The sequence below is a fragment of the Coleofasciculus sp. G1-WW12-02 genome, assembly GCF_040219735.1.
Lineage (GTDB): Bacteria > Cyanobacteriota > Cyanobacteriia > Cyanobacteriales > Coleofasciculaceae > Coleofasciculus.
In genome coordinates, this window is the sequence record NZ_JAVJRX010000145.1 from 115,344 (window position 1) to 158,437 (window position 43,094).

Consider the following 43,094-nt stretch of genomic DNA (forward strand, 5'->3'; position numbering starts at 1 on the left):
TGATTGCTCCGAGCGCCACCATTAAGACAATCAGCGGAAACCCTGCCACTAAGAGACATACGGTTAGAGTAAATGTCCAAATTAAGAAGCCTTTGACCTTTTCGTTGAGTGAATAAGCCTTTGTTAAGTTGTCACGGGTTGTCATTTCCATGGATGTTCCTCCTATCGGGGGTAAAAAATGGTCTTTATGTAACAAACCTTTAATCAATTTCTGCTACTTAAGAAATTACGAAGGTGAAATCCAGTATAGTGAACTTCTCCGGAGAAATGAGCTTTTTTTCAAAAAAATTTACAATCAAGGGAGACCATTTATGGATCGCTAAGACGGTCTGACTCATAATATAGGTCAAGCCTCGACTCAAGATCGTCTATCTATAGATAGAAGTCTTGGGCTGTTTAGCCTCATAAATCTGGCAACGGTATGCCCTCAACTCCCCCATAATTTTTCGCCACGATGACCAATCCCCACTAAATGGATTTTGTTAACATTTCTTATAGTTTTGTACCATAGTTCTCATAATTCTCTGGCAACTCGAAACTCAAAACTAAGCTGCCCAGCACCTAAAGGGCGGGTAGCTGATTGCACAATCCCCCTCGGACTATGCATCAAAAGTCCTTGTGTAGCCTCTTTCGTCGCCAGAACCAGAAAGACGGTATCTTCACCACTGTTTTAAGCTTGCCAAGCTAGTAGGGTGGGCAATGCCCACCCTACATAGGGCTTGCTGCACAAGTGAAGAAACCCTTACCCCTCAAGGTGATTACGCCAGAACCATCCGCAATTCACCAACAGTGCGCTTGATTTCCAGCATCAAAAGTCCTTGTTTAGCCTCTTTCGTCGCCAGAACTAGAAAGACAGTATCTTCACCACAACTGGTCAAGACACTAAAGCCCTTTTCACCCTCGACATAGATCCGATCAATTGTACCGCGAACTAATTCACGACCAATCCGTTCACCTAAAGAAAGCATCGCCGCTGACATCGCAGAAACTCGTTCGTCATCCATACCACTGGGTAAAGTCGTCGCCAGAGGTAAACCATCGGGGGTGACAACCGCAGCCCCTTCAACATCAGAGGTGGCTGAAGCAAAGTTTTTGATGATCATTCCTAGTTTTTCGGCGTTAATCGCCATTTGGATACTCCTTGTTTAATTGCCAACAGTCTTTGCAGTAATAGATACTGCAAGCTGAGATTTCTCCTGTTCCCCCGACGCTGTTACTCTTAGAGTTCAGCACGAACATTCCTGTTGATTTCACCCATAATGGTGTACTCGAACAGATCACAGCTACCCCCTTGTAAGAGTGATTCAATTTGAGTTCCCTGCAAACGCTGATTCAGAAAGGCTTCGAGAAACCCTTGAACCGCCCCCATGGTGAAAGAAGCGACCCGAGTTGAGCCTTGAAGTTCACCGAAGGAGTCAAAGGTTTCGCGAGTATAGACTTTGTAGACATCGCCCTCTTGGATAATCTTGTCAATGACGCACAAACGAGTTCCCTCTTTGCCCAAGGCTAGCTGGGCTTTTTCGGTAATTTCTTCCATGGAGACGGAGGCATCCTTGTCTACCAAATTGAGTTTTTTGGCTAGCTCTTTACCCCGTTGGCGACCTGCAGAAAGCATCGCGATCGCAGCGGCTTTTTCACCCAGCGCATCCTCGATACCACTAACGATTGCCTTCATTTCTCCAATATTGCCAAAGTCTCCCAGTTCTTGACGTGGATCTTTCGCTGAATCTGTCATATTAATTTCCTCATTTGATGTTCAAGTCTTGTTGTAATCAAGAGTTCAACTGTTCAGACAAAAATATGTTTCAACAGCAAAATCTTGGCAGGGTACTGGAAAAATAGTCCCTGTTTTTGTTATAGCCGATAATTACCGAAATTACCGAATAGTCTATACTTTCTTAATTAAGCGGGCAGAGAATTAGTTTGACTAAAAAATTGAATTAATAACTAAAATTATTACCTCAAAAAAATAAATGCAAACGAAACAATAAAACCGGGTTATATACTGCAAAAAAATGGTAAAATATATTATTTTTTTGATTGAAATTCTCTGATAATACAGTCAGAATAAATTAATTTTAGCGATAGTTTGTTTAATTGATCATCTCAACATGGGTAGGGTGGGCATTGCCCACCCTACATAGGGCTTGCTGCACAAGTGAAGAAACCCTTACCCATCAAGGTGATTACGACAGAACCATCCGTAATTCACCAACGGTGCGCTTGATTTCCAGCATCAAAAGTCCTTGCTTCGCTGCTTTCGTCGCCAGAACTAGAAAGACGGTATCTTCACCACAACTGGTTAAGATACTCAAACCCTGATCACCCTCAACATAAATACGGTCAATTACGCCGCGAACTAATTCTTTACCAATCCGTTCCCCTAACGAAAGCATCGCCGCCGACATCGCAGAAACCCGTTCGTCATCCATACCACTGGGTAAACTAGTCGCCAGAGGTAAACCATCAGGGGTGACAATCGCGGCACCTTCAACATCAGAGGTTGCTGAAGCGAAATTTTTGAGGATCATTCCCAATTTTTCAGCATTAATAGCCATTGTGATACTCCTTGTCCCATTTGAAATAGTTTTTGCAGCGATAGATACTGGAAGTTGAGACTTCTTATGCTCCCCCCGAACCTGTTAACGATTGACTTGAGGAAGAACGGTGTACTCCAACAGATCGCCGCTACCACCTCGTAAGACGGATTCAGTTTGAGTTCCCCGTAAGCGCTTACCTAGAAATGCTTCGAGAAATCCTTGAATTGCCCCCATGGTGAAAGTACATTGCCGGGATGAGCCTGGGGATTCACCAGCTGAACAAACGGTTTCGTGGGCAGAAACTTTGTAGACATCGCCCTCTTGGCTAATCTTGTCAATGACGCACAAACGAGTTCCATCTTTGCCTAGGGCTTCCTGGGCTTGTTTGGTCAACTCTTCCAGGGATAGGGAGGAACCTTTGTCTACCAAATCCATGGCTTCTGCTAGCTTTTTACCCCGTTGGCGACCAGCAGAAATCATCGCGATCGCGGCAGCTTTTTCGCCCAGCGCTTCTTCGACACCGACAACAATTGCTTTCAAGCAAACAATGCTGCTAAAGTCTCCGAGTTCTTGACGTAGTTCATTCTGTACAATTGCCATAGTACTTTCCTCATTACTGATAAAAATTGTTGGCATTAATGGTTTAGCTATTCAGAAAAATCCATGCTTTAATAGCCAAATCCTTGGCTTATCTCAGTTAATTATCCCTATTTATGTTATAGCAATTAATCGCGAATATGTCTGTAGTTTTCTATGTTTTTTTTATGAAGCATAGATGAAATTTATGATCTGTATTATTTTTCAAGAAAACAATATTATCTAATTAAATAAAACATTTTATCGGCAAATTAATCACCGAAGTTATCATAAAAAAATACGACAAAAATAAATTTATTTTCGCGATGGTTCGTTGAATTTCTAATCTCAACAGTCCCGGCTTAGCCGCCTGACTTGCTAAAACTAGAAAAACCGCCTCTTGTCCACAACGGGTTAAAATGCTCAAGCCTTGGTTACTCTCTACACAAATGCGATCAATCTCTCCCCCAATCAGTTCCTTACCTATTCGCTCAGCTAAAGACAACATAGCGGCTGATATCGCCGATACCCGTTCATCATTCATACCAACTGGCAAACTCGCAGCTAGGGGTAAACCATCGGGAGTAATCATTGCTGCACCTTCCACTTCAGGGGTATTACTGACAAAGGTCTTTAGAATACCCCCTAACTTATAAGGATTAATCGCCATAGTTGCCGTTTTGCTGAAATTTCCTCAACGGGGAATAGGAGTCAATCTCTGTAAAAATGTCATGTAAAGACGTTCCACCGGAACATCTTTACAAAAATCATGACTACTCTGTTGAGGCTAGGTTGGATTGAGAAAATGCACTAACTAGAGCAAGGTTATTTTTGAATAGCACCTAAGACTTTGTACGCCAAAATATCATACATTCCTCCCCGTAATACGGATTCAGTTTGAGTTCCCCGTAAACGTTCACCCAAAAACGCTTCCAGAAATCCTTGAATCGCCCCCATCGTAAACGTGCATTGTCGTGATGAGCCTTGGGGTTCACCTGCGGAACAAACAGTTTCGTGAGTATAGACTTTGTAGACTTCATCCTCCTGAACAATTTTTTTGATCGCACACAAGCGAGTTCCATCTTTACCTAAGGCGTCTTGGAGTTTTTTCGTCACATCAGCTAAAGAGATTTCTTTTCCCTTATCCACTAAATCAAGATTTTCCGCCAACTGTTTACCTCGTTGGCGACCCGCAGAAATTAGTGCAATTGCTGTAGCTTTATCACCTAAAACTTCTTCAACACCAGTAATGATTGCTTTGAGGCAAACAATGCTGCTAAAGTCTCCAAGTTCTTGGCGTAGTTCATTCTTTGCGATTGCCATATCCGTCTCCTTTATTGTACAAACTTGCCCCCTTTCAAAAACCAATCTATTTACTCCTTCTCAAGTTAAAAGATTAATCCTGATATTTTTTAAATAATTTTTATATTTTTTTTGCGATACAAGTGGTAATACAACAATTTTATTTTCGCAGTTTGTTTAAAAATATTTAAGACCTGTAAAAAAAACAACTTCCTCTAATATATTTGTCGAATTAAGACCTTTAATGCTTTTAAGACTGAGGGTTTCAGTTGAGGATTTACGTTCAGAATAGGCGGACGATGTTGATCATTTACAATACCTAAACGTTTGACAATTTCTTCTACAGGTAAAGCTCCGGCACAATCTGTATGAGTCAAACCAATAAGCATCGGCACTTGAACGCGATCATTCATAAACGAGAAGATATCTTGAGCATAGGAAAAACTATTGGGCTGATTAGCGGTTACCAGTAAAATATAAGCATCGGCTCCTTTAATTAAAATATCCCACATAAAATCAAAACGGGTTTGACCGGGAGTCCCGTACATGTACAAAGTTTTATTAGCCTCTAACACAAGTCTGCCAAAATCGAAAGCGACGGTAGTTGTATCTTTAAATGAGGCTTCTGTATCAGAATCGCTTACCTTTCGTTCTATTTCGACAACATCAATTTCACTAGCTGTTCGCACAAAAGTAGATTTTCCCGCCCCGACAGTTCCTGTTATAACTACACGTATATTTTCCATGATATTTATTGACAGCAAAGCAGAGTTGCTTTTCTTGATTCGATTTAAACTACTTTTAGTCAGACGGATGTGGAAGTAAAAACAGAAAATGCTGTTCAAACTCTAGTTCTCTATGTCAGGATATTTAGGGCTAGTAATTATACTTTCTAGCACCTTTAAAATATTCCTGACACTTAATTAAATAAGTTACAGCAAGATAGCCTTCAAATCGCCAAGAGTCCGTTTAATTTCTAACATCAAGAGTCCTTGTTTAGCTTGCTTAGTGGCTAGAACTAGAAAGACAGCATCTTCCCCACAACTTGTCAAAATACTCAAGCCTTGGTCTCCTTCGACATAAATGCGGTCAATCATACCGCGAATCAGTTCTTTTCCAATCCGTTCACCTAAAGATAACATCGCCGCAGACATTGCCGATACCCGTTCATCATCCATACCACCCGGCAAACTCGTGGCTAAAGGTAAACCATCTGGGGTGACAATAGCAGCACCTTCAACATCACCCGTTGCTGAGACAAAAGTCTTAAGAATATGTCCTAATTTTTCAGAATCGATCGCCATTGATTGTTTTACTTCTGCTGAATTGAGAGATTATGAATGGAGTTAAATCGTGAAATTTGAATTACATTGAACCTGCACCCGTAGCAATGAGGCGTTTGAATAGTCCTTCTGTCCAGCCTGTTTCTTTGAGAACGGCGGCTGATGTGACTTCAATGTAGGCTTGCTCAATAAACGCCAGATCGATCATGCAAATTCGACTGAGAGCATCTCGTAATTCTTCATCTTTGTCTGCCTCTTTTAGCTTTTGACCCACAGCATTAACTACAATTGCCATAGCTGGCACTACATGTTGCGGTCCAATGCCAATCTGCACATGCACTAGACCAATTCGCCAACGGCGATCTGCATAAGTATTCCCCCAATCATCCATACCTGTAAACATTTCGTAAAACCATTGCGTAAAGGTTTCACGCAAGCGATGTATCCGTCCTTCTGTAGCATTCAAAAGCTCGTTCATTTCTGGATCTCGTCCCAAATAAGCATAGAAATGATCTGCCATTTCTGGAGCGATGTCTTTACCCCAATCTGCGTTGGCTTTGAGAATTGCTTTCTGTTCATCGGTAAAGCTAATACGCCTTACTATTGTCTCCATAAATGCATGAGCATCTAAAGTCATCTTTGTTCCCTGTGAGGCTTGATTTTTAATCTTCTTTATTGATAACAGATTTTTTTTAATGTTGTCCATATATTTATGTATTATTTATGTAAAGAAACGAATTAACCTTCAAACAAACAGCACAAAATACTCAAATCCAATTAAACTAAAACCATGGCATTTAAGTCAATTTTGATAATAAATTTTAAGGACAATAGCTGAACTCAAAGGTATTCAACTATTAGAACTGAATGGCAAATAAGATAAACGCGATCGCGTCCCATTAAGCTAACACCGAGCTGTGCTAACGCTAACACGAAACAAGACAAACCAAGTCCGCCTAGGCAGACTTATATGGATGATATACTTCAGACAAATGTCGCGCTCCTTAAGCTAGATTTGTAGTTGCACGCTTCATGCCATAAACGCTGGTATCACTGACTACAAATGCTTAATTCAGTGCCATTTGAATTAAGACTATTGCCCTAATGCTTTAAAAATCTCAGACTAGAGAATAGTAAGTACACCTTTTCCTTTGAGTTATAACAAGGAAACTCAGTTGTTTAACTTTTCTCCGAATCAAGGATATCTGTCTTATCCGCACAACTCCGCTTAGTTTCTACACAGTTACTTTTTTCAGGCATCAGCAGATAAGTCCGGAGTATTGGCTCAAATCAGTACTGTTGTTATCTCTATACTTTTGTTCAGATATAGGGTTTCGCTTATGTATATTTTTATTATTTTTCATCATATTTTATTGGAGGTGCACCCCGACTCAAGGAGTCGGGGTGCGGATAGGAGACTAGCTGAATTAACCCAAGCTGACTTTAATCTGGGTAATCGCCCGACTAATATCTAAGTTAAGGGCGCCTTGTTTGGCATCTTTCCCAGCCAGAACGATGAACACAGCTTCTGGACCGCAGTCGGTCATAATGCTGTAGCCATCATCACCTTCGACTAAAATACGACTGGTTTGACCTCCCAAGAGTTCTTTGGAAATCCGTTCACCCAGAGACAGCATGGTGGCGGACATTGCTGAGATACGCTCTTCAGCCACTGATCCGGGCAAGCTAGACGCCAGGGGTAAACCATCCGGCGTAACAATCGCAGCACCGATGACATCAGTTGTCGTTGAGACAAAATTCTGAACCAGGTGACTCAGTTTCTGAGTATTGATTCCCATTTTTGTTTTTCTCCTTAAGGTTAATACAGGACAATGAAGTTAAGTGATGTAACTGAAACAAGCATGGCTGACTGGTTGGATGTTATATTTACCTACTTCTGGGTTTTAGCCCAAACTGTAAGGCTACCCAGTCAGCTCACGATGAGCATAAGGCGGCTAAGAGAAGATTTGCCGAGTTTGATAGCAGGGCAATCCTCATTAGCTGCTTTTTGTTGAATTACTCAACAGTAATAAACTCGAACAGGTCGTAAGAATCACCTCGAAGGACTGATTGTGTTTGTGAGCCCTTTATTTTTTGCTGAAGCAGTTCGGTTAAAACGCCCCAAACTAAACCGAGGGTAAAAGTACATTTAGGAGGTTCTCCCTCAGTTCCGCCGATCGCGCAGAGGGTTTCTGTGGTGTAAACCTTGACAGTGTCGCCCTCTTGGGTGATCTTGTCAATGATGCACAAACGAGCTCCCTCTTCACCCAAAACTTCGGCGATTTGCTTAGTCGCATCTTCCAAGTTTTGTGTGCTACCTTTGAACCCCAACTTTCCTGCGAGTTCTTGCCCATGCTTACGACCCGCAGCAGTCAGAGCAACGGCTGTCGCTTTTTCACCTAAGGCATCGCTCATCCCTTCAACCAAAGCCCGGAAGGATTCAATACTGCTGAATTGTCCTAATTTATCTCGTTTGAGTTCTAACACGTTGACTCCTTATTTTTGACAACATAGAGTTGGAACACTTCATCAACCAAGAAGGTGTTTAGCAAGGTAAACCTAGTCAGTTAAATTGCTATTAATTTAAGAATTTCTTTAATGACACTAAATTCTTAATCATAGATACTTAGCTGGTTCTAGACATATTGCCCTGCTGTTTCTATGAATAATATACCGATTTAATTGATGCAATCCGGAAACTTATATCTTTTTTTATGCCAATCTAGACATTGATAGTTCTGTTATTTACAATTAGTATAGACCCCTATTTTTTTTTGAAATTCCTTTTCAAAAGAGTTTTACTTCAAAATATAAAATAAATATAAAAATTTAGATACTCATATTTGCGTAAAAATAGATAGAGTCCCCGTGAAGAAAGCTGTATCACCAATCCAGTGAAACTTAGTGGATACATTATTAACCTACAAGTCCCTAAGAAAAAGTGGTCAAGATGCTTGCACTAAGAATGATGAACTGGCAACTTGAGTCTGCACCCCCTGCTAGCCATAGCACAATCACAGGTCTGGAACATGGCTTTCATTAACTTAACAGCAGCGCTCTTGAGTCCGTCCCTGGACACTTCTTATCTAAAACGTTTCGCTCTACTGAAATTCTCTCTCTGTTCAATTGTATTACATGCAATACATTTGGCAAGTCTTGACACAGACTCTAGCTATAGAAGATAATAAATAAGGTATGATATAAATATGTGTTAGCAAGGGAACACATCTCTCTATTTTTCTCTGAATCATGGAATTTAGCCTCGAAAACTTAACGCCATGTTTCAGATTCGCTAAGGAGAATTCACTCAAAAAAGAATAGTGCTGAGAATCATTAAAATCTGCTGATCAGAGTGAATCAACCATCAGGGCAAAAACTGAGACAATCGTAAGAATTTTGATAGTCTTCAGAAATACAGCCCAGGATCTGTAGAAAAACTAGCTAGTGCAGCGCACTTGAATTTAGCCAATATCCCTGAGTTCAGCGTCGCTACAGGTGTTCATTTTTCGGAAAACCCTGTAACCTGTATCCCACCTCATTACGTTATCAGCCTTTTGCATCGAACTCGGGTTAATAAAACGCCGCGATTAAGCGGTAAGGTGAATTATGTTTGAGTTAATCGTCCAAAACGAGATTGTCGGGGAAATCGTGTTTAGCATCGCGCCCGATGGATTTGGTGTCATTAATCTCATCGAAGTTAAACCCACCTGTCGAGGTAAAGGATTCGGAAATCAGCTTTTAAACGAAGCCATCGCTCAACTTAAATGCCAAGGCGTTAAGGGGATACGTCTGACTCCGATAAAAACCAAGAATCCTTTTATCGTAGATTGGTATAAAAAGAGAGGATTTGTTTTAAACAGAGACAGAATGCTTTTAACATTTTAACAACTGCGGCATTCGGGTAATAGGGGAAGGACAGAGATTGACTAGAGAAATTTCTGTTTTTCTCCTACCCTCTTACTTCTCTACCTTCCTACCGACTATATACTAACTAATGTAGAGACGTAGCCTACTATGTCTCTACTAACTAAGGGCGGCTTTTCTCCCTTTCAGGCTATCCTTAAAGAAAATGAAAAGCCGCTCTTTTTAGAGATTAGGTGAGTATAGTAAACTCAAATAAGTCGTAGCTGTCACCTCGCAGTACAGATTCCGTTTGAGTTGCTTTCAGTTTCGATTGGAGTAGTTCACCTAAGACTCCCCAAACTAGACCGAGTGTAAAGGTACACTTGGGAGGAGTTTCCTCAGTTCCACCGATAGCACAAAGGGTTTCTGTTGTGTAGACTTTGATCGAATCACCGTCTCGAACAATGCGATCAATGATACAAAGACGAGAACCTTTTTCTCCTAAAAGTTCTTGGATTTGTTTGGTGGCACCTTCTAAGTCTTGTGTTGAACCTTTTAAGCCTAACTTTTCAGCAACTTCCTTACCGTGCTTCCGACCCGCAGAGGTCAGTGCTACGGCTGTAGCTTTGTCCCCTAATGCGTCTGTCATGCCTTCCACAATAGCCCGGAAGGATTCAATGCTACTAAGTTGTCCCAGTTTATCGCGTTTTACTTCTAACACATTTTCTCCTTATTTTCAGAATAGATTAATGAGATGTGTTCTACATTTATCTAGGTGTTTAGTTATACAGAAGTAATTCGATAAGTTTATTAAGACTTCAGGGTATAACCGACAAAATCTTAAAGAAACTCCGAAGAATTTATCCTTATTTTATACATCTGTAATACTTGTATACCATACATAAGCTTAGCTGGAATTTCCGGAAAACGTCCATTTTTTTGTGATCTATCAATCAAAAAAAATAAAACGAAATATTAGTAACTGAAAAATAATAGAATTTGCCTAATTAGTTTCAATAAATTATTCAAAACATATCAACTTGAGCTAAGAATGCTAACGATTTAGGTCAGGGGGTTCGTTTGCAAATAAATTTGGATGTTTCGATGTTGCATCGCTTGTTCAAATAATTCCGTTGAAAGTGCTTGTTCAACCGGCCAAACACCGGGTTTACTGAGTTGACCTGCCAAAATCAACTGAGCAATGCTACCTGTACCCGCACCAGCCGCCACTGCCGTATTTTCATGCACTAAGGTTGAGACAACTGTGACAGGTTGGTTCCCCTTGTAACCTGTGACTTGGGCGCAAATGGCAACTCCGATACCACTGAAGCGATCGCTAATTTGGGTCATGCGGTAGCTGAGTTGGGATAAATACTCGATATTCTGGGGTTTCCTTAACCAAGCGGAGGGAAACAGATGGGCGGTGATCCAGGTGAGGTGGTTGTAAATATCGGGAATCGAGCCAAACTTGGTGATCACCGTTTTCACGGGAAAAGAGTTGACAAGGGTAGCAGTTTCTGGTACTTCAAACCAGTAGACGCCAACCTTGCCATAAGGCTCAGGGAAGTCAATCGTTTCGCGATCGCTATAGGGTTTGACCTTCTGCCACTGGTTATCAATCCACGCCTCAAAGGGTTCTGATAACCCCAGAAAGGTGGTTTGCAGCACGGTTACTCCAGCCCCACCGGAACCGGCTACGCCATAACTCAGGTGAATTTTTTCTGGCAGATCCAGTTGTTCGATTGCCTGACGCACCATGCTATTGGAGATTCCGGGAAAAACCCCGGTATTAATAATGGCGGTAACACCCGCCGCCGCCCCTTGCTCGTGATAGGCGAAGGCTTTTTGCATAAAGGTGCGATTATCACTCACATCCAGATAATTGACGCCCATCTCAATGCAGGTTTTGAGAACCGAGGCGTCTCGATAGAGAAAAGGACCAGCACAATGAATGACCAGATTATGAGACGCGATCGCACTCCTCAACCCATCTTGATCTGCTAAATCTAGGGTGAGAAACTGCACCTGTGGCGAAAATGCTGTCTCCGATGTCCTGTGACGCCCTGTAATCGTAATTTCTGCTTGGGTATGGGCAATGAGATCTTGCCTAACACTGCTGCCGATACGTCCTTGTCCACCTAGAATCAAAACTCGGTCTGTCATTGCCCAACTTAGTAATATCCTTAATGAAGCTTACCAAGGATATTGCCGTTACATAAGAGCTAGTGCTTTTATTCCCAGGTCTACTCCCACTACGGGATGGGGTTTGGGGCGGTTGACTGGTTCATATTCCAAATGAAAGCTGATAAACCATCGGTCAGCCGTTCTAAATATGGTCACAGACATGGGTAAGTTTGGGCAGATATTAGGTTACAGTTGTTAACCCTTCAGATCAAGGTTGCCGCTACCTTGGACGTCAAACGTCATCCATTCAAACCATAACAGTCTCCAGATCTTATCTAATCTGGCAAGAATACCTTCACTTTGAGTGACCGGATGAATTGCCAGAAAAGATGGTAGTATCTGTAGATATGATAAGTTATGGTAAATGTGTCTACCGAAAAAATCCGGATAGATACGGCTGGATTCGGTAAGGACTAACGTATCTCCGCCCAAGTGGAGATGCAGTCCATCCCTGACCCATACAGATAGCTGATCCCGTGGAAAACAGAATGAAGTTACTCAAGAGAGATATATCTATAATCTCTCCAGAGGATAAAAACTGCTCAAAAACGACATCTCTTCTCAGCGCAAAAATTTGGCTGATTTGAATTGTCGCGGCTATACTGGCAAGGTCTGGATATTTCTGTAACGGCAGTCATAAGTAGTATATGAGTCCTGTGGTTAAAGTTGTTCAACCCTCTGGTATCTTAGATGGCACAAAAGCCGGTCAATTTCGTCAAGAGATTAGCGACCTTGTGCAATCGAATACTGATATCGTATTGATTGATTTTCAAGACGTTACCTTTATGGATAGTTCGGGCTTAGGGGCACTGGTTCTTGCCCTTAAGACCGTTCGTGCCGCTGGGGGAAAGCTCTTTGTTTGCTCAGTCAACGAACAAATCAAAATGTTATTTGAACTGACAAGCATGGATCGGGTTTTTGAAATCTTTCCCTCACGAGAAGCGTTTGAGGAGGCTGTCTCCTCTAGTGCATGACTCCCTGTGGTAGCGCAGCTTGGCAAAGCTCAGCAAGAATCCCCGTGTCTTCAGACCGGGGATTGTTAGCTGCTTTGAAACAACAACCCGCCAGGGATTTGAATCCTTGGCGGTTAGTGTGATAACTTTTCTATTCAAAGTTAACTTCTAGCAAAGACAAATCGTCATCGAAAAAGTCTTTGGGATTTAATGCCTCAACACCCTGTAAGATTGAGTTGAGGTTACACAAACTGTCTACCCTACACTCACCCAGAAGTTTGACGAAGGAGTCAAGTCCCCAGATATTACCATCCGGTTGGTGAATCTCGTAAATCCCATCGCTGAAAATGTAAAGGGAACTGGATTCGCTGACGTCGCAGCTATCATCCACATACTCAGCCTCAAGTAGCATACCTACAGGCAGTCCTGTTGTCTTCAACAGCTGGACATCCCCACTAGACAATGGCTTACCCGAGAATAAGACAGCCGGTGGATGTCCTGCACTGGCATAGACAAGTTTACGCTTGGTGCGATTATAGACTCCATACCAGATGGTAAAGTATTTATCATTGCGTGCTGTCATCTGAAAGGTCTGGTTTAACCCCCGCAGAACGTCGCTGGGTTGGTAGTAGTTAATATTCGGCAGGGTGCGTGACCTCAAAAGATTCAACACCGAAAGTGTTGGCAAAGCCGCTCTCAAGCCATGTCCTGCCGTATCTAGCAAATAAATTGCCAGGTGTTCGGAATCTAACCAGTAGTAATCAAAGCCATCACCTCCCAATTGCCGAGATGGAATGAATCGAGAGTCAATAGTTACAGGCGGTTCGGTCATCTGATCTGGCAGAATGGAACGGACGTACTCCGCCGCTTCGGCTAGTTCCATTTCCAGCAAGTGTTTTTGGTGCTGCAAATCGCGGCTCAGTTCATGTAATCTCAAGCCGGAACGCACTCGCGCCTGCAATTCAGCAATTTCGATGGGCTTACAGATAAAGTCATCCGCCCCAGCATCTAGTCCCTTTACTCGATCCCCAACAGAACCGAGAGATGTCAGCAAAATAAACATGGTGGTTGATAGTGCTGGTGTTGCCTTAATTTGACGACAGACTTCTAGTCCGTTCATCCGTGGCATAATCCAATCACAAATGACCAACGCCGGACGTAACTGCTGCGCTTGTTCTAAACCCTCTTCGCCGTTGCTAGCGATTGTGACTTCATAACCTTGGTTATGAAGCGTCCGTTTCAGCAATATTTGAATGGCTGGGTCGTCATCAATAATTAGAATTTGGGTCATGGCATCGAGATAATACAAGTCACTCAAGGAGATTGCAGATGCACGCGCTTACAACAAGAAGGAAGACTCGATGAAGCTGGGCACTTTCATGAGAAAGTGATAAAGATCTCAAGGGCAGTGAATAAATGGTAGAGCAAGGGTTAAATCTAGGGTAGACTGGATTTTTTCACAGGGAGTATCTGTTCATTTTAATTCTGGTTTTGATGTCGTTGACGTGAAAGGCTTTGAGCAGTTGATAGAGCTTCAAACATTTAGCAATCAATTTCCTTCCGACCTAAATGCGTTAGACCAGGTTTTATCCTGGTTTGGGGAGCTTCACCCCTCCTCAATCGAAACAAAACTCTGGTTACAGTGCAAACTAGCGCTTGCGGAAGGATACACTAACGCGGTGAAATATGCCCACAAAGACCTGCCGTCCAGTGTTTCCATTGATGTTGAGGTGGTTCTAGCGAAATCACCCCAACGTCTAGAAATACGGATCTGGGACTGTGGAGCGCCTTTTGACTTTGAACGGCGGCTCCAAAATCCGTCGTCCTTGCCTGATGATCAGGCTGAAGGAGGGCGAGGACTGGCTATTATGCAAAGAATTGCCGATAAGCTCAGTTATACACGTATGGAAGATAACCGCAACTGTCTAACAATTGTTAAATTTTATTAAGAGTCCTGGCAGCAGGATGTAGGGAAGCAGGGGAGCGGGGGCATAAGCGAAAACCCAGCCTCAGAAGCTGGGTTACTGTTTATACATGGCGCTCAATTGATCGATCTGCTCCGAATAACTTGATCAAACGGTGGGGCATCCCGTGTCGTTAATAAAGCTCAGTCAATGTCCGAGGCTCTCTTCTGGAGTCGCTGAGAAGTCTACACCATACTGTAATCAGTTGGTGTAGGAGATGTCACCGACCACTGCCGCGATTGTCATCGTTGCCCTCAGTATCAAACGTATCAAACGCGAGACGCTTGGGTGATTGATTGGACAAAATGACTAAGCTTTCACGTTCTCCCCTAAGATAGGATGCTTGTGAAAACTCGCTCATGTTGTTGCACATCGCTCGTAGATCTCCATGTCCGAGTTGCTACAGCCTTTTTTCCAATCAACCCTGTGCAAATCAGGACAAACCCTAAAATTGGCAGAGGTACTCTAGGCGCAGGGGAACAAATCCTGGCAATTTAGGGCGGAAGCCGTAATGAACTTAACCCAATGGTGGGGTTTTGGGGGAGGCTATAAGTCCAGCACTATAATCTTTGATTTAGTGCTGGGAGACTTGGACTTGGGTGTCCCAAAAAAGATTCACACAAAAATGGTACAATAACGATACTAGATGTCGAGGCAAGGATTATTTGCATCGGTTGTGTCAACGAAAACCAAGTTGGCGTAGCAAGTCATCTGCATGGGAATGCACCCATTGCACCCTCAATATCAAAGTATTATAGGCGGATGGGACAGCCGTCTCTGCTGACGGAGGGGAAGTAAGACCATTACTTGGAGTAAATCTAAGTTGTGGCACTCCCCTATGAAGTCAGAAGCCCACACTGTACCTCCTGTCCTGAGCCTGCGAAGGATCACAAAGGATCAGGTCTGTGCTGGGTAGTTCACGTCCTGCTTTCGTCACCTATTGGCAAGATCTGGTGTGAACGTTTCTACCCCGAAGATAGAGCTTGACCCGAAAAACCTGTTTCCGTTTCCTCTGGATCAATTTCAGCTCCAAGCGATCGCAGCGCTGAATGCGAATCGTTCGGTTGTTGTCTGTTCCCCCACAGGTTCCGGAAAAACGTTGATTGGTGAGTACACGATTTACCGCGCTTTGTCAAGAGGAGGGCGAGTTTTTTATACCACTCCATTGAAAGCACTCTCCAACCAAAAGCTACGAGATTTTCGCGCCACGTTTGGTGACCAAAATGTGGGTCTGGTGACGGGCGATGTTTCTATCAATCGGGACGCGCCAATTTTGGTGATGACAACGGAAATTTTCCGCAATATGCTTTACGGCACACCGATTGGGGAAATTGGCACGTCTGTCGAAGGTGTTGAAGCGGTGGTCTTGGATGAGTGCCACTACATGAATGACCGACAACGGGGTACGGTTTGGGAGGAGTCGATTATTTATTGTCCCCCAACAATTCAGCTTGTTGCCCTATCGGCTACGGTGGCGAATTCCGATCAGCTGACGGACTGGTTGAACTTGGTTCATGGCGCAACAGAGCGGATTTATTCTGACTTTCGACCGGTTCCCTTACAATTGAGCTTTGCCAACCCAAAGGGCATTTTCCCCCTGCTGGACTCTAGCCAAACGAAATTAAATCCTCGCCTCAAACCTAAACGAAGTAAAGGGAGAGGACGGGGGGGACGCCCAGAGAGTCCCAGTAATGCCTTTGTTCTGGCGCAACTCCAACAACGGGATATGTTACCGGCGATTTATTTTATCTTCTCTCGTCGCGGTTGCGATCGCTCGGTAGAGGAGTTGGGAGACTTGTCACTGGTTAATGCCAAAGAAGCGGCTGAATTGAAAAAGCGCATTGACGAATTTTTACGCCGGAATCCGGAGGCGGGTCGCGCCGGACAAGTGGAACCCCTGTATCGTGGGATTGCTGCCCATCATGCGGGGATTTTACCAGCTTGGAAGGGGTTTGTGGAAGAGTTATTCCAATTAGGGCTGGTTAAGGTGGTGTTTGCCACTGAAACCCTAGCCGCGGGAATTAATATGCCCGCTCGCACCACCGTGATTTCTACCCTCTCGAAACGAACAGATCTTGGACACCGACTGCTGACGCCATCGGAATTTCTACAAATGGCAGGTCGAGCCGGACGGCGGGGGATGGATGCAACGGGTTATGTGGTCACATTACAAACACCTTTTGAAGGGGCAAAGGAAGCGGCGTACCTAGCTACGAGTAAGGCTGACCCATTAGTCAGCCAGTTTACTCCGACCTATGGCATGGTGCTGAATTTACTCCAAACTCACAGCCTTGCTGAGGCGAAGGAGTTGATCGAACGCAGTTTCGCTCAATACTTGGCGACACTGTACCTCCAACCCCAGCAACAAGCGATTACCGAGTTAACCACAGAACTGGCAAAATTAGATATTCAACTGGCGCCCGTTGATCTAAGCGCCCTGGGGCGGTACGAAAAGCTCAAGGAACGGCTTAAAGAAGAACGGCGATTACTCAAAACTCTACAACGACAAGCTGAGGCGGTACAAGCAGCAGAAATTGCCCAAATTATACCCGAAGCGCCCTTGGGTACTCTACTTTCACTCAAGGGCAAGTACATTCCGGTTTCTGAACCGATTCCGGCTCTATTGGTGGCGAAGGAAAAAGGGCGGGGACAGTCACCCTATTTGGTCTGCTTAAGTGCAGATAATCGCTGGTATGTGGCAACAACAGCCGATTTGGTTGGGGTATATGGGTGGTTAGATATGATTGATTTGAGTGTTCTCAACCCACCCGCTGAACTCACACTCAAGCCCGGTCAACTTAGGCGGGGTACACCAGAAACTGAGGCGATCGCGGCTCAAATTCCCACCGATATAGAACTCATAGTCGCACCCGAAGTGGAGGCGCAGCAGCAGCGGGTAGATGCGGTAAAAGCCCAACTCGAAGATCATCCAGTGCGACAATGGGGTAATCCGTCTCAATTAATCAAGCGCCATAAACGCCGCCTAGCCCTACAAGAAGAAATTAATGAGCGTCAAGCTTTATACCGAGAAAACCAAGCCCAGCACTGGCAAGAATTTCTTAACCTGATTGAAGTGTTAAGGGCGTTTGGTGGTCTGGAGGAAGTAACACCCACACAACTAGGACAAGCGGCGGCGGCGATTCGTGGGGATAACGAACTGTGGTTGGGGTTAGCCTTGATGTCCGGTGCATTTGATCAGTTAGATCCTCACCACTTAGCCGCCTGCGCCTGCTCTTTGGTGACGGAAACCCCGCGTCCGGATAGCTGGACAAATTATCCCCCCTCAGAACCTGTACTGGCGGCATTAGATAGTTTAAGACAAACTCGCCATCAGTTGTTTCGAGTACAACGTCGCTATCAGGTGGCTCTGCCGATTTGGTTAGAACGGGATTTAATTGGGTTAGTTGAGCAATGGGCTTTGGGTGTGGAATGGACACAGCTTTGTGAGGATACCAGTTTAGATGAAGGGGATATTGTCAGATTGTTGCGCCGTACTGTCGATTTTTTATCTCAAATTCCCCATGTGCCATTCCTATCGGATGTCTTAAAACGGAATGCTATTCGAGGTATTCAGTTATTGGATCGCTTCCCGGTTAATGAATTGGGTTAGTTTATCATTTGTCATTGGTTCAGGGTTGACTGATAATTGATCACGGGTCACTGCTCAAAAAACCCGCTTCCCTAACTGTAAATCAAGCTTATGAAGAAATGGGTTGTTGGCATTGCGATCGCGGCAACAATCAATACCCTGCTAGGATTACCCGGAGCGTTAGCTCAAACGGTAAACTTGGGGGTGGTAAAAAGTCCTGATAATCAAGCCGATTGGTCAGATATTACCAGTCGCTTGCAGTCAACGGGTGTGGATTACTGTGTTATTGATTTGAGCCAGGTTGATCAACTTTCTAATCTGGAAAATACTCAACTCCTATTTTTACCCAATATTGAACGCCTGGAACCCGAACACCTAGCAACTGTGCAAGAGTGGATGCGTCAAGGGGGGCGGATCATTGTCAGTGGTCCTGCGGGCATTGTATCTCAACCTGAGGTTCGCAATCGCTTGCGATCGCTCTTGGGTGCCTATTGGGGATTTGGTCTGAGTACACCGTCTAAATTGGAACGATTATCAGTGTCTTCGCCAAGGTGGATACCCAATGCGGGATTGGTGGAAGAGTTGCAAGGGGGTGTGGTGATTCCCGCCAGTTTGGAGGCTCAAACGGCGGCTGTATGGAATCAGCCAGAAAATCCCCCCGCCGTGGTAACGACGGATCAATCGATTTTTTTCGGCTGGCGCTGGGGAGTGGATGGGGAAGCCGCCGCACAGACGGATGTGGTTTGGCTGCAAGCGGCGCTGAGTCGTTATAATATTACGCCGACGCCTGGAAAGATGCCGAATTCATCCCCACCGAATTGTGTTAAAAGTCAATCCTTGGCGGCGACTCCTGTACCCGTAATCAGTCGAGATCCAAAACGCCAAGATAACCTCTCCGCCAGCAATCCGACTCCTGTTCCCAGCGAAGGCGATCGCTTAGTGCTTCCCGCCCAAACTCCGGGCAATAATCGGGGTATCCTTACTCCCAATGAAGTGACGGCGATGAGTCGGGAGTTGGAACACTTAATGGGTCGGGTGGAAAGTACATTATTAACGGCTAATGCTCACAATAGTGAGGTGGGTTTGCTCACTCAAGAGAGTATCGAGTCATTAGAGGGGGTGAGTGTCAAGGAAGCCGAACATGAGACTCAACGGAATTCCCATCCAAATCGAACCACGGTTTCAGCATTAGCGCAAGCGAGAATTGGGTTACAAAATTTTCTGGGTGCGGTTGAGCAACAGGACTATACGGCGGCGCGACAACAATGGATTAATGCCCGACGGCTACTTTGGGATAATTATCCGATGGATCGTCAACTTGCCCAACCGGAAATTCGGGCAATTTGGTTAGATCGGGGAACAATTGTCAAAGCAAAGACTAAACAGGATTTAGTTAAACTCTTCGACCAATTGGCAAAGGCGGGATTTAATACCGTTTTCTTTGAAACTGTTAATGCCAGTTATCCGATTTACCCCAGTCAGGTTGCTCCTGAACAAAACCCTCTGGTTCGCGGCTGGGACCCTTTAGAAGCCGCCGTGGACTTGGCTCATGAACGAGGGATGGAGTTACACGCTTGGGTGTGGATTTTTGCGGCGGCGAATCAGCGTCACAATGCTCTATTGAATCAGCCACCTGATTATCCGGGTCCGGTTTTATCAGCTCATCCCGATTGGGCAATTTTTGATAAGCGGGGACGCTTGTTTGATCCCAATACCAGAAAGGCATTTTTTGATCCCGCAAACCCGGAGGTACGGGATTATTTAATGGCGCTGCTGGAAGAAATTGCCAACCGCTATGACGTAGATGGGATTCAACTGGATTATATTCGTTATCCGTTTCAAGATCCGAGAGTGAATCAGACTTATGGGTATGGGGTGGCGGCGCGTCAGCAATTTAAGGAATGGACAGGGGTTGATCCGATTGAAGTGTATCCTAGCTCGCGCCAATTATGGCAACAATGGACAGACTTTCGTATCCGCCAAGTGGACAGCTTTGTCGCATCGGTATCGGCGCGTCTGCGCGAGCAACGTCCTGATTTGATTCTATCGGCTGCTGTATTTGCCCTCCCCCTAGGGGAGCGTCAGCAACGATTGCAGCAAAACTGGGAAGAATGGGCTCTTCAGGGGTATATTGATCTAGTTGTACCGATGACCTATGCTTTGGATACCGAAGGGTTGCACAGTCTCGCCCAACCGTTACTCACGGAATCAACACTTAACGAAGCGTTACTGATTCCAGGAATTCGTTTGCTGAATTTACCCGATGTTGTTGCAGTTGACCAAATCCAACTGCTGCGGGATTTACCCGCCGGGGGGTATGCTGTGTTTGCGGTTGAGAATCTTAACGATAATTTACATCGTATTTTCCAACAGACTCAGGGTCAGCCTGAGTCCACCTCAACCGAGCCCATTCCTTACCGTCAGCCGTTCCCAGTCGCCATGACTCGATTTGCCGCACTGCAACGGGAATGGAACTTTTTGGTCACGAATGAGCAAATCGTCATTCATCAAGACGCCTTTACTGAATGGGTGGCTCAAACAGAAAAGCTGAATCAGGCGCTCAATCAACTCGCCATGGAACCCTCACAGCAACATTGGCAAAACGCCAAAGCCGCCCTCGCCGCGTTCCGATCTCAATTCCCCCAATGGATGCAGCAGCAAGGGATGCGCCACCCTTATCAAGTTCAGGTGTGGGATAATCGGCTGGCAACAATTGAACGGTTATTGAATTATGGGGGACGAACCACTTTGCCGGAAAATTCGTCGGATGCGATTAAACGTTAATAAGTGAAACTATTTGCCGACATTTGGCTTAAGAGCATGATAGTTTGTGTAAGGTAAACTATTTTGGGCAGCTAAGGCGCTCCCTATGGGTCTAGCAAGAATTAATGTTCAGAATAGTGGTCTCCCGCATCAGTCTCAACTTGGGACACAGGTTTGATTGTTTCCCAACATCAGATCTGAGTAAGATCCCGATGGAGTCGCTTGCACAAAGGACATCTTAGTTGAGATAACAGTAAGGGGTTGGGAGGAGACTCTGAAAATAGGTTGATTGTTCACGCAGTACTTGCTCGTTTAAAGTCGAGTTTTTCCCTTGATGAAGTGGTATTTGCAGCTTAATGTTTTTGTAGGTTTGCTTTCAGTTCTGACCGGAATTGGTAGCGCAACTATGGCTTTTGGTGAAACACCCTCGAAGGTCACTGACTCAACCTCAAAGGAGGTAATGGCTCGCCCAGTCCGTGGTCAAGAAAGGTCAAAGGTGGGTACTGTGCAGGGTAAACCTGTCAAGTCTCCTGCTTCACGGGTTAAACCGACTACATCTGTGGTGATTAAGCCTCAGTCCTTGAAAATTAAACCCACAACCTCTACATCAACATCCCTCAATCCCCCGAATCTCAAACCTCAAGCTGTCAAACCCCAAGCGCCCAAACCTGCCCGTTTGTCGATCGTAACCCTTCATGATCCTGGCGTACACAGATCTTCAGGTTTAGAAGACTCAAATATTGTTTTGCATGCAGATAGGCTAGAGGCGATTCTGTTTGATCCCATTGTTTTACCGGGGGATAGCCTCAATCCTACCCAGGATGATCCCACTGTCTTTCCCACCGCCAATATTTCTTTGTTCCGTCACCAGTTGGCTCATTTTCAGGGTGGGATGGTAGATGTAAATGATCATAGCCATTCCCAAAGACTTGTGATTAAGCCTATCCCAAGTAATCGGGACAACCGGCAAGTGTCTATTCTTGCTGTTGAAAATTTTCTCACTCCTGATTCCCCAGAGGTAGAGTCAAAACCTGGGGATGTAGAGGAAACGAGAATACAGGTTCTGGATAGAAGTAATGTAGAGAGTAACTTTTCACGTCAATCTGAATCAAGGACAGATGACCCCGCTGTATCGGGGACTCAAATTCATCCCACTCACTTAAAACCAGAAAATCGACAGGCGGCGAGTTTAGCACCGTCTCAGATTCACCCGGCGCGTCTCCAACCGGAAAATCGGCAAGGGGTGAATCTGCGCGTTTTCCCAATTCAGCCTCTAATCGGACAATCTGAACCGTTGCAATCGACTCAACCCGAAACCGTGAATCATCAGCAACGCCCCCAACACTCATCGGTTACGGTAGAGAAACCTAAATCCACTCCCAGTAGTAACGTAGTTTGGCAACCTTTATCCTCCCAGAACCGGAATCAGTCGCCAATCGTTGAGAGTAGCCATGGAATTCGTTTGATTTCGGCGAACACTAAACAGAATGGTGACACCCCGCCTGAAGAGAATCAGATTTCAGTTCAAGAGATTAATGTCACCGGGAGTACAATTTTTGGGGAGGCTGAACTTAACCCGATTATTGAACCGGTTGAAGGACGTACTGTCACGTTGGCAGAACTCAGAAGTGTGGCGGATGGGATTTCTCAACTGTATCTGGAACGAGGCTACATTACCTCTAGGGCGGTTCTGGTGGAAGAAACCCTGGACACAGATGTGGTAGAAATTCGGGTGATTGAAGGGAGTCTGGAAGAGATTCAGGTGGAAGGAACACGACGGCTGAATCCGAGTTACGTGCGATCGCGCGTCCGATTGGGGGCGGATACACCCCTGAATACAGGCGAGTTGGAAGATCAATTGCGCTTGTTACGAGTTAATCCATTATTTGAAAATGTAGAAGCCTCCTTGAGGGCGGGAACCGGATTGGGACAAAGTATTCTTGTGGTGCGGGTTACTGAAGCCGATCCCTTTGAAGGAAGTGTCGGTATTGATAACTATTCCCCTCCCAGTGTAGGTTCTGAACGCTTAACTGCGAATGCCCGCTATCTCAATCTAACCGGAATTGGGGATGAAATTGCCGCACAATACAACCGCACAACGGCGGGTGGTGCCCATACCTGGGATTTTAATTATCGGGCGCCAATCAATGCGATGAATGGTACGGTGCAGCTGCGTACATCGTTTAATGAAAATGAAGTGATTCAAGAAGATTTGCAGGTATTCGATATTCAAGGAGAATCCGATCTCTATGAAATTAACTATCGCCAACCCTTAATCCGCACACCGCGTCGAGAGTTTGCATTATCCCTAGGGTTTACTCATCAGGATGGTCAAACCTTTACCTTTGCTGGACCAACACCGTTTGGTGTGGGACCCGATGAAGATGGTGTTAGTCGCACCAGTGTGTTGAAGTTTGGACAAGAATACACCCTACGTCAAACCTCTGGGGCGTGGGCATTTCGTTCCCTATTTAGTTTTGGCACTGGCTTATTTGATGCCACAGAAAATTCCGATGTTGATGAAAATAATCCCGATGGTCAGTTTGTTAGTTGGTTGGCTCAAATCCAGCGGGTGCAAATTCTGAATCCGGATAACTTTTTAATTATTCAAGCGGATCTCCAGTTAGCCTTTGATAGTTTATTACCTGCTCAACAATTTGTCATTGGTGGCGGTCAATCGGTACGAGGATATCGGCAAAATGTGCGGGCGGGAGACAATGGATTTCGCGTTTCTGTAGAAGATCGGATTACGTTAGAACGGGATGAATCGGGTATTGCCACATTTGTCTTAGCACCATTTTTTGATGTCGGTTATGTTTGGAATCGAGGGACGAATCCGAATGAATTATTAGACCAGACATTTATTGCTGGGTTAGGGTTAGGTATATTGTGGGAACCTTTGCCTAATTTAAACCTGCGGCTGGATTATGGATTGCCCTTGGTTGATTTAGAGGATCGCGGGGCAAATGCTCAAGATGAGGGGTTTTATTTTAGTGTGAATTACAATTTCTAGGGTAAGTTTATCATGTCTAAATCTCCTATCCTTGAACCCGGAAAGTCTTACACCTTCAGTAATTATTTCGAGATGACCTATGAGCCAGATGACATTTTAGCTGAATTTGGCTTTTCTCTCCAACGCATCAGTCTTGACTTACCCCTATCTAAGACGAACTTCGACCAATTAACTGAACTTAAGAATAGCATTCAACGCCGCTTACCCTATGTTAGCCTTACCAGTGAAGCCGCTCGTCGAGAAATCCTGATTGCCCCTGTTGTTTTAGCGCTCATCGACTACACCCAAGCTCAACTCAGAATCGAGTATTCGATTAACGTCTCCAATCAACTCAAAGGCGCTCTCGACTACTACCTTCATACCCAGTATAATCTTCTAGTCATTGAAGCCAAAAATGCTGACCTCGCTAGAGGTTTTACTCAACTTGCTGTTGAACTCATCGCCCTTGACCAATGGACAACTTCAAACGAACCATTGCTCTATGGTGCTGTATCAACCGGAGATGTCTGGCAATTTGGAGTACTGCATCGTGAGCAAAAAAAAGTTCAGCAAGATCTCAATCTTTATCGAGTACCTGCTGATCTCAATGACATATTTAGTCATCTCGTTGCTATCTTGAATCCCACATTAATCACTCCCTCCCCTTAGCAAAGGGAGGGTTTGGCAGTACAAACAAAGTGTAACTATACCAGCGAGAAGCGCTAGAATTTGACATCCAAAGATGCAATCGGTTGGGTGTGAGATTGAGCTTGGATCACCGAAGAGTGCAGCATGGACGTATTGGTCACTGAATTATTGGCGAGGGTAAATAGGGGGTTAGACAAAATTCCCGCCAGAGAGGTGACAACAACAGAAAGAACTAAACCCACTTGTAATGGACGCATTCCGGGTAAATTCCAGCGGATTTCCGGATAATTTTTCACGGCGTCGGACATTTCTTGGGGTTCTTTAACCACCATCATTTTGAGGACGCGGATGTAGTAGTAAATGGAAACTACAGTGGTAATTAGACCTAGCAAAACTAAGCCATACAATCCGGCTTGCCAACCTGCCCAAAACAGGTAAATTTTACCGAAGAATCCCGCTAAAGGTGGAATTCCGCCTAAAGAGAGTAAACAAATACTTAATCCCAATGTCAGCAGGGGATCTTTCTGATACAGTCCCGCATATTCGCTGATTTGATCCGTACCGGTTCGCAGGGTAAACAGAATCACGCAAGCAAAACCACCTAGGTTCATGAACAAATAAACCAGCAGATAGAAAATCATACTGGCGTAGCCTGCATCTGTTCCCGCAATTAAACCAATCATGACAAAGCCGGCTTGGGCAATGGATGAATAGGCAAGTAGTCGTTTCATGCTGGTTTGGGTAAGTGCTACCACATTTCCCAATACCAGACTTAAAATAGCGAGGGCAGTAAAGACAAAGTGCCACTGTTCGCTAACCAGGGGAAACGCAGTTACCATTAAACGAATGGCGAGGGCGAAGCCTGCGGCTTTAGAACCGACAGACAAGAAGGCGACAACCGGAGTCGGGGAACCCTCGTATACGTCAGGTGTCCACTGGTGAAACGGAACCGCAGAAATTTTAAAGGCAATTCCTGCGATCGCAAAGACTAAGGCGATTAAAATACCCAAGGATGGGGTAGATTCTAAACGAGCAATACCTGTCGCGATCGCATCTAAGGTGGTTTCGCCGCCAGATAAGCCGTATAGTAAGGACACGCCATACAGAAACACCCCAGAACTCGACGCGCCAATCAGTAGGTATTTCAGCGCCGCTTCATTGGAGCGGGGATCACGCTTCATGTATCCCGTCAACAGGTACGACGAGATACTCAGCGTTTCTAGGGAAATAAAGATCGTAACCAGTTCATTCGCACCACTGAGGCACATCGCCCCCAAGGTAGCGGTAAGTAAAATACCGATAAACTCCGCTAACGAGGTGCCAGACTGCTGAACATAGCGAATCGATAACAAAATGGTTACCGTCGTCGATAAAGCGATGATGCCGCGAAAGGCTATACTCATGGCATCCCCATTAAACCCGCCAAAAAAACCCAGGGGTTGGGCAACATCCCAGCGATAGTATAGGGCAACCAAGGAAACTAGCAGTCCGCCGATGGCGACGTAAGGCAGGATATTAGCAGAACGTTTACCTGCAATCAGATCAATTCCTAAAACCAGTAACAGGGTAATCACGACGATTCCCTCTGGCAAAATTATCCCAGCATTAAGCTGGGCAGCAATAGTGGCAAAATCCATTATGGTCTATGCTTAGGGTCGTATCCAGAGACTAACGTTCTTATCATATCGGTGATTGGTACAGCTTGTAGAGACATTCCACCAAAACCCCTCTATATGCAATAGCAAAAGGCTCCAAGGCAGAAGGGGTATGGGGTTAGGGATCGCTCTTTGTGAGAAATGCGGGCGAAGCAGAATATGAAAAGGCTCTAGGCAATATATTGTCTTCTTCAGACGTTAAGCGGGTTATTTCTGGTCTACTAGCCCAAGTTCATGCATGAATTAACTCTATGAGTTGGTCACAAATTTCCGGAGTCAGTTTTTCCTGATCATTGAATGTTTTTTCCAGCTTTTTCAGCTTCCCTTAATCGAACAGTATTGGAATCTACCCTTTAACACCACTCCCACTATCATTAGGTACAATATACCGCTGCATCAGGATAAAAAATAGCAAAACTGGGGCAATAGAAATAACTGAACCTGCGGCAATTAAACGCCAATCGAGAGAAAAGGTTCCGGCTAACTTAGCAACACCTAAAGGTAAGGTATAATATTCTGGTCTGTCAAGAACGATTAGGGGCCAGAGAAAGTCACTCCATGAGCCAATAAAGACAAAGATAGCCAAAGTAACTAACGCCGGACGAACGGCTGGAATCATCACATGCCACCACAATCCTAACTCCGAACAGCCATCCATCCTAGCCGCTTCTTCAAGTTCTTTAGGAACCCCTTGAAAAGCTTGGCGTAATAAGAAAATGCCAAAGGCTGAGGCTAAACTGGGGAAAATGATGCCTAAATAACTATTGCGTAAGCCAAACTGCACCATCAAGATGTAGAGGGGAATCATCACGATTTGAAAGGGAATCATGATGGTGGAAACGATAATCGCGAAAATGATATCTCGTCCCCGAAAATTAAGACGGGCTAAGGGATAAGCGGCGAGGGAACAAAAGAGGAGATTGAAACTAACGGTGAGAATGGCAACAATGAGACTATTCCAGAGATATTGACCAAAGGGATTGGCTTGCCAGATTTTAATATAATTTTCAATCGTTGGCTGAGTAGGGAACAGTTGAGGCGGAAAGCCAAAAATATTCTCTGTGGAAGACTTCAACGATGTGCTAATCAACCAGAAGAGAGGAAACAGCATCACCAACGCGATCGCACTTAAGAGGATATACGTCCAAAACCTTTGCCAAATCTGTTTTCCCGACTTTTTACTCATCGCATTTTCTGCTTCTGTAGTCAGGGCTTTAGCCCTCTAAACCATCATAATCAATCCTGTTTCCGTACAAACCCGTTCTGTCGTCAGGGCTTTAGCCCTCTAAACCATCATAATCAACTCGGTTTCCGTACAAACCCCATTTAAAGGTTGATCCCACCCATCGATAGGAAGTTGGGGCAAGAAAGCAAAATCAAAGACAATTCCGATGGTAGGCTTAGATGTCCATTCCGCCGAACTCAGCAAGCGATCATAAAATCCACCCCCATAGCCTAAACGATAGCCTCGGCGATCGCACGCTACCGCAGGAACTAAGATTAAATCCACGTCATTAGGCTCTAAGGTGGGGGAATTTGCATCGGGTTCAAAAATGCCATAAGCACCCGCTTTTAGGGCTTCTCCGCTTTTCCAGCTATGCCAGAGGAGAGATTTACCGACACATCGAGGCAATCCCCAACAGTATTGGGTATCGGTAAACAGAGGATTCAGATCCGGTTCTTGGCGAAAACTAAAATAAGCCAGGATCGTTTTTGCCTGAGTGAATAGGGGTGAAGACTGAAGCTGAGTACAGACGCGATCGCTCTTTTCTCGCCCGTCATCCTTTGTCATGGCTTGTCGCTGTTTCAGCAGTCGCTGACGTAATTGTTTTTTGTCATTCGTCATTTGTCATTTATCATCGCCTGCCAAGCTAACTCTAGGGTTGCCATTTCACTCCAAAAATCATTGGTATTTCGCAATGCTAATAATCGTGAGGCGCATTCATCCCGGCTGATGACACTGCACGCCCAGGTTACCAGATTTTCAAAGTTTGCCGATTGTCCTGTGGGGTAACTCCAACGTCTTCCAAATTTAGCTATTTCCCCGTTGGGATAGTACCAGCGAGAGGCTACTTTTGCCGTTTGTCCATTGGGATACTTCCAAATCGCGCCGAATTTCGCCGTTTGTCCGTTGGGATAATTCCAATTGTCACCGATTTTCGCCCGTTGTCCATTCGGATATTCAATAATTGCCCTTCCCCAGGTATTCGCTAATCCACAGGCGAATTGTTGCTGAGTCTCTACTAATCGCACCAGATTGCTATTTCCTTGAGACATTCGCGCCAGTCGCGTCATAATCGTCAGATCGAGACATTCCTGGGTAGCGGTTGGGGGTGGGATAACTTCCACCGCCGAAGGTTGAGCGGTATTACAGTATTGCGCTTCTAGAGTCGCCAGGTTTGCGTCGTCTAAGCCTTGCTGAATGGCGAGACGGCGTACCTGACGAATTTGGCTGCATTGAGTAGGCGTGGCGTCAGCGCGATCGCAGCTTATGCCAAGAGCCAGTAGGGGCAATAGTGATAGTACCACACGAATCGCCAGTTTCATAAGATACCAATAACCCTAATCCTAAATAATCTCTATATTTGAATTTTAAAGGAGCAGGGGTTTCAAAAAGCTATCCGTAATAGAAACTTTCTCCACTATTTTCCTTTAATTCTATCATAGTTTTCCCTGAACCATTGATAGGTTAATTCTATACCTTGCTTTAAGGAGATTTTAGGCTGCCAACCAGCGGCATTAATTTTCGAGGTATCCAAAAGTTTACGCGGTGTACCATCGGGTTTAGAGGAATCGAATTTTAACTCACCCTCGTAACCAATCACTGCTTTAATTAACAGCGCCAATTCTTTGATAGAAACCTCTTCCCCTGTACCGACATTCACGAATTGGATTTCGTTATAGTGATCCATCAGAAAAACTAAAGCATCAGCTAAATCATCGACATATAAAAACTCCCGCAGAGGCGAACCCGTTCCCCAAATTTCCACAGCCTCAGCCTTGTTAATTTTAGCTTCATGGGTTTTTCGCAACAGGGCGGGGAGAACGTGGGAATTGGCTAAATTGAAATTATCATTTGGACCATAGAGATTTGTGGGCATAGCGGAGATGAAATTCACCCCATACTGCCGACAATAATTCTCGCAAAGTTTCAGTCCGGCAATTTTCGCGATCGCGTAGGGTTCATTCGTCGGTTCAAGGTACCCCGTAAGTAGGTGTTCTTCCTTCATCGGCTGGGGACATAATTTGGGATAGATACAAGATGAGCCGAGAAACAGCAATTTTTTTACACCGCACAAATAAGCGCTATGAATAACATTAGATTCAATCATTAAGTTCTCATAGAGAAATTCAGCGCGGTAGGTGTTGTTGGCATTAATCCCTCCCACTTTTGCCGCCGCCATAAAAACGTAATCTGGGCGTTCAGCGGCAAAGAAATCCTCGACGGCTTGCTGTCGTCTTAAGTCCAACTCTTGACTATTTTTCAGGATAAGATTGGTATAACCCTTGTCGCGTAAGGATTTGACAATGGCACTACCCACCAAGCCGCGATGACCTGCTACGTAAATTTTTGAGTCGTTGTTCATGATAATATTAGATACATGAAAACACTGAATAAACGGTAATTTAAGGGCGGATATTAGGGTTACGTTATTGTTTCCAGTCTCCTGTAAATCACTCGCGCCCGCCCTTACGAATGCGTACCTTTTGAATTTTACTCAATCAATAGGTGCGTGAGCTTGGGAATGTTCGTAAGTATTTTCCTTGTGTTTTTCAAACAGTTTTGCCCCTTCACCGTTAGACGATGACTGTCCGAAAGTTCGCAAATCGGCTTCTACCATTAATGCGACTAAATCTTCAAAGGATAAAGACGGTTGCCAACCCAGCTTTTGCTTTGCTTTTGCCGGATCACCAATCAGTAACTCCACTTCCGCTGGGCGCAGATAGCGGGGGTCAAACTCCACATAGTCTTGCCAATCTAAATTTACACAGTTAAAGGCAATATCCAGAAATTCGCGAATCGAGTGAGTTTCACCTGTAGCGACGACGTAATCGTCGGGTTCCTTTTGTTGCAGCATCAGCCACATGGCTTTAACATAATCTTTTGCATAGCCCCAATCTCGCTTCGCATCTAGATTTCCTAGATAGATTTTTTTCTGCTGTCCAGTCACAATTCGCGAGATCGCACGAGTAATCTTACGGGTGACAAATGTTTCTCCCCGACGCGGCGATTCGTGATTAAACAAGATACCATTGCAGGCAAACATCCCATAGGATTCGCGATAATTCACTGTTTGCCAATGGGAATACACTTTGGCACAAGCATAAGGACTGCGGGGATAAAATGGGGTAGTTTCTTTTTGGGGAACTTCCTGGACTTTGCCAAACATTTCCGACGAACCCGCCTGATAGAAGCGCACATCAATAGCCGTGCGATTCCGATAATCCCGAATGGCTTCCAACAGACGCAGCGTTCCCATTCCCACGGCATCAACTGTATATTCCGGACAGTCAAAACTAACACGAACATGGGATTGAGCGCCCAAATTATAAATTTCTGTAGGCTTGACTTCCTCTAGAATGCGGCGCAAGGTGACGCCATCAGTCAAGTCCCCGTAGTGTAGAAATAATCGGGCATTCTGATTGTGCGGATCAACGTAGATATGGTCAATGCGATCGGTGTTAAATGTGGAAGTTCGCCGGACAATTCCATGAACTTCGTAGCCTTTCTCCAGTAATAACTCACTCAAGTAAGAACCGTCTTGACCGGTTATACCTGTAATCAGCGCTTGTTTGGGTTGCGTCATCCTTAAATCGTCCTGTGATGCGTATGGGCAACAGTGGCAGTAGGTGCTTGCCAGAAACGTAATATCCCGACCCGGTTTTGGGATATAGGAAATTATTCCTTACATTACCTTAAAATTTCTGGCATTGATCGACTTTTTCTTTAATGTATTATCTGTCTAGCCTAGCATGGGAGTCTGACTTTGCCGCCGTCGTTACGTCCGGCGGTTGGTTCATTCCGCGTACTTCGGGCAATGGTCATTGTCGAGTTTGAGCCGAGAGGTTTAATTTGAGATTAATCCTCCCATGCTCCCCTAAGCTTAACTTGTCAGTAAGCTCCATTATTCTTTGGAGAAATTATTACGCCAATTGTTTTCACAATCAACCATAAGTCCAGCCAAAAATTGCAGTAATTGACGTAATAAACATCGATTTGTACTCGACGTTTATAGGGTATATCATTCCGTCCTGAAACTTGCCATAGTCCGGTAATTCCTGGTCTAATTGTCAAAATTTTATCGATGTGACGCCCGTACTTATGCAGTTCCTCCGGGACTAAGGGTCGAGGTCCGACTACACTCATATCTCCTTTCAAAACGTTCCAAAATTGCGGAAACTCATCCAAGCTCGTATATCGCAAGACTTTGCCAATTAAGGTTATTCTGGGGTCTTGCTTTAGCTTGAAATTCGCTTCAAACTCACAACGAATAGAAGTTGATTCTGTCAACATTTCTAGCAACATTTCATCCGCATTTTCCACCATTGTCCTGAATTTAATGCAGCTAAACGGTTTATAATCTTTACCGATTCGCTCCTGAACATAAAAAATAGGTCCTGGTGAACTGATAGCGATTAGGATGGCTAAGAGCAGGTAAATCGGAAAAAACAACGTAAGAACCGATAGGGAAAATACGACATCGAACAGCCGCTTGGCAAAAATTCCGTCTAAGCGATATCGAGACAGACCTTTGGGTCTACTGCGTGGAGCGCGGGGCTGGACACCACGCTTCACGAACGCTCGCAACGTCTTGACGGAGATAAGTTGGCTTTGGGCAGTCATCTTACTCCTTCACTTCACACCACACGTCACGATCATAAAGCCAGAAGCGGTTAGCTAAGGCAATAGCGACCAGGAAACTGGAATTTATGACTCTTTCATCGTGACAGGTGGTCTCGATAGCAGCCATCCAGAAACGTCAAGTAGCGATCGCTAAAAACAGTTGGCGCAAATTTAGCTGCGTTTAATTGTATCTGTTCGGGACTAAAAGCAGTAGCTTGTGCTTCAAAGGCTTCCACCGCCTCCATCAAAGCCCTGGGACTTTGGTCTAGAAAAAACAGACCCGTACCCTTATCCGGATGTTTCCGGATATCCCGAACGGTTTCCAAGGCGCCACCAGCACCATAGGCAATGATTGGTGTACCACAAGCTTGAGCTTCCACTAGGGCAATGCCAAAATCTTCACAGGCAGCATAAACAAATGCCTTCGCCTGTGCCATATACTCCTCAACCACGCCATCGGGACAAAAGCCAAGCACTTGTACGTTGGGTTTAGCCAGATGGCGCAGCGCCTGCAATTGAGGTCCACAGCCAATAACAACCAAAGGATATCCCAGTTGATTGAACGCCTCCACGATTAACGTCACTTGCTTGTAACTAACCAATCGAGAAACTGTCAAGTAAAAATCCGACTTTTGAGCCAAAAAAGGAAACCGTTCAATATGAACTGGAGGATAAATCACCTGTGCCTCTCGCCTGTAGCAGCGCCAGATCCGTCGTGCTGTATGGCGGGAGTTGGCAATAAAATAATCCACCCGGTTCGCTGAGATGACATCCCATTGACGCAACCGATGCAGCAGATACCGGGTAATTGACCCAGGTAATCCTCGTCCCATAGCACTGCTGTTGAGGTAGTCAAAGGTCAAATCCCAAGCGTAGCGCATGGGTGTATGGCAGTAGCAGATGTGTAGCTGTTGCGGACGGGTGAGAACACCTTTGGCAACAGCATGGGAGGAGGATAGGATCACATCGTAATCCCGTAAGTCTAGCTGTTCAATGGCTAAGGGCAGCAGGGGTAAATATTTCTGCACTCCCTTGCTAGCCATTGGAAAATGCTGTAAAAAGGTCGTGCCAATCTGGCGTCCAAACAAATAACTTTGGGGATTGGTTGATTCAAAATCAATCAAAGCATACAAATCAGCCTCAACGGACTTGAGGATTTCTTGAACCACCAGTTCAGAACCACCCGTTGCTTTGGGAGTCAGCCACTCATGCACCAAGGCGTACTTCAAGAATTGTTACCCCCCAATCCGTCGTTGCTTATCGTCATTCGTCTTATGTAAAGGTTTGAGAACTATTTACAGAAGTTAATGGAGTTGGATTTTCTTCCACCAACCTACTTAGAGTTCACCCTAAACCAATATCTAGAAGCATCATGAGCACAAATCCTATCATCACCCCAATCGTGGCTTCTTGTTCACGCCCTTGACGATGGGATTCGGGGATAATTTCATCGCTAATCACAAACAGCATTGCACCAGCCGCAAACGCCATTCCCCAGGGTAAAAGGAGTTTGGCGATCGCCACCACACTAGCACCCAGTAAGCCGCCAATGGGTTCGACTATGTAATATGACTCAGCCAATCGAGAATTAAGGAATTAACCATCTCCGGCTTCTCATCGTGAGGACAATGACCCGCCTGCGGAATGGCAAAAAACTCCACATCTTTCTCCATCTGGCGCTGCTGCTGGTAAATAGCCGCCCCATTAATCGGTGTCCAAGGGTCATTTTCTCCCCACAGAACCAGTAGAGGACGTTGTAGCTTGGGTAATAATTCTCTCGGCGCAGGACCAGGAGGACCAGTCAATACCGAAGCAAACACCTGTTGGGCACCCGGATCACAGGAGGGTTGGTATAGTAAATCGACTAATTCTTCTGTAATCGCTTGGGGATCACAGTAAACCTGACGCAGGGTGTTGCGAATCCGGTTTTTTTGGCGAATGCGGTTAAATAAAAATGGACCCACGGTTTTAGAACTGACCAATTTGGTAAAGGTTCCCATGACCAGCCGTAAGGGTAAATTTAACTCATCGGGACGGTGATTTAACCCCCCTGCACAGTTAATTAAAACACCACCAACGGCGATATCTGGGTCTTGGGTAACGACCATTAAACTCAATAGTGCCCCAATGGAGTTGCCAATAAATACTGTTGGTTCTTTAATATGGGCTTCCCAGAAGTCTTTGATCTGTTCGATCCATAACTCTAAGCTGTAGTCTAAGCCCGGTTTATCTGAACCACCGAATCCTAATAGGTCAATCGCAAACACCCGATACCCTGCATCCGCCAGCACCGGGATATTCTTTCGCCAATGTCCAATGGATGCACCAAATCCGTGAATCAATAATAAGGGTTGACCTGTTCCCTTGACGGTGTATTCAATTGAGTGCCCTTGCCAAGTCCAAAGGTGTTTTTCTAGTGGGTTGATCTGGATTAACGGTTCTGTAATCACGGCGCTTTGTGAAGTTTATTTAAGTATTTTGATCTATGATACTGGGATTGAGCCAGATTCTGGAAGATTTTTGGCAATTATTCCTGTTTATTGAGAATCGCCACCTTTGAATAAAGGGGAACACTTCCACTATCCGGGCAGATTTTCCTTAAGCTGAGCGATATTTTCTGGACTTAAGGTAAGTTTTACTTCTATTTGTTGCTGCTTATCGCGCAATGTAATTACATGGTTTTCCCCCTGATAGTGACTTTCCCACTGAGGATTAGTGATTTCTATTTTTTGATAGATAACTTCCGGAATTCCCACCCGGATGACTAAATTTTTCTGAGATTGAGGATAAATATAAGCCTGAAGTTGCTGCGTGTCGAGTCCAAGTTTCCAGGGGGTTGTACTTCGTTCTTGATCCGTGTCTGGTTTTTGCCAGTAGAGTGTAATCCCACGAACTTGTGGATTTTGTAGTTTAAATTCTTCGTCAAACCGCTGCCATTCCCAGTCGATTTCCTGGACATTTCCACTGGTGGGAATTATTCGCTGTCGCCATGAAACTTTTCGGTTATTGAGGGCTGTCCAAAATTTGCTGATTTTGGCTAGGTTCGCGCCATTTTCGGGATTGTCACTATTTTGTTGCCAAATAATTTGAGGTGTCATTTGTCATTTGTCAGGGAACAGGGAACTCTTAACAGGGAATGGAGAATCAGGAATCGGGAATAAACTATTCAGGCTCATCTAAATGTTCGGCAACGGATTGATACAAGTCGAGAACGTGCTGATCTTGAAGATGATAATAGACCTTTCGACCGCGTTTATGATACCGTACTAATCGCATGGTTCGCAGGGTGCGTAATTGATGGGAGACGGCGGATTCACTCATATCCAGCGCTGCTGCGATGTCACATACGCACAGTTCTGCGATCGCGAGTAGGGAGATGATCCTCAGCCGATTTGTATCCCCTAGGGAACTGAACAACTCTGCCATGCGTTGGGCTTTTTCTGTGTTCAGCATTTTAGGCTGCAATGAACCAATCCGCTGGCTTTCAACACAATGGGGCGGATGGCAATGAGGTGCGTCTGTGTCTGGATTAGCAGAAACGTTTGCCTCTTGCGCTGATAATCGGATTGGCATGTAGTTACTATCCCTTGACAGTGGAACGGTCTGACTTTATGGTAGCGAACTCTCCCAACCCAGTTCAGGACGATCAGGGAGATGGGGGAGTCGAGGCGGGTTTAGTCACACCGGTTCAAGCTAAAATGCAGCAAATGTTCATCTGTTTTCGATGTTAACTCTGTTAGGGAAGGAATATTATGGGTGACTTAGGACGCCTGTCTGTGGGAATTATTGGCGCTTCTGGCTATGGGGGCGTGCAATTGATACGCCTATTGATGGATCACCCAGGAGTGGAGGTGGTTTATTTGGGGGGAAATAGTAGTGCGGGGAAGTCCTTTTCTGAACTCTATCCTCATCTGGGTCATTGTGTGAATTTGACCATAGAGGAGATTGATTTAGATAAAATTGCCAGCCGTTGTCAGGTGGTGTTTCTCTCATTACCCAATGGTTTAGCTTGTCAGATGGCGCCGACGTTGTTGGCGAAAGGCTGTAAGGTGATTGATCTTTCGGCTGACTATCGGTTTAAAAATTTGGATACCTATAAAACCTGGTATGGGGGAGAACGCAATGACCAGGAAACCGTGGCTACAGCGGTTTATGGCTTACCGGAATTGTACCGCGATCGCATCGCTGAGGCGAAACTGGTGGGTTGTCCAGGTTGTTATGTTACCACCAGTCTCTTGGCACTTGCACCGTTGCTCAAGCAAGGGTTAATTCTGCCCGATACGGCGATTATTGATGCTAAATCGGGTACATCGGGGGCGGGGCGCACGGCGAAAACCAACCTCTTACTCGCTGAAGCAGATAGTTCTGTATCGCCTTATGGAGTCACCCGTCATCGCCATACCCCGGAAATTGAGCAGATTTGTAGTAATTTAGCGGGTCATGAGGTGATGGTGCAGTTTACCCCCCATCTGATGCCGATGGTGCGGGGTCTTCTGGCTACAGTTTATGCTACCTTGCGTGACCCTGGACTGGTGCGAGAAGATTTGGCAACTATTTACAGCGCATTCTATCGCGCTTCTCCTTTTGTGCGAATATTGCCCAGTGGTACTTATCCCCAAACTAAGTGGGCGTGTGGGACGAATATGTGTTATATCAGCGTTGAAGTTGATCCGCGTACTGACCGGGTGATTGTTATGTCAGTTACTGATAACTTGATTAAAGGTCAAGCTGGTCAAGCCATTCAATGTTTGAACCTGATGATGGGGTGGCAAGAAACATTGGGATTACCTTCGTTGAGTTTTTATCCTTAGATGAGAAGCCGGGGTGCAAAGGTGCGGGGACGGGTTTAGTCACTTATGGGAAGGAAATGATCGTCGTCAAACCCGCCCCTACACAATCAAAACGCCCCAAATCCCCAATCTCCAGATAGAGGTTTGAGACAATTTTTTTTGCTAAGGTGGCGGACACGGAGAGTCCGAAAAATCAATCGCCCGCTACGTCAGTAATCGCTCATAGAGGATGTGACATTGATTTCGTGAGGGTGCTAGGAAGCTTTAACTCATTTTTTTTGCTTATTTAGGGGGGTGTTTCAGATTTAGTCAGCTATGTCTTTGCTGAAAAAATTCTCCCCTTTCTGATTGGATTGAACCAGGCTTAGGTGCTTACCATGAAATTCCCGTTCCGTCAACGTTCGCAGTCATCTCCAGTAGTTCCCCCTGAACCGGAAAAGGGTTTGGGTACATTTGGGGGTGTTTATACACCGTCACTCCTGACGATCCTGGGTGTAATCATGTACCTGCGATTCGGTTGGGTTGTGGGGAATGTGGGTTTATTGGGGACGCTGATGATTGTCACCCTGTCTACGGCGATTACGTTTATTACCTCACTGTCAATTTGTGCGATCGCAACTGATCGGGTGGTGAAGGCTGGGGGCGCGTATTTCATGATTAGTCGTTCTTTGGGGATTGAAACCGGAGGCGCGGTGGGGATTCCCCTTTACTTTGCCCAGGCGATATCCGTGGCGCTGTATACGATTGGTTTTGCCGAGAGTGTTTCCCTGACGTTTCCGGAATTAAATCAACGGCTGACAGCGATTGTGACAACTATCCTAGTGGCAATTCTGGCGATCGCCTCTGCCCAAATTGCGATTAAGGCACAATACTTTATTATGGCAGCGATCGCGCTGTCTTTAATTTGTTTGGTCTTTGGTCATCCCGTTGACCCGAATACTCAGATTGAACTGTGGGGGGCGAAACCGGAAAACTCCGCACCTTTTTGGACTGTTTTTGCTGTCTTCTTTCCCGCCGTTACTGGGATTATGGCGGGGGTGAATATGTCGGGGGATTTACGTAACCCTAGCCGTTCCATTCCCATCGGTACCCTAGCGGCGGTGGGTACGGGTTATATCATTTATATGGCATTACCCGTGATTTTAGCGATGCGGGCGGATGCTCTCACCTTAATCGAAAACCCCTTAATTATGGAGAAGATGTCTCTGTGGGGTCCTTCGGTTTTACTAGGGGTTTGGGGGGCGACGCTATCGAGTGCGATTGGTAGTATTCTCGGTGCGCCCCGGGTGATGCAGGCGCTGGCGCGGGATGGGATTTTACCTCGGTGGCTGAAGTTTCTGGGGACAGGTTCAGGATCGGAAGATGAACCCCGTATTGCGACGGTGGTTACATTGGGCTTAGTTTTAGTCGCCGTCGCCGTGGGGGATCTTAACCTCATCGCCCCGGTTTTGAGTATGTTCTTTCTCACCACCTATTTGGTGTTGAATGTAGCGGCGGGGATTGAAACCTTTTTACGTAGCCCCTCCTTTCGCCCCTCCTTCCGGGTTCATTGGTCTATATCCCTACTAGGGGCGATAGGCTGTTTATGGGTGATGTTCTTACTCAATGCCATGGCGACGTTCATGGCAGCGATTATTGTATTGAGTGTTTATATTTGGTTAGAACGGCGGGAATTAGAAAGTGCTTGGGGTGATGTGCGTCAGGGAATCTGGATGGCGCTGGTACGCACGGGAATTACTCGCCTGGAGTATACCCCCGATACCAAAAACTGGCGTCCTCATATTCTGGTATTTTCTGGGGCGCCGACTCATCGTTGGCATTTGGTTGAATTTGCGGCAAACTTAACCCACAAACGCAGCTTATTTACCGTCGCCAGTGTGATTCCTAGTGGTTCCCGTAATCCAGCCAAGCAATTGGAAATGGAAGCCACGATTCGGGAGTATTTAGAGAAGCGGGGGGTGCAAGGCTTAGCCCGTTTAATTTCCGCCCCTGATCCGTTTATTGGTGCAGAACGATTAGTGGAGGCGTATGGAATTGGTCCCTTAGTTCCCAATACGATTCTGTTAGGCGATAGTGAGGAACCCACTCGTCGCGGTAGTTATTGCCAGATGATCGCCAACCTACACCAAGCCCGCCGCAATGTGGTGATATTACGGGATGTAGAGGAACGGGGATTTGGTCGGCGTCAGCGGATTGATCTGTGGTGGGGCGGTTTACAGGCAAATGGCGGTTTAATGTTAATTTTGGCGTACCTGTTGCGGACGAGTATGGAATGGCGCGGTGCGGAAATTAACCTTAAATTGGTCGTCGCTAATGCAGCCGCCGCCAAAGCGACGCGGACGAATCTGGAAAACTTAACTCAACAACTACGGATTGGGGCGCGATCGCAAGTGCTGGAGGCGAAGGGACGCCCCTTTCCGGAAATCCTGCGCCGTTCTTCCCAAAGTGCGGATTTAGTGTTCTTGGGTATGGCGAAACCCATGGATGATTACACCAGTTATTACGAACGCTTGCAAGATTTGGCGACGGGATTACCGACAACGGTATTTGTTTTAGCAGAACCCGATTTTGCCTTCTCGGAAGTGTTACAGGAAGGCGTGTAGGGGTGCATTGGTGTCAACTTAAGCGCCAAAAGCAGGGGGAGCAGGGGGAGCAGGGGGAGCAGGGGGAGCAGGGGGAGCAGGGGGAGCAGGGGGAGCTATGTAGAGACGTGCCATGGCACGTCTGGGAGCAGGGGAATGCTCTTGCGGATTGCTCTTTCTCCTGTAATACCAAATCCGGGTTAGCTGCCCCTGTTATAACTCAGTCCGCGCAGGCGGACTTTGTTTGTGTAGCCGCGATTTCAATCGCCTTGCGCCCTTTGCTTTATGAAGTTTTGTTTTTTAGGATAAATTGGGGTTTTTATAGGCAATTCTCTCGCCAAACGCTTCAACCCCCTAAATTAACCTCATTCGTTCTCGCCAGACGTCAGAAAAGTCCAATACTACAACCATACCCCAATCACCCAATTTCATGACTTCGCGCCGATAGTTCCAAAACCGATAGACTAAAGGCGTCAACTCTTATAGTTCGGTGCTACCCATAAAATGCAACTTTCCCATGCCGATCAACCCAACAATCCCCCGCCAGCCTTCGCCAATACCGCCTTTGATGTCGTCGCCATCGCCGCATCCGCAGGAGGGCTAAAGGCGCTATCTCAGGTTTTATCCGATCTACCGACTGACTTTCCGGCGGCGGTTCTAGTCTTACAGCATCTTGAGCGCACTCACCCTTCTCTAATGGCAGAGATACTCCGCAGGCGTATTTCTTTGCCGATTAAGCAGACGGAGGAAGGAGACAACCTAAGTCCGGGACAGGTCTATATTGCCCAACCTAATTATCATGTTTTGGTAAACTCTGATGGTACTCTTTCCCTAACTCAGTCACCTATCGTTAATTTTGTCCGTCCCTCGGCAGATTTACTGTTTGAGTCCCTGGCAAAATGTTATCGAGATCGGGCAATCGCTGTAGTGTTGACAGGGACAGGGAAAGATGGCAAACAAGGAGTACAGGCGATCGCGAAAATGGGTGGTATGGTGATCAGCCAAGATCAAGAAACGGCGGAACACTTTGGTATGCCCAGTTCTGCCATTGATACCGGGATAGTTAATTTAATTTTACCCTTACCGGAAATTGCCGAAACACTCATCCGACTCGTACAAGAAGGCGGAGGCTAAAAGGCTCCAGGGTAGAAGGCTTTAAAATTTAGGGCATTTGCTTTTTAGTTTTTATTTTTTACTATTGCCTTTATAAAATTAATAATTATCAATTATCAATTAATAATTATCAATTAATGACAAAGAACGAAGAACATGAACAAAATCGAATCTTTGAAGCCCTACTGGAGTATCTAAAAGAAACACGCGGCTTTGATTTTACAGGCTACAAACGCTCCACGCTCAAGCGGCGGGTAACCAAACGAATGCAGTCTCACCAAATCGATAACTTTGGTGACTATCTAGACTACCTGGAAGTTCATCCCGAAGAATTTGAGCCGCTGTTCAACACGATTTTAATCAACGTTACCGGATTTTTTCGAGATCCTGAAGCCTGGAACTATCTACAAAATCAAACCCTGCCGCAACTGTTGCAGCAAAAGGATAAGCAAGATTCAATCCGCGTCTGGAGTGCTGGTTGTGCCTCTGGAGAAGAAGCTTATTCTATCGCTATTCTTTTGGTAGAAATTCTGGGTTTTGAACAATTTCGCCAGCGAGTTAAAATTTATGCCACCGATGTAGACGAAGAAGCCTTAACTCAAGCTCGTTGGGCACGCTATGATGCCAAAGCCTTAGAACAGCTTTCCGATGAATGGCGACAGCGCTATTTTGAAAAAGTTGGCAATCACTATATTTTCCGGTCTGATATACGCCGTATGGTGATTTTTGGTCGGAATGATTTGGTTCAAAATGCGCCAATTTCTCGACTGGATTTGCTGATTTGCCGTAACACGCTGATGTACTTTAATGCGGAAACTCAGAAACGGATTTTGGTACGTTTTAACTTTGCTGTGAATGACAACGGCGCTCTATTTTTAGGCAAAGCCGAAATGCTGCTAACCAATAGCAACCTGTTTAGACCCTTGAGTTTACAGCACCGGATCTTTACCAAAGTACCAAAACCGAAACTGAACGATCGCCTGCTGGTATTCGCTCAATCTGGGAATGAAGAAGCAAGTATTCGTCTGTCTGAGCGGTTGCACCTGCGAGAAGCGGCGTTTAACTCCTCACCCGTAGCTCAAATTGTTGTCGATGCCAGTGGCTACTTGGTTTTGGCAAATATGAACGCCCGGTCGATGTTTGATATCAAGCGGCAAGATATTGGCAAACTGTTTCGAGAATTGGAACTTTCCTACCGTCCTCTAGAACTCCGGTCTATCATCGATGATGTCTATCGCGATCGCACCTCGATTTTGATTAACGATGTGGTGCGGGATCACTCAGATACGACTCAATATTTGGATGTGCAAATTACCCCGTTACAGGAAAACGACAATAGTGTTCAGTTGCTGGGAGTGAGTATTTCATTTAATGATGTCACTAGCTACAACCAATTGCAAAATAAATTTAAAGCGTCAACCCAAGAACTGGAGACGGTGAATGAGGAGCTTCAGTCGAGTAATGAGGAACTAGAAACCACGAACGAGGAACTGCAATCGACGAATGAGGAATTGGAAACCACGAACGAGGAACTGCAATCGACGAACGAAGAACTGGAGACGATGAATGACGAACTTGAGTCTACGAATGAAGAATTGCGGACAATGAATGAAGAATTGCGCTTGCGGACTGAGGAAGTCAACCAAGCCAATACTTTTTTAACGTCAATTCTGGAAAGTTTCCAAACTGGGGTGATTATTGTAGACCGCGAATTCAATATTATCCGTTGGAATCAAGACGCCGAGGAACTTTGGGGAGTAAGCAGTGACGAGGTACAAAACAAATCCTTACTGAGTTTAGATATTGGTTTACCTGTGGATCAGTTGCTCGAACCTATCCGTAAATGTTTTCAGGGTGAGGAAAATCACCAGATAATAACCGTGGATGCGATTAATCGCCGAGGTCAGTCCATTCAATGTCGGGTTACGCTTCAAAGCTTGAAAGGAGTAGAAGAAGCACAATCATACGGAACGATTATACTGATGGAAGAAGTGGAGAATCAAGGAGATGGGTGAGGGAACAGTGAACAGTGAACAGTGAACAGTAAACAGTTAACAGTTAACAGTTAACAGTGAACAGTGAACAGTTAACAGTGAACAGTTAACAGTGAACAGTGAACAGTTAACAGTGAACAGTTAACAGTGAACAGTGAACAGGTAAGGTAGAGTTTTGAATTAACTTACTCATCTTCCCTGTTCACTGTTCACTGTTAACTGTTCACTGTTTACTGTTCACTGTTAACTGTTCACTGTTCACTGTTTACTGTTCACAGTTCACAGTTAACTGTTCACTGATCACTGTTCACTGATCACTGTTCACTGTTTACTGTTCACTGTTTACTGTTCTCTGTTCTCTGTTCACTGTTTACTGTTCACTGTTTACTGTTCACTGTTCACTGTTTACTGTTTACTGTTCACTGTTTACTGTTCACTGTTTACTGTTCACTGTTCACTGTTCACTGTTCACTGTTCA

The 43,094-nt window shown here is 45.3% G+C and carries 37 protein-coding genes and 1 pseudogene (1 of these 38 only partly in view); 11 read left to right on the forward strand and 27 right to left on the reverse strand.

The window, feature by feature from the left end:
* From RID09_RS23855 to RID09_RS23910, 12 genes are all read right to left on the reverse strand, one after another.
* Nucleotides 1-151, reverse strand: the 5' end (the start) of a protein-coding gene (locus RID09_RS23855; protein ID WP_446338399.1) for a hypothetical protein. The gene continues 227 nt to the left of window position 1, outside the view; the window shows 151 of its 378 coding nt (coding positions 1-151); its start codon is at nucleotides 149-151; its stop codon lies beyond the left edge, outside the window.
* 607 nt (nucleotides 152-758) lie between these two features.
* Entirely contained in the window at nucleotides 759-1,130 is a 372-nt protein-coding gene (locus RID09_RS23860) for a roadblock/LC7 domain-containing protein (protein WP_446338400.1), read from the reverse strand.
* Nucleotides 1,131-1,219: 89 nt separating this feature from the next.
* Nucleotides 1,220-1,735, reverse strand: coding sequence for a hypothetical protein (locus RID09_RS23865; RefSeq protein ID WP_446338401.1), 516 nt, complete (start codon nucleotides 1,733-1,735; stop codon nucleotides 1,220-1,222).
* Nucleotides 1,736-2,186: 451 nt separating this feature from the next.
* Nucleotides 2,187-2,558 (reverse strand): roadblock/LC7 domain-containing protein, encoded by a 372-nt coding sequence (locus RID09_RS23870; protein WP_446338402.1) that lies wholly within the window; start codon nucleotides 2,556-2,558, stop codon nucleotides 2,187-2,189.
* An 84-nt stretch (nucleotides 2,559-2,642) separates the two neighbouring features.
* Nucleotides 2,643-3,140: a hypothetical protein gene (locus RID09_RS23875; RefSeq protein WP_446338403.1), complete on the reverse strand. Its 498-nt coding sequence runs from the start codon at nucleotides 3,138-3,140 to the stop codon at nucleotides 2,643-2,645.
* A gap of 223 nt (nucleotides 3,141-3,363) precedes the next feature.
* Entirely contained in the window at nucleotides 3,364-3,786 is a 423-nt protein-coding gene (locus RID09_RS23880) for a roadblock/LC7 domain-containing protein (RefSeq protein WP_446338404.1), read from the reverse strand.
* 155 nt (nucleotides 3,787-3,941) lie between these two features.
* Nucleotides 3,942-4,439 carry a hypothetical protein gene (locus tag RID09_RS23885; RefSeq protein WP_446338405.1) on the reverse strand — a complete coding sequence of 166 codons (498 nt, stop codon included), beginning with the start codon at nucleotides 4,437-4,439 and terminating at the stop codon, nucleotides 3,942-3,944.
* A gap of 194 nt (nucleotides 4,440-4,633) precedes the next feature.
* Nucleotides 4,634-5,164 (reverse strand): GTP-binding protein, encoded by a 531-nt coding sequence (locus RID09_RS23890; RefSeq protein ID WP_446338406.1) that lies wholly within the window; start codon nucleotides 5,162-5,164, stop codon nucleotides 4,634-4,636.
* A 186-nt stretch (nucleotides 5,165-5,350) separates the two neighbouring features.
* Nucleotides 5,351-5,722: a roadblock/LC7 domain-containing protein gene (locus RID09_RS23895; protein ID WP_446338407.1), complete on the reverse strand. Its 372-nt coding sequence runs from the start codon at nucleotides 5,720-5,722 to the stop codon at nucleotides 5,351-5,353.
* A gap of 61 nt (nucleotides 5,723-5,783) precedes the next feature.
* Nucleotides 5,784-6,338 carry a protoglobin domain-containing protein gene (locus RID09_RS23900; protein ID WP_446338441.1) on the reverse strand — a complete coding sequence of 185 codons (555 nt, stop codon included), beginning with the start codon at nucleotides 6,336-6,338 and terminating at the stop codon, nucleotides 5,784-5,786.
* Between the two features lie 790 nt (nucleotides 6,339-7,128).
* Nucleotides 7,129-7,500, reverse strand: a complete 372-nt coding sequence (locus tag RID09_RS23905; RefSeq protein ID WP_446338408.1) for a roadblock/LC7 domain-containing protein — start codon at nucleotides 7,498-7,500, stop codon at nucleotides 7,129-7,131.
* 217 nt (nucleotides 7,501-7,717) lie between these two features.
* Entirely contained in the window at nucleotides 7,718-8,188 is a 471-nt protein-coding gene (locus tag RID09_RS23910; protein ID WP_446338409.1) for a hydrocarbon-binding protein, read from the reverse strand.
* Between the two features lie 1,119 nt (nucleotides 8,189-9,307).
* Here RID09_RS23910 and RID09_RS23915 point away from each other — a divergent pair.
* Entirely contained in the window at nucleotides 9,308-9,586 is a 279-nt protein-coding gene (locus tag RID09_RS23915; RefSeq protein WP_446338410.1) for a GNAT family N-acetyltransferase, read from the forward strand.
* Between the two features lie 208 nt (nucleotides 9,587-9,794).
* Here the strand turns inward: RID09_RS23915 and RID09_RS23920 are convergent, their stop codons facing one another.
* Together RID09_RS23920 and RID09_RS23925 are read right to left on the reverse strand one after the other, a co-directional pair.
* Complete coding sequence (locus tag RID09_RS23920) at nucleotides 9,795-10,265, reverse strand: hydrocarbon-binding protein (RefSeq protein ID WP_446338411.1); 471 nt, start codon at nucleotides 10,263-10,265, stop codon at nucleotides 9,795-9,797.
* 341 nt (nucleotides 10,266-10,606) lie between these two features.
* Nucleotides 10,607-11,707: a saccharopine dehydrogenase family protein gene (locus tag RID09_RS23925; protein WP_446338412.1), complete on the reverse strand. Its 1,101-nt coding sequence runs from the start codon at nucleotides 11,705-11,707 to the stop codon at nucleotides 10,607-10,609.
* A 668-nt stretch (nucleotides 11,708-12,375) separates the two neighbouring features.
* On the opposite strand from RID09_RS23925, the gene RID09_RS23930 reads away from it, so the two are divergent.
* Entirely contained in the window at nucleotides 12,376-12,702 is a 327-nt protein-coding gene (locus tag RID09_RS23930; protein ID WP_446338413.1) for an STAS domain-containing protein, read from the forward strand.
* Nucleotides 12,703-12,832: 130 nt separating this feature from the next.
* On the opposite strand, the gene RID09_RS23935 is transcribed toward RID09_RS23930, so the two are convergent.
* Nucleotides 12,833-13,972 (reverse strand): PP2C family protein-serine/threonine phosphatase, encoded by a 1,140-nt coding sequence (locus RID09_RS23935; RefSeq protein WP_446338414.1) that lies wholly within the window; start codon nucleotides 13,970-13,972, stop codon nucleotides 12,833-12,835.
* Nucleotides 13,973-14,186: 214 nt separating this feature from the next.
* On the opposite strand from RID09_RS23935, the gene RID09_RS23940 reads away from it, so the two are divergent.
* The 5 genes from RID09_RS23940 (at nucleotide 14,187) to RID09_RS23960 (ending at nucleotide 24,658) form a co-directional block, all read left to right on the forward strand.
* A complete protein-coding gene (locus RID09_RS23940; protein WP_446338415.1) occupies nucleotides 14,187-14,630 on the forward strand; it encodes an ATP-binding protein in 444 nt (147 codons plus the stop codon).
* A gap of 970 nt (nucleotides 14,631-15,600) precedes the next feature.
* Entirely contained in the window at nucleotides 15,601-18,255 is a 2,655-nt protein-coding gene (locus tag RID09_RS23945) for a DEAD/DEAH box helicase (protein ID WP_446338416.1), read from the forward strand.
* Between the two features lie 90 nt (nucleotides 18,256-18,345).
* A complete protein-coding gene (locus tag RID09_RS23950) occupies nucleotides 18,346-21,018 on the forward strand; it encodes a glycoside hydrolase family 10 protein (protein WP_446338417.1) in 2,673 nt (890 codons plus the stop codon).
* Between the two features lie 439 nt (nucleotides 21,019-21,457).
* Nucleotides 21,458-24,010 (forward strand): ShlB/FhaC/HecB family hemolysin secretion/activation protein, encoded by a 2,553-nt coding sequence (locus tag RID09_RS23955; protein ID WP_446338418.1) that lies wholly within the window; start codon nucleotides 21,458-21,460, stop codon nucleotides 24,008-24,010.
* Between the two features lie 12 nt (nucleotides 24,011-24,022).
* Nucleotides 24,023-24,658: a hypothetical protein gene (locus tag RID09_RS23960; protein WP_446338419.1), complete on the forward strand. Its 636-nt coding sequence runs from the start codon at nucleotides 24,023-24,025 to the stop codon at nucleotides 24,656-24,658.
* A gap of 53 nt (nucleotides 24,659-24,711) precedes the next feature.
* Here RID09_RS23960 and RID09_RS23965 read toward each other — a convergent pair whose 3' ends face one another.
* The 12 genes and pseudogenes from RID09_RS23965 to RID09_RS24020 all read right to left on the reverse strand — a co-directional run bounded on the left by RID09_RS23965 (nucleotide 24,712) and on the right by RID09_RS24020 (nucleotide 35,710).
* On the reverse strand, nucleotides 24,712-26,274 hold the full coding sequence (locus tag RID09_RS23965) for an NAD(P)H-quinone oxidoreductase subunit N (protein WP_446338420.1): 1,563 nt from the start codon (nucleotides 26,272-26,274) through the stop codon (nucleotides 24,712-24,714).
* Nucleotides 26,275-26,638: 364 nt separating this feature from the next.
* Complete coding sequence (locus RID09_RS23970) at nucleotides 26,639-27,478, reverse strand: carbohydrate ABC transporter permease (protein ID WP_446338421.1); 840 nt, start codon at nucleotides 27,476-27,478, stop codon at nucleotides 26,639-26,641.
* A gap of 99 nt (nucleotides 27,479-27,577) precedes the next feature.
* On the reverse strand, nucleotides 27,578-28,138 hold the full coding sequence (locus tag RID09_RS23975; RefSeq protein ID WP_446338422.1) for a 5-formyltetrahydrofolate cyclo-ligase: 561 nt from the start codon (nucleotides 28,136-28,138) through the stop codon (nucleotides 27,578-27,580).
* A complete protein-coding gene (locus RID09_RS23980; protein ID WP_446338423.1) occupies nucleotides 28,135-28,839 on the reverse strand; it encodes a hypothetical protein in 705 nt (234 codons plus the stop codon). The genes RID09_RS23975 and RID09_RS23980 overlap by 4 nt, the downstream gene beginning before the upstream one ends.
* Nucleotides 28,840-28,934: 95 nt before the next feature.
* The gene (gene fcl, locus RID09_RS23985; RefSeq protein ID WP_446338424.1) at nucleotides 28,935-29,879 is read right to left on the reverse strand and encodes a GDP-L-fucose synthase; all 945 of its coding nucleotides are present in this window, start codon (nucleotides 29,877-29,879) and stop codon (nucleotides 28,935-28,937) included.
* A 132-nt stretch (nucleotides 29,880-30,011) separates the two neighbouring features.
* Nucleotides 30,012-31,100, reverse strand: a complete 1,089-nt coding sequence (gene gmd, locus RID09_RS23990; protein ID WP_446338425.1) for a GDP-mannose 4,6-dehydratase — start codon at nucleotides 31,098-31,100, stop codon at nucleotides 30,012-30,014.
* 305 nt (nucleotides 31,101-31,405) lie between these two features.
* Nucleotides 31,406-32,137, reverse strand: coding sequence for a sugar transferase (locus RID09_RS23995; RefSeq protein ID WP_446338426.1), 732 nt, complete (start codon nucleotides 32,135-32,137; stop codon nucleotides 31,406-31,408).
* A 95-nt stretch (nucleotides 32,138-32,232) separates the two neighbouring features.
* The gene (locus tag RID09_RS24000) at nucleotides 32,233-33,366 is read right to left on the reverse strand and encodes a glycosyltransferase (RefSeq protein WP_446338427.1); all 1,134 of its coding nucleotides are present in this window, start codon (nucleotides 33,364-33,366) and stop codon (nucleotides 32,233-32,235) included.
* Between the two features lie 115 nt (nucleotides 33,367-33,481).
* Nucleotides 33,482-33,700 (reverse strand): annotated as a pseudogene (locus RID09_RS24005) (ZIP family metal transporter); the annotation flags it as partial.
* The gene (locus tag RID09_RS24010; RefSeq protein ID WP_446338428.1) at nucleotides 33,697-34,587 is read right to left on the reverse strand and encodes an alpha/beta fold hydrolase; all 891 of its coding nucleotides are present in this window, start codon (nucleotides 34,585-34,587) and stop codon (nucleotides 33,697-33,699) included. The gene RID09_RS24010 and the pseudogene RID09_RS24005, both read right to left, overlap by 4 nt.
* 129 nt (nucleotides 34,588-34,716) lie before the next feature.
* Nucleotides 34,717-35,235: a hypothetical protein gene (locus RID09_RS24015; protein ID WP_446338429.1), complete on the reverse strand. Its 519-nt coding sequence runs from the start codon at nucleotides 35,233-35,235 to the stop codon at nucleotides 34,717-34,719.
* Nucleotides 35,236-35,299: 64 nt separating this feature from the next.
* Nucleotides 35,300-35,710 (reverse strand): ArsR/SmtB family transcription factor, encoded by a 411-nt coding sequence (locus RID09_RS24020; protein WP_446338430.1) that lies wholly within the window; start codon nucleotides 35,708-35,710, stop codon nucleotides 35,300-35,302.
* A 179-nt stretch (nucleotides 35,711-35,889) separates the two neighbouring features.
* On the opposite strand from RID09_RS24020, the gene argC reads away from it, so the two are divergent.
* From argC to RID09_RS24040, 4 genes are all read left to right on the forward strand, one after another.
* Nucleotides 35,890-36,948: an N-acetyl-gamma-glutamyl-phosphate reductase gene (gene argC / locus RID09_RS24025; protein ID WP_446338431.1), complete on the forward strand. Its 1,059-nt coding sequence runs from the start codon at nucleotides 35,890-35,892 to the stop codon at nucleotides 36,946-36,948.
* A gap of 356 nt (nucleotides 36,949-37,304) precedes the next feature.
* A complete protein-coding gene (locus RID09_RS24030; protein WP_446338432.1) occupies nucleotides 37,305-39,530 on the forward strand; it encodes a Na-K-Cl cotransporter in 2,226 nt (741 codons plus the stop codon).
* 483 nt (nucleotides 39,531-40,013) lie between these two features.
* Nucleotides 40,014-40,643, forward strand: a complete 630-nt coding sequence (locus RID09_RS24035; RefSeq protein ID WP_446338433.1) for a chemotaxis protein CheB — start codon at nucleotides 40,014-40,016, stop codon at nucleotides 40,641-40,643.
* Nucleotides 40,644-40,759: 116 nt separating this feature from the next.
* Complete coding sequence (locus RID09_RS24040; protein WP_446338434.1) at nucleotides 40,760-42,637, forward strand: CheR family methyltransferase; 1,878 nt, start codon at nucleotides 40,760-40,762, stop codon at nucleotides 42,635-42,637.
* The last annotated feature ends 457 nt before the right edge of the window (nucleotides 42,638-43,094 follow it).

Bases quoted from the DNA above. Each gene is read 5' to 3' on its own strand.
- RID09_RS23860 (WP_446338400.1), bottom strand. From the start codon at position 1,130: ATGGCGATTAACGCCGAAAAACTAGGAATGATCATCAAAAACTTTGCT.
- RID09_RS23865 (WP_446338401.1), bottom strand. From the start codon at position 1,735: ATGACAGATTCAGCGAAAGATCCACGTCAAGAACTGGGAGACTTTGGC.
- RID09_RS23870 (WP_446338402.1), bottom strand. From the start codon at position 2,558: ATGGCTATTAATGCTGAAAAATTGGGAATGATCCTCAAAAATTTCGCT.
- RID09_RS23875 (WP_446338403.1), bottom strand. From the start codon at position 3,140: ATGGCAATTGTACAGAATGAACTACGTCAAGAACTCGGAGACTTTAGC.
- RID09_RS23880 (WP_446338404.1), bottom strand. From the start codon at position 3,786: ATGGCGATTAATCCTTATAAGTTAGGGGGTATTCTAAAGACCTTTGTC.
- RID09_RS23885 (WP_446338405.1), bottom strand. From the start codon at position 4,439: ATGGCAATCGCAAAGAATGAACTACGCCAAGAACTTGGAGACTTTAGC.
- RID09_RS23890 (WP_446338406.1), bottom strand. From the start codon at position 5,164: ATGGAAAATATACGTGTAGTTATAACAGGAACTGTCGGGGCGGGAAAA.
- RID09_RS23895 (WP_446338407.1), bottom strand. From the start codon at position 5,722: ATGGCGATCGATTCTGAAAAATTAGGACATATTCTTAAGACTTTTGTC.
- RID09_RS23900 (WP_446338441.1), bottom strand. From the start codon at position 6,338: ATGACTTTAGATGCTCATGCATTTATGGAGACAATAGTAAGGCGTATT.
- RID09_RS23905 (WP_446338408.1), bottom strand. From the start codon at position 7,500: ATGGGAATCAATACTCAGAAACTGAGTCACCTGGTTCAGAATTTTGTC.
- RID09_RS23915 (WP_446338410.1), top strand. From the start codon at position 9,308: ATGTTTGAGTTAATCGTCCAAAACGAGATTGTCGGGGAAATCGTGTTT.
- RID09_RS23925 (WP_446338412.1), bottom strand. From the start codon at position 11,707: ATGACAGACCGAGTTTTGATTCTAGGTGGACAAGGACGTATCGGCAGC.
- RID09_RS23930 (WP_446338413.1), top strand. From the start codon at position 12,376: ATGAGTCCTGTGGTTAAAGTTGTTCAACCCTCTGGTATCTTAGATGGC.
- RID09_RS23935 (WP_446338414.1), bottom strand. From the start codon at position 13,972: ATGACCCAAATTCTAATTATTGATGACGACCCAGCCATTCAAATATTG.
- RID09_RS23950 (WP_446338417.1), top strand. From the start codon at position 18,346: ATGAAGAAATGGGTTGTTGGCATTGCGATCGCGGCAACAATCAATACC.
- RID09_RS23955 (WP_446338418.1), top strand. From the start codon at position 21,458: ATGGCTCGCCCAGTCCGTGGTCAAGAAAGGTCAAAGGTGGGTACTGTG.
- RID09_RS23960 (WP_446338419.1), top strand. From the start codon at position 24,023: ATGTCTAAATCTCCTATCCTTGAACCCGGAAAGTCTTACACCTTCAGT.
- RID09_RS23965 (WP_446338420.1), bottom strand. From the start codon at position 26,274: ATGGATTTTGCCACTATTGCTGCCCAGCTTAATGCTGGGATAATTTTG.
- RID09_RS23970 (WP_446338421.1), bottom strand. From the start codon at position 27,478: ATGAGTAAAAAGTCGGGAAAACAGATTTGGCAAAGGTTTTGGACGTAT.
- RID09_RS23975 (WP_446338422.1), bottom strand. From the start codon at position 28,138: ATGACGAATGACAAAAAACAATTACGTCAGCGACTGCTGAAACAGCGA.
- RID09_RS23980 (WP_446338423.1), bottom strand. From the start codon at position 28,839: ATGAAACTGGCGATTCGTGTGGTACTATCACTATTGCCCCTACTGGCT.
- fcl (WP_446338424.1), bottom strand. From the start codon at position 29,879: ATGAACAACGACTCAAAAATTTACGTAGCAGGTCATCGCGGCTTGGTG.
- gmd (WP_446338425.1), bottom strand. From the start codon at position 31,100: ATGACGCAACCCAAACAAGCGCTGATTACAGGTATAACCGGTCAAGAC.
- RID09_RS23995 (WP_446338426.1), bottom strand. From the start codon at position 32,137: ATGACTGCCCAAAGCCAACTTATCTCCGTCAAGACGTTGCGAGCGTTC.
- RID09_RS24015 (WP_446338429.1), bottom strand. From the start codon at position 35,235: ATGACACCTCAAATTATTTGGCAACAAAATAGTGACAATCCCGAAAAT.
- RID09_RS24020 (WP_446338430.1), bottom strand. From the start codon at position 35,710: ATGCCAATCCGATTATCAGCGCAAGAGGCAAACGTTTCTGCTAATCCA.
- argC (WP_446338431.1), top strand. From the start codon at position 35,890: ATGGGTGACTTAGGACGCCTGTCTGTGGGAATTATTGGCGCTTCTGGC.
- RID09_RS24030 (WP_446338432.1), top strand. From the start codon at position 37,305: ATGAAATTCCCGTTCCGTCAACGTTCGCAGTCATCTCCAGTAGTTCCC.
- RID09_RS24035 (WP_446338433.1), top strand. From the start codon at position 40,014: ATGCAACTTTCCCATGCCGATCAACCCAACAATCCCCCGCCAGCCTTC.
- RID09_RS24040 (WP_446338434.1), top strand. From the start codon at position 40,760: ATGACAAAGAACGAAGAACATGAACAAAATCGAATCTTTGAAGCCCTA.